At 64.7% G+C, this 55,809-nt stretch carries 56 protein-coding genes, 2 tRNA genes and 1 pseudogene (1 of these 59 running past the window's edge); 38 read left to right on the top strand and 21 right to left on the bottom strand.

Features of this window, described 5'->3' with window-relative positions:
- Nucleotides 1–124 precede the first annotated feature (124 nt).
- The 6 genes and pseudogenes from ACVW17_RS28765 (at nt 125) to ACVW17_RS28740 (ending at nt 4,530) form a co-directional block, all read left to right on the top strand.
- Nucleotides 125–1,114, top strand: coding sequence for an MBL fold metallo-hydrolase (locus ACVW17_RS28765; RefSeq protein WP_456755002.1), 990 nt, complete (start codon nt 125–127; stop codon nt 1,112–1,114).
- Nucleotides 1,115–1,232: 118 nt separating this feature from the next.
- Nucleotides 1,233–1,358, top strand: a complete 126-nt coding sequence (locus ACVW17_RS28760) for a hypothetical protein (RefSeq protein WP_456755001.1) — start codon at nt 1,233–1,235, stop codon at nt 1,356–1,358.
- A 99-nt stretch (nt 1,359–1,457) separates the two neighbouring features.
- Nucleotides 1,458–1,715: pseudogene (locus ACVW17_RS28755) on the top strand (FMN-binding negative transcriptional regulator); the annotation flags it as partial.
- 71 nt (nt 1,716–1,786) lie between these two features.
- Nucleotides 1,787–2,833, top strand: coding sequence for an N-acetyl-gamma-glutamyl-phosphate reductase (gene argC, locus ACVW17_RS28750; protein ID WP_456755000.1), 1,047 nt, complete (start codon nt 1,787–1,789; stop codon nt 2,831–2,833).
- 113 nt (nt 2,834–2,946) lie between these two features.
- A complete protein-coding gene (gene argC, locus ACVW17_RS28745) occupies nt 2,947–3,924 on the top strand; it encodes an N-acetyl-gamma-glutamyl-phosphate reductase (RefSeq protein ID WP_456754999.1) in 978 nt (325 codons plus the stop codon).
- A gap of 12 nt (nt 3,925–3,936) precedes the next feature.
- Complete coding sequence (locus ACVW17_RS28740) at nt 3,937–4,530, top strand: class I SAM-dependent methyltransferase (protein ID WP_456754998.1); 594 nt, start codon at nt 3,937–3,939, stop codon at nt 4,528–4,530.
- Between the two features lie 92 nt (nt 4,531–4,622).
- Here the strand turns inward: ACVW17_RS28740 and ACVW17_RS28735 are convergent, their stop codons facing one another.
- From ACVW17_RS28735 to ACVW17_RS28725, 3 genes are all read right to left on the bottom strand, one after another.
- Nucleotides 4,623–9,056 carry an NACHT domain-containing protein gene (locus ACVW17_RS28735; protein ID WP_456754997.1) on the bottom strand — a complete coding sequence of 1,478 codons (4,434 nt, stop codon included), beginning with the start codon at nt 9,054–9,056 and terminating at the stop codon, nt 4,623–4,625.
- Between the two features lie 112 nt (nt 9,057–9,168).
- Nucleotides 9,169–9,567 carry an MAPEG family protein gene (locus ACVW17_RS28730; RefSeq protein WP_456754996.1) on the bottom strand — a complete coding sequence of 133 codons (399 nt, stop codon included), beginning with the start codon at nt 9,565–9,567 and terminating at the stop codon, nt 9,169–9,171.
- A 73-nt stretch (nt 9,568–9,640) separates the two neighbouring features.
- The gene (locus tag ACVW17_RS28725; protein WP_456754995.1) at nt 9,641–11,449 is read right to left on the bottom strand and encodes a PHA/PHB synthase family protein; all 1,809 of its coding nucleotides are present in this window, start codon (nt 11,447–11,449) and stop codon (nt 9,641–9,643) included.
- A gap of 291 nt (nt 11,450–11,740) precedes the next feature.
- Here ACVW17_RS28725 and ACVW17_RS28720 point away from each other — a divergent pair, with 291 nt between their 5' ends.
- From ACVW17_RS28720 to ACVW17_RS28690, 7 genes are all read left to right on the top strand, one after another.
- Nucleotides 11,741–12,016: a hypothetical protein gene (locus tag ACVW17_RS28720; RefSeq protein ID WP_456754994.1), complete on the top strand. Its 276-nt coding sequence runs from the start codon at nt 11,741–11,743 to the stop codon at nt 12,014–12,016.
- 215 nt (nt 12,017–12,231) lie between these two features.
- Entirely contained in the window at nt 12,232–13,452 is a 1,221-nt protein-coding gene (locus tag ACVW17_RS28715; RefSeq protein ID WP_456754993.1) for an LL-diaminopimelate aminotransferase, read from the top strand.
- Nucleotides 13,453–13,474: 22 nt separating this feature from the next.
- The gene (locus ACVW17_RS28710; protein ID WP_456754992.1) at nt 13,475–14,794 is read left to right on the top strand and encodes a homoserine dehydrogenase; all 1,320 of its coding nucleotides are present in this window, start codon (nt 13,475–13,477) and stop codon (nt 14,792–14,794) included.
- Nucleotides 14,795–14,874: 80 nt separating this feature from the next.
- Nucleotides 14,875–15,873, top strand: coding sequence for a class II fructose-bisphosphatase (glpX, locus tag ACVW17_RS28705; protein ID WP_050420275.1), 999 nt, complete (start codon nt 14,875–14,877; stop codon nt 15,871–15,873).
- A 144-nt stretch (nt 15,874–16,017) separates the two neighbouring features.
- Nucleotides 16,018–16,737 carry a haloacid dehalogenase type II gene (locus ACVW17_RS28700; protein ID WP_456754991.1) on the top strand — a complete coding sequence of 240 codons (720 nt, stop codon included), beginning with the start codon at nt 16,018–16,020 and terminating at the stop codon, nt 16,735–16,737.
- Between the two features lie 55 nt (nt 16,738–16,792).
- Nucleotides 16,793–18,634: a single-stranded-DNA-specific exonuclease RecJ gene (recJ, locus tag ACVW17_RS28695; RefSeq protein ID WP_456754990.1), complete on the top strand. Its 1,842-nt coding sequence runs from the start codon at nt 16,793–16,795 to the stop codon at nt 18,632–18,634.
- Nucleotides 18,635–18,652: 18 nt separating this feature from the next.
- Complete coding sequence (locus ACVW17_RS28690) at nt 18,653–19,465, top strand: glucose 1-dehydrogenase (protein WP_456754989.1); 813 nt, start codon at nt 18,653–18,655, stop codon at nt 19,463–19,465.
- A gap of 102 nt (nt 19,466–19,567) precedes the next feature.
- Here ACVW17_RS28690 and ACVW17_RS28685 read toward each other — a convergent pair whose 3' ends face one another.
- Both ACVW17_RS28685 and ACVW17_RS28680 read right to left on the bottom strand, forming a co-directional pair.
- Nucleotides 19,568–20,800, bottom strand: a complete 1,233-nt coding sequence (locus tag ACVW17_RS28685) for a lytic murein transglycosylase (protein ID WP_456754988.1) — start codon at nt 20,798–20,800, stop codon at nt 19,568–19,570.
- Nucleotides 20,801–20,855: 55 nt separating this feature from the next.
- Nucleotides 20,856–21,428, bottom strand: coding sequence for a MarR family winged helix-turn-helix transcriptional regulator (locus ACVW17_RS28680; RefSeq protein WP_456754987.1), 573 nt, complete (start codon nt 21,426–21,428; stop codon nt 20,856–20,858).
- Nucleotides 21,429–21,511: 83 nt separating this feature from the next.
- Here ACVW17_RS28680 and ACVW17_RS28675 point away from each other — a divergent pair, with 83 nt between their 5' ends.
- From ACVW17_RS28675 to ACVW17_RS28660, 4 genes are all read left to right on the top strand, one after another.
- A complete protein-coding gene (locus ACVW17_RS28675) occupies nt 21,512–21,991 on the top strand; it encodes a carboxymuconolactone decarboxylase family protein (protein WP_456798153.1) in 480 nt (159 codons plus the stop codon).
- 42 nt (nt 21,992–22,033) lie between these two features.
- Nucleotides 22,034–22,540 carry a cupin domain-containing protein gene (locus tag ACVW17_RS28670; RefSeq protein WP_456754985.1) on the top strand — a complete coding sequence of 169 codons (507 nt, stop codon included), beginning with the start codon at nt 22,034–22,036 and terminating at the stop codon, nt 22,538–22,540.
- 114 nt (nt 22,541–22,654) lie between these two features.
- Nucleotides 22,655–23,548 (top strand): dihydrodipicolinate synthase family protein, encoded by an 894-nt coding sequence (locus ACVW17_RS28665; RefSeq protein WP_456754984.1) that lies wholly within the window; start codon nt 22,655–22,657, stop codon nt 23,546–23,548.
- A gap of 171 nt (nt 23,549–23,719) precedes the next feature.
- The gene (locus ACVW17_RS28660) at nt 23,720–24,142 is read left to right on the top strand and encodes a chorismate mutase (protein WP_456754983.1); all 423 of its coding nucleotides are present in this window, start codon (nt 23,720–23,722) and stop codon (nt 24,140–24,142) included.
- Here ACVW17_RS28660 and ACVW17_RS28655 read toward each other — a convergent pair whose 3' ends face one another.
- The 3 genes from ACVW17_RS28655 to ACVW17_RS28645 all read right to left on the bottom strand — a co-directional run bounded on the left by ACVW17_RS28655 (nt 24,143) and on the right by ACVW17_RS28645 (nt 27,039).
- On the bottom strand, nt 24,143–25,726 hold the full coding sequence (locus tag ACVW17_RS28655) for a M23 family peptidase (protein ID WP_456754982.1): 1,584 nt from the start codon (nt 25,724–25,726) through the stop codon (nt 24,143–24,145).
- A 37-nt stretch (nt 25,727–25,763) separates the two neighbouring features.
- Nucleotides 25,764–26,330 (bottom strand): elongation factor P, encoded by a 567-nt coding sequence (efp, locus tag ACVW17_RS28650; protein ID WP_456754981.1) that lies wholly within the window; start codon nt 26,328–26,330, stop codon nt 25,764–25,766.
- Between the two features lie 250 nt (nt 26,331–26,580).
- Entirely contained in the window at nt 26,581–27,039 is a 459-nt protein-coding gene (locus ACVW17_RS28645; protein WP_456754980.1) for a MarR family winged helix-turn-helix transcriptional regulator, read from the bottom strand.
- Between the two features lie 102 nt (nt 27,040–27,141).
- On the opposite strand from ACVW17_RS28645, the gene ACVW17_RS28640 reads away from it, so the two are divergent.
- From ACVW17_RS28640 to ACVW17_RS28620, 5 genes are all read left to right on the top strand, one after another.
- Nucleotides 27,142–28,083: a quinone oxidoreductase family protein gene (locus ACVW17_RS28640; protein ID WP_456754979.1), complete on the top strand. Its 942-nt coding sequence runs from the start codon at nt 27,142–27,144 to the stop codon at nt 28,081–28,083.
- Nucleotides 28,084–28,273: 190 nt separating this feature from the next.
- Nucleotides 28,274–29,326 carry an EF-P lysine aminoacylase EpmA gene (gene epmA, locus ACVW17_RS28635; RefSeq protein ID WP_456754978.1) on the top strand — a complete coding sequence of 351 codons (1,053 nt, stop codon included), beginning with the start codon at nt 28,274–28,276 and terminating at the stop codon, nt 29,324–29,326.
- Nucleotides 29,323–30,414: a lysine-2,3-aminomutase-like protein gene (locus ACVW17_RS28630; protein ID WP_456754977.1), complete on the top strand. Its 1,092-nt coding sequence runs from the start codon at nt 29,323–29,325 to the stop codon at nt 30,412–30,414. Before epmA ends, ACVW17_RS28630 begins: the two co-directional genes overlap by 4 nt.
- Complete coding sequence (locus ACVW17_RS28625) at nt 30,383–30,634, top strand: hypothetical protein (protein ID WP_456798152.1); 252 nt, start codon at nt 30,383–30,385, stop codon at nt 30,632–30,634. Before ACVW17_RS28630 ends, ACVW17_RS28625 begins: the two co-directional genes overlap by 32 nt.
- A gap of 22 nt (nt 30,635–30,656) precedes the next feature.
- The gene (locus ACVW17_RS28620) at nt 30,657–30,938 is read left to right on the top strand and encodes a hypothetical protein (RefSeq protein WP_456754976.1); all 282 of its coding nucleotides are present in this window, start codon (nt 30,657–30,659) and stop codon (nt 30,936–30,938) included.
- Between the two features lie 66 nt (nt 30,939–31,004).
- Here the strand turns inward: ACVW17_RS28620 and ACVW17_RS28615 are convergent, their stop codons facing one another.
- The 3 genes from ACVW17_RS28615 to ACVW17_RS28605 all read right to left on the bottom strand — a co-directional run bounded on the left by ACVW17_RS28615 (nt 31,005) and on the right by ACVW17_RS28605 (nt 33,986).
- Entirely contained in the window at nt 31,005–32,090 is a 1,086-nt protein-coding gene (locus ACVW17_RS28615) for a 3-deoxy-7-phosphoheptulonate synthase (RefSeq protein WP_456754975.1), read from the bottom strand.
- A gap of 237 nt (nt 32,091–32,327) precedes the next feature.
- Nucleotides 32,328–32,900 (bottom strand): HdeD family acid-resistance protein, encoded by a 573-nt coding sequence (locus tag ACVW17_RS28610; RefSeq protein WP_456754974.1) that lies wholly within the window; start codon nt 32,898–32,900, stop codon nt 32,328–32,330.
- 48 nt (nt 32,901–32,948) lie between these two features.
- Nucleotides 32,949–33,986, bottom strand: a complete 1,038-nt coding sequence (locus ACVW17_RS28605) for a PrsW family glutamic-type intramembrane protease (protein WP_456754973.1) — start codon at nt 33,984–33,986, stop codon at nt 32,949–32,951.
- Nucleotides 33,987–34,432: 446 nt separating this feature from the next.
- Here ACVW17_RS28605 and ACVW17_RS28600 point away from each other — a divergent pair, with 446 nt between their 5' ends.
- Nucleotides 34,433–35,338 carry a sulfite exporter TauE/SafE family protein gene (locus tag ACVW17_RS28600; RefSeq protein ID WP_456754972.1) on the top strand — a complete coding sequence of 302 codons (906 nt, stop codon included), beginning with the start codon at nt 34,433–34,435 and terminating at the stop codon, nt 35,336–35,338.
- A 7-nt stretch (nt 35,339–35,345) separates the two neighbouring features.
- Here ACVW17_RS28600 and ACVW17_RS28595 read toward each other — a convergent pair whose 3' ends face one another.
- Nucleotides 35,346–36,578, bottom strand: a complete 1,233-nt coding sequence (locus ACVW17_RS28595) for a hydantoinase/carbamoylase family amidase (RefSeq protein WP_456754971.1) — start codon at nt 36,576–36,578, stop codon at nt 35,346–35,348.
- Nucleotides 36,579–36,744: 166 nt separating this feature from the next.
- On the opposite strand from ACVW17_RS28595, the gene ACVW17_RS28590 reads away from it, so the two are divergent.
- From ACVW17_RS28590 to ACVW17_RS28570, 5 genes are all read left to right on the top strand, one after another.
- Nucleotides 36,745–37,086, top strand: a complete 342-nt coding sequence (locus ACVW17_RS28590) for a hypothetical protein (RefSeq protein ID WP_456754970.1) — start codon at nt 36,745–36,747, stop codon at nt 37,084–37,086.
- 78 nt (nt 37,087–37,164) lie between these two features.
- On the top strand, nt 37,165–37,314 hold the full coding sequence (locus ACVW17_RS28585) for a hypothetical protein (protein ID WP_456754969.1): 150 nt from the start codon (nt 37,165–37,167) through the stop codon (nt 37,312–37,314).
- A gap of 146 nt (nt 37,315–37,460) precedes the next feature.
- Nucleotides 37,461–37,535, top strand: a tRNA-Glu gene (locus tag ACVW17_RS28580).
- A 168-nt stretch (nt 37,536–37,703) separates the two neighbouring features.
- Nucleotides 37,704–37,961: a PilZ domain-containing protein gene (locus ACVW17_RS28575; protein WP_456754968.1), complete on the top strand. Its 258-nt coding sequence runs from the start codon at nt 37,704–37,706 to the stop codon at nt 37,959–37,961.
- A gap of 31 nt (nt 37,962–37,992) precedes the next feature.
- Nucleotides 37,993–38,238, top strand: coding sequence for a hypothetical protein (locus tag ACVW17_RS28570; protein WP_456754967.1), 246 nt, complete (start codon nt 37,993–37,995; stop codon nt 38,236–38,238).
- A gap of 18 nt (nt 38,239–38,256) precedes the next feature.
- Here ACVW17_RS28570 and ACVW17_RS28565 read toward each other — a convergent pair whose 3' ends face one another.
- The 4 genes from ACVW17_RS28565 to ACVW17_RS28550 form a co-directional block, all read right to left on the bottom strand.
- Nucleotides 38,257–38,898: a glutathione S-transferase family protein gene (locus tag ACVW17_RS28565; protein WP_456756551.1), complete on the bottom strand. Its 642-nt coding sequence runs from the start codon at nt 38,896–38,898 to the stop codon at nt 38,257–38,259.
- Nucleotides 38,899–39,249: 351 nt separating this feature from the next.
- A complete protein-coding gene (locus tag ACVW17_RS28560; RefSeq protein ID WP_456754966.1) occupies nt 39,250–39,702 on the bottom strand; it encodes a VOC family protein in 453 nt (150 codons plus the stop codon).
- A gap of 595 nt (nt 39,703–40,297) precedes the next feature.
- Complete coding sequence (locus ACVW17_RS28555; protein ID WP_456754965.1) at nt 40,298–40,543, bottom strand: hypothetical protein; 246 nt, start codon at nt 40,541–40,543, stop codon at nt 40,298–40,300.
- A 127-nt stretch (nt 40,544–40,670) separates the two neighbouring features.
- Nucleotides 40,671–40,844 carry a hypothetical protein gene (locus tag ACVW17_RS28550; protein ID WP_456754964.1) on the bottom strand — a complete coding sequence of 58 codons (174 nt, stop codon included), beginning with the start codon at nt 40,842–40,844 and terminating at the stop codon, nt 40,671–40,673.
- A 164-nt stretch (nt 40,845–41,008) separates the two neighbouring features.
- Here ACVW17_RS28550 and ACVW17_RS28545 point away from each other — a divergent pair, with 164 nt between their 5' ends.
- From ACVW17_RS28545 to ACVW17_RS28535, 3 genes are all read left to right on the top strand, one after another.
- Entirely contained in the window at nt 41,009–41,356 is a 348-nt protein-coding gene (locus ACVW17_RS28545; protein WP_456754963.1) for a GrlR family regulatory protein, read from the top strand.
- Between the two features lie 234 nt (nt 41,357–41,590).
- Nucleotides 41,591–41,776 carry a hypothetical protein gene (locus ACVW17_RS28540; RefSeq protein ID WP_456756550.1) on the top strand — a complete coding sequence of 62 codons (186 nt, stop codon included), beginning with the start codon at nt 41,591–41,593 and terminating at the stop codon, nt 41,774–41,776.
- Nucleotides 41,777–42,088: 312 nt separating this feature from the next.
- Nucleotides 42,089–42,364, top strand: coding sequence for a hypothetical protein (locus tag ACVW17_RS28535; protein ID WP_456754962.1), 276 nt, complete (start codon nt 42,089–42,091; stop codon nt 42,362–42,364).
- 101 nt (nt 42,365–42,465) lie between these two features.
- Here ACVW17_RS28535 and ACVW17_RS28530 read toward each other — a convergent pair whose 3' ends face one another.
- Nucleotides 42,466–42,627 carry a hypothetical protein gene (locus ACVW17_RS28530; protein ID WP_456754961.1) on the bottom strand — a complete coding sequence of 54 codons (162 nt, stop codon included), beginning with the start codon at nt 42,625–42,627 and terminating at the stop codon, nt 42,466–42,468.
- Nucleotides 42,628–42,820: 193 nt separating this feature from the next.
- On the opposite strand from ACVW17_RS28530, the gene ACVW17_RS28525 reads away from it, so the two are divergent.
- From ACVW17_RS28525 to ACVW17_RS28500, 6 genes are all read left to right on the top strand, one after another.
- Nucleotides 42,821–43,582 carry an SIR2 family NAD-dependent protein deacylase gene (locus ACVW17_RS28525; protein ID WP_456798151.1) on the top strand — a complete coding sequence of 254 codons (762 nt, stop codon included), beginning with the start codon at nt 42,821–42,823 and terminating at the stop codon, nt 43,580–43,582.
- A 214-nt stretch (nt 43,583–43,796) separates the two neighbouring features.
- Nucleotides 43,797–44,459 (top strand): cold-shock protein, encoded by a 663-nt coding sequence (locus tag ACVW17_RS28520; protein ID WP_095734425.1) that lies wholly within the window; start codon nt 43,797–43,799, stop codon nt 44,457–44,459.
- Nucleotides 44,460–44,617: 158 nt separating this feature from the next.
- Nucleotides 44,618–45,055: a DUF192 domain-containing protein gene (locus tag ACVW17_RS28515; protein ID WP_456756549.1), complete on the top strand. Its 438-nt coding sequence runs from the start codon at nt 44,618–44,620 to the stop codon at nt 45,053–45,055.
- A 115-nt stretch (nt 45,056–45,170) separates the two neighbouring features.
- A tRNA-Pro gene (locus tag ACVW17_RS28510) sits at nt 45,171–45,247 on the top strand.
- A gap of 329 nt (nt 45,248–45,576) precedes the next feature.
- Complete coding sequence (locus ACVW17_RS28505) at nt 45,577–46,353, top strand: cyclase family protein (RefSeq protein ID WP_456754959.1); 777 nt, start codon at nt 45,577–45,579, stop codon at nt 46,351–46,353.
- 949 nt (nt 46,354–47,302) lie between these two features.
- Nucleotides 47,303–49,123, top strand: coding sequence for a carbamoyltransferase family protein (locus tag ACVW17_RS28500; protein WP_456798150.1), 1,821 nt, complete (start codon nt 47,303–47,305; stop codon nt 49,121–49,123).
- A gap of 54 nt (nt 49,124–49,177) precedes the next feature.
- Here ACVW17_RS28500 and ACVW17_RS28495 read toward each other — a convergent pair whose 3' ends face one another.
- From ACVW17_RS28495 to ACVW17_RS28485, 3 genes are all read right to left on the bottom strand, one after another.
- Nucleotides 49,178–50,647 carry a SagB/ThcOx family dehydrogenase gene (locus tag ACVW17_RS28495; RefSeq protein ID WP_456798149.1) on the bottom strand — a complete coding sequence of 490 codons (1,470 nt, stop codon included), beginning with the start codon at nt 50,645–50,647 and terminating at the stop codon, nt 49,178–49,180.
- Nucleotides 50,648–50,659: 12 nt separating this feature from the next.
- Nucleotides 50,660–52,912, bottom strand: a complete 2,253-nt coding sequence (locus tag ACVW17_RS28490; RefSeq protein ID WP_456754956.1) for a TOMM precursor leader peptide-binding protein — start codon at nt 52,910–52,912, stop codon at nt 50,660–50,662.
- A gap of 217 nt (nt 52,913–53,129) precedes the next feature.
- A complete protein-coding gene (locus ACVW17_RS28485) occupies nt 53,130–53,507 on the bottom strand; it encodes a hypothetical protein (protein WP_456754955.1) in 378 nt (125 codons plus the stop codon).
- A 300-nt stretch (nt 53,508–53,807) separates the two neighbouring features.
- On the opposite strand from ACVW17_RS28485, the gene ACVW17_RS28480 reads away from it, so the two are divergent.
- Nucleotides 53,808–54,701 (top strand): VOC family protein, encoded by an 894-nt coding sequence (locus ACVW17_RS28480; RefSeq protein ID WP_456754954.1) that lies wholly within the window; start codon nt 53,808–53,810, stop codon nt 54,699–54,701.
- Nucleotides 54,702–54,710: 9 nt separating this feature from the next.
- On the opposite strand, the gene ACVW17_RS28475 is transcribed toward ACVW17_RS28480, so the two are convergent.
- A protein-coding gene (locus ACVW17_RS28475; RefSeq protein WP_456754953.1) for an OpgC domain-containing protein crosses the window boundary here: on the bottom strand, nt 54,711–55,809 show its 3' portion. Its footprint extends 65 nt past the window's final position; only the last 1,099 of its 1,164 coding nucleotides appear in the window; the start codon falls outside the window, past its right edge; the stop codon is at nt 54,711–54,713.

Here is a 55,809-nt window from a genome sequence, read left to right as displayed (position 1 = left end):
CCGCCACGGCAGGGTTAGCCGGAGGACGGATCGCGCAGCCGTCATCGCACGAGCAGGCAAAACACTGCTAGAACATCGCCCGTCATGCGCGCTCGCCGCCACCGTTTCACTGGGAGGACACCACATGGAATTGACACGACGTCACGCACTCGCCGGCGCTGCCGGCATCGCCGCCGCGCCGCTGTTGTCGGCCGCGCCTGCGGCGGCCGCCGCGCCCGCAGCCGACAAGCAGGCGCCGAGCTTCTATCGCTACAAGGTCGGCGACATCCTGGTCACCGCGGTGTCCGACGGCAAGAACGTCTTCAAGCTGGAAGACGGCTTCATCCCGAACGCGAAGCGGGACGACGTCAACGCGGCGCTGGAGAAGGCGTTCATGCCGCGCGACATGATGACGATCTGGTTCGCGCCGATCGTGCTCAACACCGGCGGCAAGCTGGTCGTGATCGACACCGGCAACGGCGCGGTCGCGAAGGCCAGCAGCAAGGGCGCCAACGGCCTGTTCGCCGACAATTTCGTCGCGGCCGGCTTCGACCCCAAGGCGGTCGACATGGTCGTGATCTCGCACTTCCACGGCGACCACGTGAACGGCCTGCTGACGGCCGAGGGCACGCCGGCATTCCCGAATGCCGAGGTGCTGGTGCCGGCGACCGAATGGAAGTTCTGGATGGACGACGGCGAGATGAGCCGGGCGCCGGCCGGCCGCATGCAGGGCCTGTTCAAGAACAACCGCAACATCTTCGAGGCCGGTCTGAAGAAGAAGGTCACGCCCTACGAGTGGGGCAAGGAGATTGCGCCGGGCCTGACCTCGGTCGAGACCGTCGGCCATACGCCGGGCCACACCTCCTATGTACTGGCATCGGGTCCGGACAAGGTCTTCATCCAGTCCGACGTCACCAACAATCCGAACCTGTTCGCGACCAATCCCGGCTGGCATGCGTTCTTCGACCAGGACGGCGACGTCGCGGAGACGACCCGCCGCCGCATCTACGACATGGTGGTCGCGGAGCGGCTCCAGGTGCAGGGCTTCCACTATCCGTTCCCGGGCCTCGGCAATGTGGTGAAGGACGGCAACGGCTACCGCGTCGTGCCGGCGCCGTGGAATCCGGCGATTTAGGACTGTCATTCCGGGGCGCGCGCCCGCCGCGCGAACCCGGAATCCAGAAATTCATGCCCGAGGCGGCAGCATAGCCATGGCGCGAGATTCCGGGTTCGATGCTTTGCATCGCCCCGGAATGACCAGCAACAACCTTGACGTCAGCGGGGCGCGGCCTTATAGCCGCGCCATGATCAACGCCGCGACCATCATCATCGCCCGCCGCCGCAGCATTCCCGCGGTATGGGCGGTCGCTCGCGTTTAAGACCATCGCCTCTGCCGCCGGACCCGATCCCGCGGCGCTCTCCTCAAAAAGACACGCGGTTCGATCTGGCGGCTCCTTCGTCACGCAGGAGCTTCGACCATGTATACGCCACCGGTGTTCAAGCCCGACCGCGCCGCGAGCCTCGGCTTCGCGGAAGCGCGCGGCTTCGGTTTGGCCTGCGCGTGGGACGGCGGCAAGCCGATCGCCGCCGCGCTGCCGTTCTATCTGACCGTCGCCGACGGCTCGCCACGGGCGCTGTTTCATGTTGCCCGTCACAATCCGCTGGTAAAGCTGGCGGGTGGCGCAGCAAGTGGGACGTCTTGGCTGCTGGCCGCCACCGGCGCGGATGCCTATGTGATGCGCGAGGTTCGCCCGCAGGCTTTCGCGATGATACAGACCGAGATGACTGCGCTTCCAGGGAGCGAGCAATGACGAAGAAGAAAATCGCAATTCTGGGCGCGTCCGGCTACACCGGCGCCGACGCGGTGCGCCTGTTGGCGCGGCACCCGAATGCCGAAATCACCGCACTGACCGCCAACACCCATGCCGGCAAAACGATGAGCGAGGTATTTCCTCACTTCTTCATGCTCGACCTGCCGAAGCTCGTGGAATGGGAAAAGGTCGACTGGACGCGGCTCGATGCCGCGTTCTGCGGACTGCCGCACGGGACGACGCAAGAGATCATCGCCGCGGTGCTGAAAGCCAATCCCGGAATCAAGATCCTCGACATGTCCGCGGATTTCCGGCTGCGCGACAAAGACAGCTACGCGCAATGGTACGGCCATGAGCACCGGGCGCTCGAATTGCAGGACGAGGCCGTCTACGGGCTGACCGAACTCTACCGGGAGAAGATCACGGCCGCGCGGCTGGTGGCCTGTCCCGGCTGCTATCCGACGGCGGTTCTGCTGGCGCTTGTTCCGCTGGCGAAGGCAAGGCTGATCGACATCGACGACATCATCATCGACGCCAAGTCGGGCGTCACCGGCGCCGGACGCGGACTGAAGCAGAACACGCTGTTCAGTGAGGCCGGCGAAGGGTTGTCGCCCTATTCGATCGGAAGCCATCGACACTCGGCGGAGATCGAGCAGGAGATCGGCGCGGCCGCTGGCTCGGCTGTGACCGTGAACTTCACCCCGCATCTCATTCCGATGGCGCGGGGTGAGTTCTGCACGTCCTATGTCAAGCTCAACGGGGCTACGCCGGACGATTTGCGCGCCGAGCTGGAAAAGGCCTACGCCAACGAGCCGTTCGTATATGTGACGAAGAAGGGCGTGCTGCCCCAGACGCAGAACGTGCGCGGTTCCAATTACGTTCAGATCGGCGTCGTCGCCGACCGGATCAAGAACCGCGCCATCGTGCTCTCGACGCTCGATAATCTCGTGAAGGGTTCTGCCGGGCAGGCGATCCAGAACATGAACCTGATGTTCGGCTTGCCCGAAACCACCGGGTTGGAGCAGATCGCGCTGTTTCCGTGAGCGGAGGGTGTTGTGAACGGGGATGCGCTCAGGGATAACAGCTACGGATTGGCGGCGCAGGCGCGGCCAGATGTGTTAGCAAACGAAACGAACGAACTCGAAAGGAGCCTGCCATGACCCTCACCGACACCAATCCGAAAACCAAGAGCGGTGCGACCAGGGCCACCGTGTTCGTCGACGGCGCCTCCGGCACCACCGGTCTCGGCATCCAGGAGCGGCTGCATTCGATCGGCGATGTCGCGGTGAAGCACATCGCCGAGGACAAGCGGAAGGATGCCGGTGCCAAGCGCGCGCTGATGGAGGAGGTGGATCTCGTGATCCTCTGCCTGCCGGACGAGGCGGCCAAGGAAACTGTTGCGCTGATCGACACCATGGGCAGTTCGGCGCCCAAGGTGCTCGACGCGTCGACCGCCTACCGGGTCGCGCCCGACTGGGCCTATGGCTTTCCGGAGCTCGCGCCCGGCCAGGCCGACAAGATCCGCACCGCGCCGAAGGTCTCGAACCCCGGCTGCTATCCGACCGGCGCGATCGCGCTGCTGCGGCCGATCGTCGATGCCGGCCTGCTGCCGGCAGATTATCCCGTCACCATCAACGCGGTGAGCGGCTATTCGGGCGGCGGCAAGACGATGATCTCGAGCTTCGAGGACGGCTCGGCGCCGGCATTCCATCTCTATGGGCTCGGCTTCGAGCACAAGCACGTGCCGGAGATGCAGCTCTACTCGCATCTGACACGGCGGCCGCTGTTCATCCCGTCGGTCGGCAACTACCGGCAAGGCATGCTGGTCTCGGTGCCGCTGCAGCTCGACGCGCTGCCGGGCAAGCCTGATGGTGCCGATCTGCAGGCGGTGCTGGCGAAGTGGTACGCCGGCAGCAAATATGTGTCCGCGATGCCGCTGCAGAACGAGGCCAGCAAGGGCGGCAAGATCGAGCCGGAGGCGCTCAACGAGACCAACCAGCTCGAGCTCTATGTCTTCGCCAGCGACAAGCATCGCCAGGCGGTGCTGGTCGCGCGGCTCGACAATCTGGGCAAGGGTGCCTCGGGCGCCGCGGTCCAGAACATGCGGCTGATGCTCGGGCTTGCCGACAGTTGACGGCAAACGCGGGTGGACGACGCCACGCTGCAATTCTACCGGCGCCATGCCGAAGCCTATGCCGGGTGGGCGAAAGCCCCGTCGACCCGGCTGGTCGGCTTTCTCAAGCTGCTGCCGCCGGGCGGCGCGATCCTCGAACTCGGCTGCGGTGCCGGCAATCATGCCGCGGTGATGCTCGCCGCAGGCTTCGTGCTGCGTGCGACCGACGGCTCACCCGAGATGGCAGAGGTGGCGGCGCGCCGCATCAACCATCCCGTCGAGGCGATGCTGTTCGATGAGCTCGAGGATTGTGAGGCCTATGACGGAGTCTGGGCCAGCGCCTGCCTGCTGCACGTGCCGCGCGACGAGCTCGCCGGCATCCTCGGCCGCATCCGTCGGGCGCTGAAACCCGGCGGCCTGTTCTACGCGAGCTACAAGATCGGCCATGGCGACGGCCGTGACAGTATCGGCCGCTACTACAATTATCCCGCCGCGGATTGGCTGGCGTCGACCTACGCCGCGTCAGGAGCGTGGGCGCAAGTCTCGTCCGACACCAGCGAGATCAAGAGTTTTGACGAGGCGCCCGCCACGATGCTGCACATCGTGGTGCGCAAGAATGGGGACTAGCGAAGGACAAGCAGATTCCAAACCTTTTTGATATCTGATTCATCGTTCGAGGTCCTGCCCGAGCTTCAGATATGGTCCCCCACACACAGGTGTCACAGGATGATCGGCCAAGGTTGTCCCGAAGAGATATCGGGGTGGCGCGGCTCGTCATCAACCCGGCCATGCTCGTCTCGCAATTCCTCGATCTCGACTAGGCATGCTTGCGCCAGTCGGGATTGCGCGTCCCCCGCCAAGGTAAGTCCCAACAGTTCCCGGCGAAGCTCGGCGAGCGACACGCTGAACTCCTCATAGGCGTTCGCGCTCCAGCCTTCGACGGGGCGTCGCCCAAGCGCGGCGTTGCGCAGCGCGCTCGCAAGCCCGCCATCGTAAGGCCGATGGTCAGTCGCATAGCCGCGAACCAGCGCACGAATGACTGGCGCGTCTGCGAGCTCGATGAGCGCCGCCTCGATGATTGATTTCGGCCGCCCTCCGTTCAAGCGCTGATAGGATTGCAGCATTCCTTCCTTGAGGGCATGGAATTCCTCGCCGAGGCGCGCGAGCAGTCTCGATAGGTGAAAGGAATCAGCGCCACGCGCATTGCCTAGTTCGCCATCGCTGATTAGCGACAGAAAGGTCTGGCCGGATTTCTCGGAGCCGACCTTGATGACGGCGTGTGCCCAGTCATGTCGGTCTAAGAATCGCGCATCGCGGCGGGCGAGCTCCTGAAGGACATCAAGGGCCCCTTCATGCGGGCTCTTAGCAAGCGCTGACAGCAGGCGATCCAACGAACTTGGATAACCGTATTCCTGGGGCAACCGGTCAAGCAGGCCGAGCACGGCCTCGGGATGGTCTGAGAAGGCGAACAGTTCGACCCAATTCATCACCTCGCCGTGATTTTCCCCCAGCCGCCACGACTGCGTCTTGCCAGCTTCAAGCAGCTCGTCAAATCCCGCCACGAGGGTATCGGACCGGAGAACCTCGCCAGCCATTGCGCTCGCGATAAGAAGCCGCTGTTTGGCTGCGTAAGTGACGGGGAGTGCAAGTAGGTTGTCGATCTCGGTACGCTTCAAGCCGTGCGGCATGCCGAGACCGATGGCCGCGAGAGCGATTGCATGTAGTTGGACGCGAGAGTCCGCTTCGTTGGAGCCGATCGATCTTGCGACGTTAAAGATCGCCTCCGCATAGTCACAGGTCGGAAGCATTTCAGGTGTCTCGCGGCGTTGTTTCTCAAGTAGTCTGGCGCGTGAATAGTCCCGCCCGAACGCTACAATCGGCGCCTTGCCCGATGGATTGTCGCGGTTCCAAATCTCCAAGAGAGCGCTGGCCGCTTGCACGCCAAAACGCGGATCGGGCAGATACTCCTTCAGGGCGGTGACCGCCGTCTCGCTTCCGATTGCGGCAAATGCGCTTTGATATCCCAAGGTGTGATTATGCGTCACGTCGGGCGAGGTGGGGCCGCGATGAGGCGCGTTCGCTCGCTCCTCGCGCGCCCTTGCCCAATCTGCGAGGTCGCGCTCCAGCATTCGACGCAATCCCGGAACGAATTGCGGATCGGGAAAACGGATCATCGCCCGGGACACCGCAGCCATTTGATGTCGATTGGCGTGCGGTAATTGCAGCAGGGTGTTCTTCCAATGCTGAAGGGTTCTAACCATGGCAGAACGTGTCTGTTCGCTAACGTCAGACCTGACATCATCACCGGGCGGGCCGTGCCAGCGCAGAAGATCGGCGAGAAATTCGATACGGATGGGATCGTCCGTTTCCGCGCGTTCCAACAGAGCCGTTAGAAACGAATCTTGGCGTGAGGCTCCGATAGCGGTCCGCAACCGCCCGTATTCCTCGCGTTCGGCCCCTTGTTCCGCGCGTCCCCAGCCGTTGCTATCGCGTTGATAGGCCTCATGTAGTTCAAAAAGTCGGTCGATCACCGCACCGATGGTCTTGGGACCGGCGACCACGAAGGCGACTCGGATGACGGTTTCTGGTGTCTCCGCATCGAGCAAAGCCTCCACGACGGGACCCTCATCAAGGGCATCGCCGCCGGTCAGGAACTCGTGTGCCCCAAAAGGCAAGTCCAAGCGTGTAGCGACACGGCGCTGAAGGGCTCTCCGCACCGCTCCGGGATAGGTGGCCTGGGCCTCTTGGAGAGCACGCGCTGCCACGTCACCTTTTGCCGGAAAGTTGGATGCCGCAATCAACTCCTCGATCCGTGTATCAGCTTCTGGGTCCTCAACCTGATGCTTGGCAAGGCTCCTCAGGCAATTCACGGGATCGGTTTCCGTTTCGATCTGCGTCCGCCGAAGCCCCGCGAGCCTTTCGTTCTGCGTCGGATCGGCAAGTTCGTCGGGATATCCGGCGTGCGCCGCAAGCTGCCAAACCACATCTGACGCGGTCTGCAAAATTTCCGTCACCATCCGGTCTGCGCGCCGGAATTGCAGCGCTTGGAGTACTTCGAGCACCGCATCCGCGTTCGGGTCGGCTTTTGCCACGCGCATAGCCAGTTCAATGCCATCGAAACCGCTGTAACTCGCGATTTCCGCCACGACGTGTTTGCGTGTTTCCAGCGGCAATGCAGCAAGCTTTTGCTCTGCGGCACTGCCCAAGACCGACGGTCGAAAGCGCGGGGGCGAGCGCAAAGCGCTGAGATAGACCTGTTGGTCAGGACTCGAGATCAACGGCCAGATTTGCGGCGCGAACTCTGGCCGGCCAGTCGTCATCATGAAGCGAGCCGCGCGGTCCGCCTCGCCGGCCGTGTGCCAACGCGCCACAAAGGTCGTCGTTTCGGCGCCGATCAGCGTCCAAGTTTCAGGTGATGAGCGAAAGATCATTTCGGCGGCCAACATCGGATCGATTCCGAGTGTTTCGCGGATCGCAGCCGCGACCGCCTGCGCGCCGCCGGCATTCTCGCGCGACAACCGCTCGCAGGCGAACAGGACTGCTTCCTCCCAAGCTGGCCAGTTCAGAACGTCCGTCCGGAGCCTTAATCGCGCTATCACGTCGCCATTCCCTGCCTCGCGCATGATCCGGCTGACGTCGAGCGAGGCGTACCATTCCTGGAATTGTTGATGCTGGAACGAAATGCCGCCCGAGGGGACGCGGACCAAGAGGTGATTGCCTACCAGAACCTCGATTGTGATCGTAGGCTGGGGAGGGGTTGTGAATTGCCCCGCCGCGGCCAAACGCGCGCCCACTTCAGCGATGACCCGGTTGGCGGACGTGTCCGAGAGCACCGTCTTCGCAACACTATTTGCTTCGACGCCGAGGCCAGTCAGCATATCACTATGAAAGCCGAGCAATTCCTTTTGCAGGATCGCCGCCTTTTCCGGCTCTTCTTCGTGTTGCGTAACAAAAAGCCGCAAGACTTCTTCTTTCGTCTGCGGGAATTTCGCGTTTGGCGTGCTGCGAAGGAGGGCCGTCAGGTAGAGCGGGATGGTCACGAGATCGCGCACGCCCGGTGTACGCCAGGCCTGGTCCACTAGCGCTTCACCCTCTTGTGCTCGCAATGCCCTAGCTAGTTCAAGTTGTTGGCCCTCGGAAAGCGGGTCGACTTCGACGACCGCGCCGGAAATCGGCAGGAGGTGCCGCCGTGTCCCTATTACTATGCCGAGCAAAGGATATTCGCGCCTGAGCGCCTTCAGGAGGCGGGTGGCCGCAACCCGTGCCGCCGGATCCAGTTCGTTCCACCCATCGAGCAGTAGTGCAAAGCGGCCGTGATAGGCGAGCTGCATGAAGTGCTGAGCACGGAAAATGCCAAAGGCGTTACGTCGCGTCAAGAAGGTGAAGAAATCCTCACGGCGGTCCGACCATTCGCCCAATGGCACAAACCCTGCGACTACTTTGCCGGACTCAACCAGCGTTTCAGCCAGTTGGACGAGTGTCGTCGTCTTGCCGGTGCCGGGCGGCGCGACGATATTTACCGCTTCGGCGGCTCCGACGCCGTTAGCCAAGCCTGCAATCGTCGCCGCATGCCCGCTGCCATCGCTCCCGCGAAGCGTCAAGTTCAGAGCAACGGCATGCGATGGCCATTCTTTCGTGTTCCGGAAGATTGCGATATCGCGCCGGGCCGCCGGCAGCATGCGCGCGATCACCGTGTCGAGGCGGTCTTTCTGCGGCAACGCTAGGGAGAGGAGGAATTCGCGGTCTTCATCGTCAAGTTCCACGACGATTGCCGGTCGCCGAGAGGCCCCCGACGCGGCGGTTGCTATGTCCCGAAATGCGCGTTCTTCGGCGTCCTGCTTCCAGTTGCGCAAAAGCTCGGTCGTGAAGCGCGCCTCGTCGGTGTCGATCAGCTTGGCGCAGAGTTGGCACAGCCAGATGCCGTTGCTTGGCGCGCGGCGCTCTTCCTTCGTCAGGGTGGCGTCGTATCTCTTGGCGCCGGGCCCGGGCGCCGCAGCGGTGATGTGTGCCGCTTGCCCGACATTGACGGACTTGTCCTCCGCCAATGCTGGGCCCGAGGTGAGACGCCGACACTCCGGATTGCAGCAGTGGTTGCCCGCCCGGTTCGCCAGCGTTCGGATTGTTGCAGCTCGGAATTCGTCGCGTTTTGTCATCACAAGTCAGAATGCGTTGACGCGACTATCGGCGTGAACCCATCCCACGCAGGCAAGGGGGCAGTAGGAGGCACAAGCAACGCCTGTGCCTCAACTGGCGCCACGCTGCAGCTCAGACGATCTTGAAGATCGCGAGCGCCAGCACCGCCTGGGCAAGGAAGCCGACCGTGAAGGCCAGCGTGCGGAACACCGGCAGGCCGAGCGTGTAGACGACCAGATGTGCGACGCGGGCCCAGAAATAGACCGCGCAGGCCAGCACGGTCCATTTGGTGGAGTAATCGGCCGCGTTGAGGATCAAGACCAGCGGCGCGAAGATCACGAGGTTCTCGACCGCGTTGTCGTGGGCGAACATCAACCGGTTGGCCCATTCGGCATGCGGCTTGTCGGTGCGCGAGGGATTGCCCATGGCGCCGGAGAGGCCGCGCACCTGGCAGCGATTGATGATGTAGGGGATCCACAACAGCCCGGTCAGGATCACCGTCAGCGACAGCCAGAACAGTTCGCGCGTCATCGTCTCCCCCTCACGTCAATGCGATTCCCGACCGCCGGGACCGTTTGTTTATAGCTGAGCGGACGATGTCGCGCTATGCGCGGACGCGGACATAGCTGCCCGGGGCATCCTCGAGCGCCTGCATTCCGTTCGCCCCCACCATGCGCGCCGGAACCGTCTCCGGATCATGGCTCTCCAGCCAGGCGCGCCAGTCGGGCCACCACGAACCCTTGTGCTCCTCGGCGCCCTTCAGCCAGTCGGCGAGCTTGACGTCCTTGATGTTGTCGTTGGTCCAGTACTGGTACTTGTTCGACGCAGGCGGATTGACCACGCCGGCGATATGGCCGGAGCCGGACAGCACATACTTCACCGGGCCGCCGAAGAACTGCGAGCCGTACAGCACCGATTCCGCCGGCGCGATGTGATCCTCGCGGGCGGCGAGGTTGTAGACCGGCACCTTCACCTTCGACAGATCGAGCAGCGTGTTGTCGAGCACCATCGTGCCGGTCGACAGCCGGTTCTCCAGATAGCAGTTGCGCAGATAGTAGGAATGGTTCGACGACGGCATCCGCGTCGCATCCGAATTCCAGTGCAGCAGGTCGAACGAGGAGGGCGGTTGGCCCTTCAGGTAATTGTTCACGACATACGACCAGATCAGGTCGTTCGAGCGCAGCATGTTGAAGGCCATCGCCATCTTGCTGCCTTCGAGCACGCCGGATTCCTGCATGTCGCGTTCCAGCGCCGAGATCTGGTCCTCGTCGACGAAGACCAGGAGGTCGCCGGCATGGGTGAAGTCGACCTGCGCGGCAAAGAACGTCGCCGAGGTCACGCGCTGGCGACGCTTCTCGGCGAGATAGGCCAGCGTCGAGGCGAGCAGGGTGCCGCCGACGCAATAGCCGGCGGTGTGCACCTTCATCTCGCCGGTGGCTTTCTCGATCACGTCCATCGCCGTGAGCGGGCCTTCGGTCATGTAATCCGCCCAGGTCTTCTTGCCGAGCTCTTTGTCGGGATTGACCCAGGAGATCACGAACACCGTTATGCCCTGGTCGACGCACCATTTGATGTAGGATTTCTCGGGGCGCAGATCGAGGATGTAGAACTTGTTGATCCAGGGCGGCACGATCAGCAGCGGCGTGCGCAGCACGTTCTCGGTTGCCGGGGAATACTGGATCAGCTGCATCAGCTCGTTCTGGTAGATCACCTTGCCCGGCGTCGTCGCCATGTTGACGCCGACCTCGAGATTGCTCGAATCGGACTGGCGGATCCGCAGCGTGCCGTGGCCGGCCTCGATGTCCTCGGCCAGCATCTTCATGCCGCGCACCAGATTGTCGCCGTTGGTCTCGACGGTGGTGCGCAGCACCTCCGGATTGGTCAGCACGAAGTTCGACGGCGCCAGCGCGTTGCTGATCTGCTGAACGTAGAATTCGGCCTTCTTGCGGGTGTGCGGATCGATTCCGTCGGCGTCACGGACCAGCTGCTGCGCCCATTTCGAGGTCAACAGATAAAGCTGCAGGATGAAGTCGAAGAACTGGTTCGACTTCCATTCCGGATCCTGGAAGCGCTTGTCGCGGGGGGGCGGCACGATCGCCGGCTTGGCGTCGGCTTCGCCGGCCATGCGGCGCACCGCCGAGCCCCAGAGATCGAGGTAGTCCTTGCCGAGCTGCATCTGCAGCGACGAGGCGCGCTCCTTGTCGGACAGCCAGTATTCGGCAATCACGCTGAAGGTCTTGATGACCTCACCGAGCTCGTTCGGCGGCTTGTCGCGGACTTCCCCGGTCTGGCGCGGCTTGAGATAGGCGGCCAGCGCCTGGCCGCTGCTCTCCATCGCCCGCGCGATGTTCATGGCGAAGGCTTCGGCGTTGAATTTGGGGGCTGCTTGGGTGTTGGGAATGACGTTGCTCATCTGCAGGACACTATCGCGTCGTTTGGGGGGCGTCATCGCGCGGTGCGGCAAGGGAAATCAGGCAAAATCCGACGTTTCACTCTGTTGCGGTGCGACAAAAAATCTTTGTTCCGTCATATTGAAGCCTCAGGGGTCGCTTTTCTTGTTTCCGCTTTAAGTGTTTCGGGCGACAATGGTTTGAAACGCTAAAGTCGAAATTAACGCAGCGGGGACGCTGCAAGGCTCGTACCAGTGCGACCCGTGTCGGCAACGTGCGACGTGCGCGCTAGCTTGTTGGGGACAATTCGGCGCATGCCGATCGATCGAATGAACAGGGGGCTCGCGGCCGTGGTGCTGCTCGCGTCGATGGTGGCGCTGAGCGGGTGCTCGAGCACGATCGCCGATATGGCCATGCCGGCCGATGCGCCGGCCCGGGCCAAGGATGCCAGCGGCTATCTGCCGGTCCATGACCTTCCGCCCGACCGGGCCGATCCGACGATCAAGCCGGCCGATCAGGCCAAGATCGAGCAGGAGCTGATTGCCGCACGCGAGCGTCAGGCTCAGGCGTCGGCCCAGGCCGGCAAGTGAGCTGCGCCTGGTGGGCGATCAGCGCTGGCGCCGCCCGGCGTCCGTGCTAAAAGAAACCCGGTTCAACCGCAGATCCGGCCGCAGCCCCCAGATCGTGCGCCTGAGTTCGCTCTAAATCGTTGATTCGGCGCGATTTTTGTAAGAGGCCGTGACGGCTTCCGCAGGCTTACCAAGGGGGTCGATTCTGGCATCGCGGTTGTCGGAGCAAGGGTCCCATGGAAGATTTTTACCGCATTCGCCGTCTGCCGCCTTACGTCTTTGAAAAGGTCAACCAGGCCAAGGCGGCCGCGCGCAATGCCGGGGCCGACATCATCGATATGGGCATGGGCAATCCGGACCTGCCGACCCCGCCGCATGTGATCGAGAAGCTCAAGGAGACACTGGGCAAGCCGCGCACCGATCGCTACTCGGCCTCGCGCGGCATCAACGGCCTGCGCAAGGCCCAGGCCGCCTATTACGCGCGCCGCTTCGGTGTCAAGCTCAACCCGGATACCCAGGTGGTGGCGACGCTCGGCTCAAAGGAGGGCTTTGCCAACGTCGCGCAGGCCATCACCGCGCCGGGCGACGTCGTGCTGTGCCCGAATCCGAGCTACCCGATCCACGCCTTCGGCTTCCTGATGGCGGGCGGCGTGATCCGCTCGGTGCCGTCGGAGCCGACGCCGCAATTCTTCGAGGCGGTCGAGCGGGCGATCATCCATTCGATCCCGAAGCCGATCGCGCTGATCGTCTGCTACCCGTCGAACCCGACCGCCTATGTCGCGGACCTCGACTTCTACAAGGATCTGGTCGCGTTCGCGAAGAAGCACGACATCTTCATCCTGTCCGATCTCGCCTACGCCGAAGTCTATTTCGACGACAACAATCCGCCGCCGTCGGTGCTGCAGGTGCCCGGCGCGATCGACGTCACCGTCGAATTCACCTCGATGTCGAAGACATTCTCGATGGCCGGCTGGCGCATGGGCTTTGCGGTCGGCAATGAGCGCATCATCGCCGCGCTCGCGCGGGTCAAGTCCTATCTCGATTACGGCGCCTTCACGCCGGTCCAGGTGGCGGCGACCGCGGCGCTGAACGGTCCGGACGACTGCATCCGGGAGATGCGCGACACCTACCGCAAGCGCCGCGATGCGTTGGTCGAGTCATTCGGCCGCGCCGGCTGGGAGATTCCGCCGCCGCAGGCCTCGATGTTCGCCTGGGCGCCGCTGCCCAAGGCATTCGAGGCGGTCGGCAGCATGCAGTTCGCGACCCTGATGGTGGAGAAATCCGGCGTCGTGGTGTCGCCCGGCGTTGCGTTCGGCGAGCACGGCGAAGGCTATGTCCGCATCGCGATGGTGGAGAACGAGCAGCGCATCCGGCAGGCCGCGCGCGGCGTGCGCCGCTTCCTTGAAAGCGGCATCGAAACGTTGCACAACGTCGTTCCTCTCGCCAACCGGCGCTAATCCTTCCAGGTTGCTTAAATCCATGGTCGCACCCCTGAACGTGGGCATAGCGGGGCTCGGCACCGTCGGTGCCGATGTCGTCCGCCTCATCGAAACGCAAGGACGGGCGCTGGCCGAGCGCAGCGGCCGACCCGTTCGCGTGGTCGCCGTCACGGCGCGCTCGAAGGCCAAGAAGCGCGGCCTCGACCTCGGCGGTATCGCCTGGGCCAAGAGCCCCGAGGCGCTCGCCGAAGATCCGAATATCGAGTGCTTCGTCGAATTGATGGGCGGCGCGGGCGATCCGGCGCTGTCTGCGATCGAGACCGCGCTGAAGGCCGGCAAGTCGGTCGTGACCGCCAACAAGGCGCTGATCGCCAAGCACGGCCTGCGGCTCGCGGCGGCCGCCGAGAAGCATGGCGGCGCGTTGAACTTCGAGGCGGCGGTCGGCGCGGCGATCCCGGTCATCAAGACGCTGCGCGAGGGCCTTGCCGGCACCAGCGTCAACCGCGTCTATGGCATACTCAACGGCACCTGCAATTACATCCTGACCCGGATGGAGCAGGAGGGTCTGTCGTTCGAGGAGTGCCTGAAGGACGCCCAGCGCCTCGGCTATGCCGAAGCCAACCCGTCATTCGACGTCGACGGTCACGATACCGCGCAGAAGCTCGCGATCCTGGCGAGCCTCGCCTTCGGAACCAAGGTCGCGGAAAGCGCGGTTTACGTCGAAGGCATTTCCTCGATCACGCCGGAAGACCTCAAGGCCGCCGCGGAACTCGGCTACCGCGTCAAGCTGCTCGGCGTGGCCGTGCGCACGGCAAAGGGCATTGAGCAGCGCGTGCACCCGACCATGGTGCCGAAATCGTCCTCGATCGCCCAGGTGATGGGTGTGACCAACGCGGTCGCGATCGACGGCGAGGGCATTCCCCCGATCACGCTGGTCGGGCCCGGCGCCGGCGGCGGCGCGACGGCCTCGGCCGTGGTCGCTGACATCGCCGATGTCGCCCGCGGCATCCGCGCCAAACCGTTCGGGCGCCCGGTGGAGCGGTTGCGTGACACCACCAAGGCGCCGATGGAACGCCATGAGGGTGGCTACTATATCCGCCTGATGGCGCGCGATCTTGCAGGCACTGCCGCAACAATCGCCACCCGTCTCGCGGAACAGAAGATATCTCTGGAATCCATCGTGCAACGGCACCCGGATGGCGTCGATGTGAACGGTGCGGCCAAAAAACCTTCACCGGTCCCGGTCATTCTGATTACCTATGCGACCAGCGAGGATGCCGTGCATCGTGCGCTGGCCGCAGTGCAGCGCGATAAGGTCATCAGCGGTCGGCCGCAGGTGATCCGGATCGAGAAAAACTAGCGCATGGCCTGAACGGGTCGGGCGTGAGACGATTGATGCGGGCAGGCTGGCCTGTCCCAGACGCTTAAGGAGTTACGCTGATGTCGACCCATATTTCCGTTCCGCCGCAGATGCTGCTCGAGCGCATCCTGACGCTCGAAATCGTGCGCGTGACGGAGCGCGCGGCGGTGTCGGCCGCGCGGCTGCGCGGCCACGGCCAGGAGAAGGCCGCCGACAAGGCTGCGGTCGACGCGATGCGGCGCGAGCTCAACAAGCTGCCGATCGAGGGCACGGTCGTGATCGGGGAGGGCGAGCGCGACGAGGCGCCGATGCTGTTCATCGGCGAGAAGGTCGGCCTCAATGCCGGCCCCAAGGTCGACATCGCGGTCGACCCGCTCGAAGGCACCACGCTGTGCGCCAAGAACATGCCGGGCTCGATCGCCACCATGGCGATGGCCGATGGCGGCACGCTGCTGCACGCGCCCGACGTCTACATGCAAAAGATCGCGATCGGCCCGGGCTACGCCAAGAACGTGATCGAGCTCGACGCGCCGCCGGCCGACAACGTCCGCCGCCTCGCCAAGGCCAAGGGCGTCGATCCGACCGCCATCAACGTGCTGGTGCTCGACCGTCCGCGCCATGCCGACATCATCAACAGCGTGCGCTCGACCGGCGCTGCCGTGCAGCTGATCACCGACGGCGACGTCGCCGGCGTCATCCATTGCGCCAAGCCCGACGAGACCGGCGTCGACATGTATATCGGCACCGGCGGCGCGCCCGAGGGCGTGCTGGCAGCAGTCGCACTGCGCTGCATCGGCGGCCAGATGCAGTGCCGCCTGATCCTCGACACCGAGGAGAAGCGCGAGCGCGCCCACAAGATGGGCGTCACCGATCCGAAGATGATCTACGGCATCGAGGACATGGCCAAGGGCGATTGCCTGTTCGCCGCCACCGGCGTCACCACCGGCTCGCTGCTGACCGGCGTCAAATTCAAGAAGGACGTGATCGAGACCGAGACGGTCGTGATGCGCTCGGTCACCGGCACCGTGCGCTACATCAAGGCCGAGCACCGCCAGCTGGAGAAGTTCCACCTGGATTGAGGACTACAGCGATCGTCATTCCGGGGCGCGCGAAGCGCGAACCACAGATGTGCAATTGCGCATCGGGGAATCTCGAGGTTCCGGGTTCGATGCTGGGCATCGCCCCGGAACGACGAAAAAGAACAACAACAAGGGGAGACGCGCATGTCCGATCTGTCCGCGGTGAAGGCGCTGGTGTTCGACGTGTTCGGCACCGTGGTCGATTGGCGCACCAGCCTGATCAACGATTTCACGACTTGGGGAGAGACGCGCGGCATCAAGGCCGACTGGACCGCGCTGGTCGACGGCTGGCGCGCAGTCTATGCGGCTTCGATGGACGAGGTGCGCAAGAACCCGCAGAACGGCTACGTCATCCTCGACGTCCTGCATCGCCGCTCGCTGGAGAAGCTGGTCGCGCAGTTCGACATCAAGGGGCTCACCGAAGCCGACCTGCAGCATCTGACGAAGGGCTGGCACCGCCTGCATGGGTGGCCCGACAGCGTCGCCGGCCTGACCCGGCTGAAGACCAAATACATCATCTCGCCGCTGTCGAACGGCAACGTCGCGCTGCTCACCAACATGGCGAAGTTCGCAGGCCTGCCCTGGGACCTCGTGATGTCGGCCGAGCTGTTCGAACACTACAAGCCCGATCCGGAAACCTATCTCGGCGCAGCGAAGCTGCTCTGCCTGCCGCCGGAGCAGGTGATGATGGTCGCCGCCCACAACTACGATCTCAAGCACGCGCAGAAGCACGGCCTGAAGACGGCGTTCGTGGCGCGTCCGACCGAATACGGTCCGCTGCAGAAAGTCGATTTCGAGGCCACCGGCGCGTGGGACATCGTGGCCAAGGATTTCGGGGAAATCGCCAGCCGGATGGGCTGCTAGAACTGGCCTGGGATTCACTGAGGCGCTACGATTCCTGCCTGATTGGAAAGGAATCATGACGCTCCACGCAGCCGTACTGCCCGTCGAGCCGCCACAGGCGTTTCTCGGTGTGACGCGGTCGCTGACCGGAAAGCTCTGGCGCGACCGGCTGGATGCGCGCGGGGCGGCGCGGGCGCTCGCGATCGTGCAGCGGCACAATCTGCCGGAAATGCTGGCGCGGGTGCTGGCGGGCCGCGATGTCGCGATCGATGAGGTCGCCGACGTCCTCGACCCGACCATCCGCAAGCTGATGCCGGATCCGCACACGGTCACGGAGATGGAGACTGCCGCCCGGCGCATCGCGGATGCCGCAATGCGCGGCGAGAAGGTCGCGATCTTCGGCGACTATGACGTCGACGGCGCGACCTCTGCGGCGCTTTTGACCTGGCATCTGCGCCACTGCGGGCTCGACCCGCTGATCCACATTCCCGACCGCATTTTCGAAGGCTACGGGCCGAACGTCGACGCCGTGCGCGCGCTCGCGGCCAAGGGCGCGACGCTGCTCGTCACGGTCGATTGCGGCACCACCAGCATCGAGCCGCTCGCCGAAGCCAAGAAGCTCGGGATGTCGGTCGTGGTGATCGATCATCACCAGACCGGCGACGAACTTCCCGAGGTCGAGGCGCTGGTGAATCCGAACCGGCCCGACGATCTCTCCGGGCTCGGCCATCTCGCCGCCGTGGGCCTCGTGTTCGTGACCCTCGTCGCCGTGAACCGCGAGCTGCGCCGGCGCGGCTTCTGGACCGGCGAGATGCCGGAGCCGGACCTGCTCAGCGTGCTGCATCACGTCGCGCTCGGCACCGTCGCCGACGTCGCGCCGCTGATCGGGCTCAACCGCGCCTTCGTCGCCAAGGGCCTGATCGCGATGCGCCGCCGCGACCATGTCGGCCACACCGCGCTGATGGATGTGGCGCGGCTCAATGGCCCGCCGGAGGCCTGGCATCTCGGCTTCATGCTGGGGCCGCGCATCAATGCCGGCGGCCGCATCGGGCGCGCCGATCTCGGCGTGCGGCTGCTGCTCGAGGGCGATGTCTCGGAGGCGGCGCGGATCGCGGCCGAGCTCGACCGCCTCAATGCCGAGCGACGCGTGATCGAGCAGGCGGCCGAGGCGCAGGCCGAAGCCGAGGCGCTGGCCGCGCTCGGGCTCGAGGACAAGGGCGCCGTCATCGTCACCGCGGCGGAAGGCTGGCACCCCGGCGTGGTCGGGCTGGTCGCCGCGCGGCTGAAGGAGAAGTTCGCGCGTCCGGCATTTGCGATCGCGCTCGAGCCCGGTGGCATCGGCACCGGATCGGGCCGCTCGATCGGCGGCGTCGATCTCGGCAAGGCGGTGCGGCAGGCGGTGCATGACGGCCTCTTGATGAAAGGCGGCGGGCACGCGATGGCGGCCGGCGTCACTCTGCGCAAGGAGAGGCTTGCCGAATTCCGCGCCTACATGGAAAGCGCGCTGGCGGAGGACGTCGCCAACTCGCGGCACGAGAACGAGCTGTTCATCGATGGCGCGGTGACCGCGCGCGCGGTGACGCCGGAATTCGCCGCGACGCTCAATCGCGCCGGTCCATTCGGGGCCGCCAATCCCGAGCCGGTGATCGCGCTGCCGTCGCATCAGCTTGTTTATGCGGACGAGGTCGGGCAGGCGCATTTGCGGCTGCGCTTCAAGTCTGGCGACGGATCGATCGTCAACGGTATCGCATTCCGCTCGGTCGGACAGAAGCTCGGCAGCGCCTTGACGCAAAATCGCGGTCAGCAATTGCACGTGGCGGGCTCTCTTGCAGTCGACCGTTGGCAAGGCACCGAACGTGTGCAATTCCGTGTCCTCGACGTCGCGGTACCGGATCAGGGCCCGACGGTGATCAAATAAGAAACGTTGGGAGAGGACATGTCAGGACAGGTTGAAGGCAAGGTCGCGCTGGTCACCGGCGGCGCGTCGGGGATCGGCGAGGCCATTGTCGAACTGCTCGCGCAGGAAGGCGCGATCGTCGTTGCGACCGATATCGACGAATTGAGGGGACCGGAGCTCGCCGCGCGGCTCACGAAGGCCGGGCGCAAGGTGAGCTTCCTGCCGCAGGACGTCACCAGTGAGGAGCGCTGGATTGAGGTCGTCGCTGAGATCGGCAAGCGCCACGGCCGCCTCGACATCATGGTCTCGAACGCCGGCATCGGCATCGGCGCGCCCTCGATCGTCGAGATGTCGCTCGCCGACTGGCGCCGGCAAACCGCGATCAATCTCGACGGCGTGTTCCTGTCGGTGAAGCATTCGCTGCCGCTGATGCGTAAAACTGGGGGCGGCTCCATCATCATGATGTCCTCGCTGGCGGGCCTGCGTGGCGCGGCGACGCTGTCCGGCTACAGCGCGACAAAAGGCGCGGTGCGGCTGTTCGCCAAGTCGATCGCGATGGAGTGCGCGCAGGTGAACGACGGCATCCGCGTCAACTCGGTGCATCCCGGCATCATCGACACGCCGATCTGGGGCAAGATCCCGACCGGTGCCACCGGCGCCGGCCAGAACGCGCCGATCGATCCGGAAGAGCGGGCCAGGTTCGCGACGCCGCTCGGCCGCGCCGGCCAGGCGATCGAGATCGCGCAGGGCGTGCTCTACCTCGCCTCGGACGCGTCGCGCTACGTCACCGGCAGCGAACTCGTGATCGACGGCGGCATGAATGCCGGCGGCGTGGTGCGGCAGCCGCAATAGTCTCCGTCATTGCGAGGAGCGAAGCGACGAAGCAATCCATTGTCCAGCATACGCGGAGAGATGGATTGCTTCGCTGCGCTCGCAATGACGGCGAGGGGCTACCTAGCCACCCTGCCTTAGCCGCGCCAGCACCTTGAGCCCGCCGTAGCCATCGGCGGGCAGCAGGCCCATCTTGATCTGGTAATCCTTGATCGCCTTCATGGTGTCGTTGCCGACGCGGCCGTCGGTGCCGCCGGTGTCGAAGCCGGCCTTGGTCAGCCGGGTCTGCATCTCCTGCACTTCGGCCAACGTCAACGCGCGCTCGGAGCCCGGGAAGGGCTGGATGAACGGCGGGCCGCCGAGACAGCGATCGCCGAGATGGCAGATCGCCAGCGCGTAATTCATCGACGGGTTGTAGCTCTTCACCGAGTTGAAGTTCGGGCCGAGCAGGAAGGCCGGGCCGCCCGCGACCGGAATCCAGAGCTGCGCCGATGAGTTCGGCTGCGGAAAGGGCTGGCCGTCGGCTCTGACGACACCGGCGCTGGTCCACGCTGCGTAGGTGCGGCTGCCGCTGGCGCCGCCGGGCGCGCGGACCTCGTAGCCCCAATGCTCGCCGCGGTGCCACTTGCCGCGATTGACCAGATATTTCGCGGTCGAACCCAGCGCATCGTCGGGCCGGCCGAACGGCGAGACCTTGCCGTCGCCGTCATAATCGAAGCCGACATTGAGCCAGACCTCCGGCATCCACTGCGAATGACCCATCGCGCCGGCCCAGGAGCCGTTCATCTCCTCCGGCGTGCTCCAGCCTCGCTGCACGATCTTCATCGCGTTGATCAGCTCGGTCTCCCAATAGGCCTTGCGGCGCGGCTCGTTCCAGGCGAGCGCGGCGAGCGAGGGAAACACCGGCGTCATGTGGTTCTGCTGCACCAGCGGATCGCCATAGGCCGACTCGACGCCCCACAGCGCGAGCAGCGTGCCGCGCTCGACGCCGAAGTCGCGCTCGATGCGGCCGAACAGCGCGTCGTTCTTCTTCAGCGCCTCGCGGCCGTGAATGATGCGCCAGTCGGAGACGCGGCGGTTGATGTACTGCCAGATCTGCTCGTGGAATTCCGGCTGGTTGCGCATCTGCTTGAACACGCTCATGTCGGGCTCGACCCGTGCCATGCAGCGATTCCAGGTCGCCTCCGAGATGCCTTTTGCCAGCGCGCGGGCGCGGAAATTGTCGCGCCACTGATCGAAGCCGGGAGGTGCCGCTGCGAGCGCGCCGAGCGGATTGGCAAGCGTGACGCCAGCGGCGAGCGCCGCCTTGAGGACGGTACGACGGGCAGGGGACTTCAAAGAATCAGGCTGTTTCATGGGGCCAGTGTAGCGGCGGCCATGGGGTGAGCCAAAAGCCATGCCGCCGCAGGAGTTATGTATCCTGCAGATCTGTGGCGATTTTTGACAGCCATTGCCGGACAATTTGCTCCGATTTGGCGTCGAGGCCGGCGGCGAGCCGGCGCTCCTGCGCCTGAGCGATATGGCGGCATTTCTCCAGCAGCGTGGTTCCATGGCTGGTCAGCGTCCATTGCAGCACCCGGCCGTGGACCGGGTGCGGCGTCTTGCGGATCGCGCCGTCGCGCTCGAGGTTGCGGATGATCACGCTCACGGTCTGCGGCGTCAGCAGCGCGACCCGCGCCAGATCGGCGCCTGATAATCCCGGATAGGCCTTCAGCATCGTGAGCACAACGAATTGCGGCGAGGTGACGCCGAGTTCGGCGAGCCCGCGCTCCATCGACAGCCGCGAGGCGGCGTGCGCCTGGCGCAGCAGATAGGCCAGATAACCCTGTTCGCCGCGCTTGCCCTCGCCGGGCGGCGGGATCGATGGGACAGGCAGGGCGGCTGCGGCCGATCCTGTTCCGATCGGAGCCTTGCCGGCCGCCGTGCTCCCGGCAGGCCGCCGTCCGGCAACGCCTGACTTCCCGCGTTTCTGCATTCCCACCATGTTGCCTTCGCCAATGTCCGCGTCTTGCTCAATAGCAGAGCTCTGATAATATGTCAGTACACTGATAACGTAAGGCCAGGCCAATGTCACATGCCCGCAAGGAATACACCGACTTCGAGAAGCTTGCCCCTGACGTGTTCGCCGCGGCGCGTGCGCTCGGCCAGTTCGCAGCGAAGGCCGGCCTGGACAAGCAGCTGCTGGAGCTCGTCAAGCTCCGCGCCTCGCAGATCAACGGCTGTGCCTTCTGCGTGCAGTATCACATCCTGCAGGGCGAAAGCCTCGGCGTGCCCGTCGACAAGCTGAACCTCGTGGTGGTGTGGCGCGAGGCGCCGCAATTCTCGGCCCGCGAGCGCGCCGCGCTGGCCTGGACCGAGGCGCTGACCACCATGCCGAACGGCGTCAGCGACGACGTGTATGCGCAGGTCGCCGCAGAATTCTCCGAGCAGGAGCTGACCTATCTGACGTCGGCGATCGCATCGATCAATGTCTGGAACCGGTTCGGCGCAGCCTATCGCTGGACGCCGCCGCCGCGCCGGCAGAGCGCGAACGCGACAGCTTCATAAGGTCGAGACCGATCAAACGGCAATAACAGGGGAGACGACCCGATGGCTCCGATGACAGTGACACCCTTTCTTCCATTCGCACGGCTGCCGCGCCCGGTTGCGCTGGCCGTCGCCGCTGGACTTGCCTCGGCCTGCCTGATCGGCAAGGCGCTGCCGACCCCGATGGATGCGATCTCGGCGGTGATCGCGCCGCTCTGCGCCAGCGCCAATGCGGCGTCGCCGCTCGACAAGGTCGAGGTTATCACCTCGCACGCGCTGCCGAACGTGGCTGGCAAGCGCGTCACGGTGGTGCGCGTGTTCTATGGTCCGGGCGGCTTCACGCCGCCGCATCGCCATTCCGGCTCGGTGACGGCTTATATCACCAAGGGCGAGATCCGCTCCCAGCTCGGCGGCGGGCCGGTCGAGACCTTCAAGGTCGGCCAGTCCTTCTTCGAGCCGCCGGGCTCGACCCACATGGTCTCGGCCAATGCCAGCACCACGGAGCCGGCGGAGCTGATCGCGATGTTCGTGGCGGATGAGGGCGCGCAGCTGACCACGATGCTGGAATAGCGCACTGGACCAGTTTGGTGCCGAGCTCGCGTGAAAGTGGACCTTGCGCGCGAGGCGGCGCGTGGATTGATTACACGACAGCTGCAGCAACGGTTGCCGACGAAGGACAAATCGATGATCAGTCTGAAGGGGCTCTCCGCCTTCCCGATAACGCCGTCGAACCGCGACGGCCGGGTCGATGTTGGCGCGCTGCGCGCGTTGCTCGAACCGCTAATTGCGGCGAAGGTGGATTCGGTCGGGCTGCTCGGAAGCACCGGTTCATATCCGTATTTCAGCCGCGGCGAGCGGCGGCGTGCCGTCGAGGCGGCGACAGCGTTGGCTGCCGGCAGGATGCCGATCCTGGTCGGCATCGGCGCGCTGCGCACCGACGACGCGGTGCGGCTGGCGCAGGATGCGCGCGACGCCGGCGCAACCGCGGGTCTGTTGGCGGCGGTGTCCTACACGCCTCTGACCGACGATGAGGTATTTGAGCATTTTCAAACCGTGGCGCGCGAGAGCGGATTGCCGATCTGCATCTATGACAATCCCGGCACCACCCATTTTCGATTCACGCCGGCTCTGATCGGCCGCTTGGGTCGTGTCGATGGAATCGTCGCGGTGAAGAGCCCTGCGCTGGATGCCTCGACCATTGCGGATCATCTGAAGGAGTTGCGCGCTGTCGTTCCCAGCGGCGTTGCGCTGGGTTACAGCGCCGACTGGAATTGCACCGAGGCGCTGTTGGCAGGTGGCGACACCTGGTACAGCGTTCTCGCCGGTATCCTGCCGCGGATCTGCGTGGAGATCGTGCGCGCCGCGACGAGCGGCGATGCGGCCCGGGCGCGGCAACTCGATGCGCGCTTGCTGCCGATCTGGGATTTGTTCAAGACACATTCGAGCCTGCGCGTCGTCTACGCGATCGCCAATCTCAGAGGGATTTGCGCCGCCGAGCCGCCGCGTCCGATCCTGCCGCTGCCCGCTTCTGCCCAGACGAGGGTCAAGGAGACCTTGGCCGCAATGGACGTCAGCTGATCGTGACGATGTGACGGCGCGCGGCCGAACCGTCGTCGCCCTTCGATCCCGGCAGCGCGCACAGCGTCACGACGAGCGGGCGGATTCCGCGTCGCCCATCGGTAGCGTGGCTTCCATCGGCGTGCAAAATCGGCATAACAATCGCAAGGCATACTGGCTGGGAGGTGTCCGATGCGATTGCTGGTGTTTCTGTTGATGCTGCTCGTCCCTGCGATGGCCTCGGCCGAGGAACCCGCAACCGATACAGCGGCGCTGTGGGGCAGCCCGACAGTCGACAATGGCAAATGTTGCAAGACGCTCAGTGAGGTGCGCGGCAACATCGACCGGCTCGACCGCGAGATCGTGCGCCTGATGGCCGAGCGCGGCCGCTACGTGCATGAAGCCGCGCGCTTCAAGGCCAACCCGGCGCAGGTCGAGGCGCCGGAGCGCGCCGAAGCGGTGGTGAAGAAGGCGATGGCGCTCGCGGAAGCGGACGGGTTGTCGCCCAAGGTCGCCGAGGCCGCCTATCGCGCGATGGTCCACGCCTTCATCGATTATGAGCAGGGCGTCTTCGCAGCGGCAGCAGCACGCGGTGAAGCGCCGTGGAAGAAATAGCTAATTGCCGCCGCCTTCCTGGGTGTCGATGCGATGCACGACGTCGTCGGGCAGGGCATGGGCCACGGCGGCGGCAGGTCCGGGCTCCGGTCCGATCTCGCGGCCGCGGCCGCGGATCAGCCGCTCATAGGCCGATACCAGCGTGGTGTAGGGATTGACCCACAGCCAGCCGTCGCGCGTGAACACCTGCACGTCGAAATGCAGATGCCGCGACGTGCCGTTGGGATGGTCGAGATAGTTCGAGACCACGCCGATCCTCTCGCCCTCGCTGACACGACGTCCGTTGAGCAGGCCGTCGGCATCCATCACCGACGGGTTCATGTGCATGTAGCGGAAGCGGACATGCTCGGTGCGGGTGTTGACCTGCAACGTCGCGGCCTGTTGCTGCGTCGAGCGGATCACGACGCTGTCGCGCGCCGCGACCACCGCCTGCTGCCTGGGGTCGCAGCCGTCCTTGCTGTCGGCCGGACATGCACCCGGTCTGATGTCCTGGCCCTGGTGGCCGTAGCCGCTGGCGCATTGGCCGACCTCGAAGCTGCGCGCCTCGCAGAAATTGTCCTGCCAGGGATATTCGTCGACGGTCGCGCCCGCCCTGCGCCTCGCGAAGGATTGCGAATGCGCGAAGGCCGGCGCCTTCTCCAGCGGAAAGCGGATCTGCGAATAGACCGTGAAATCGGCGTGACCGCCTTGCCTGCGCCCGCCGCTGCCCGCGACGATGTCGCCGCTCGGGAGGTAGGTGAAGTCGGCCGACTGCGCGCGCGGCCGCTCGGCGATCTCTGAGGCGATGTCGCGGCGCGGCTGTGACGGCTGCCCGCCGGCGATGCGCAGGGCCTTCAGGAAGCGTTCGGCGACCGGCGCGGCCTCGCGGCACGCCAGCCGCTTCGCCCGCGGTGCGCTGTCGAGGCACTGGATCGAGACGACATAGGGAATCCCGAAACGGGTGAAGGCGTAACGGAGATAGCCTTCGCGGATGAAGCGGCGAACATCCGGAAACTGCGCGGCCAGCGTCTTGGCCGGTTCGCCCTTGCCGCCGAGCCGGTCGGCAAGGTCATAGACCAGCATCGAGCCCGAGATCTGCACCTCGACCGGCTTTGCGAACGTCCGCGGCGGCATGCCGTCGCCGGCACCGGGGGCGAGCGAGAACACTGCGTCATAGCCGGACCCGCCGGCATGGAAGACGTCGGCTGCGCTGAAATCGGCCTGATAGCGCGTGACCGGGAAAATGCCCGGCGTCCCGCTTTGCCGTGCGTCGAGATAGCTTGCGGGATCGAGCGGCAGCAGCACGGGGATCGGGCTGCGCGCGATGCCGGGAAAGAGTTCTGACGTCGCCGCGTTCAGCTGCACCAGCGCAGGCGTTGCGCGCGGATCGGAGGCGGGGACGCGGCGCTGGCCGGCGAAGGTGAAGTTCGTCGCGATCGCCGGGCGGGACGTGATCTCCTGCCGGAGCTGGTCAATCACGGCACGCCATTCGACCCGCATGACCGAGATCGAGGGCGTTCGGAATTCGTCGGCACGGGCGCCGGGAGGAGGCAAGAGCAGGGCTGCAAGCCAGCAACTGATGAAGCTGACCACCTTCCTGTTCACCGCACCCCCCGGTTCGAATCTCCTGCGAGACTAGCGCTCAATCCTTGGCGCGTTCAACGTAGGAACCGTCTTCGGTCATCACCACGATGCGCGTTCCGGTGGACACGTGCGGCGGCACGCCGGTGCGAATGCCGTTGGAGAGCACCGCGGGCTTGTAGGACGACGAGGCGGTCTGGCCCTTGGTGACCGGCTCGGTCTCGACCACTTCCAGCGTCACGCGCTGCGGCAGCTGGATCGCGACCGGATTGCCGTCGTGCATCGACAGCTTCACGGTCATGTTCTCCTGCAGATACGGCGCAGACGAGCCCACGATCTCCTTGGAGACCTGGACCTGGTCGTAATTGTCGTTGTTCATGAAGTGGAAGCCGTCGGCGTCCTCGTAGAGGTAGTTGTAATTGTGGTCCTCGACGGTGGCCTTCTCGACCTGGTCGGTGGTCTTGTAGCGCTCGGAGACCTTCACGCCGTCGCCGATGCGGCGCATTTCGATCTGGCTGACCGGGGTGCCCTTGCCGGGATGAATGTTCTCGGCGGACAAGACCACATAGAGCTTGCCGTCCTGCTCGATGACATTGCCCTTGCGGATGGAACTGGCGATGACTTTCAAAGGTGTTTTCCTGAATTTGAGAACGTGAGGATGCCAACCGGTTCGGCAGCGCCTCGGCCGTGGCGGCGATTTCGGGCCGCAACATACTGATTTATCCCCGAGATGCCAGTCTTTTGCGGCTGTTTTCGGCCGGTTGGGAACGTCTATTCCGCGACAATCGGGCCGGTTTCGTTGTGGGATTGCGCGGCGGGCTGTGCGAAAACTGCACCAGAAGACTGCCGCTGAGCTCCAGAGCATCGGCTCGCCGTTCTCAGAGCGCTTTGCCCATTCCATCGGCGCGTGACGTTGCAAGCGCATCGGCATAGCGGCGAAGTGATTGCGCGAGATCGGCGATCTCGCGTTCAGACCAGCCGGACAGGGCGCGACGGGCGAGCCGCTCGCGGGCTTCGTCGATTTGCCGCGCCATCGCTCGGCCCGATGCCGTCGGACGCAAATCGCGCTGGCGGCCGTCTGTCTGGCGGGGCTGTCGCTCCATGAGTCCGAGTTGCACGAGCTTGGCGATCTGGCGGCTGACGGTGCTGTGGTCGCGGCCGACGCGGCCAGCGAGTTCGACCACACTGATCGGACCTAGCCGCTCCGTCAGCACGAGAAGCGGGAATAAGGCCCGGTCCAGCTTTATGTGCGCTTCCCGCATCAGCACCTCGTCCCGATCGGGCCGGTTGATGAAGGCGACGACGTCGAGGACGGCATCATGAAGCTTGGAAAGCAAGGCGCTACTCGGTGCATTATGCACGGATATTGACTCCGGGCTGAGATGGATTTAATCCGTTCATCATACACGGATGTCAAACAATCGAAAGGCCGTCGCTCCATGAAAGCAGCCGTCGTCGAGCAGGCCGGTCATCTGCCGGTCTACACCGATTTCGCCGAGCCTGTCGCTCAGCCGGGGGACGTTGTGGTGCAGGTGACGGCGTCCGCGCTGAGCCAATTCGCCCGCGGCCGCGCGGCCGGCGTGCACTACAGCGCGACGGGCGGGGTTCCGTTTGTCGCCGGCGTCGACGGGGTGGGCCGGCTTGAAGACGGGAGGCGAGTCTACTTCCTTCTGCCCCGCGCCCCGTTCGGCGCCATGGCTGAGCGCACGGTCGTACCCGATGGACGATGGGCGCCGCTGCCCGACGATTTGGATGAGATCATGGCTGCCGTCCTCGCCAACCCGGGCATGTCATCTTGGGCGGCGCTGACCGAACGAGCCAAACTGGGCCGCGGCGAAACCGTGCTCATCAATGGCGCAACCGGCGCGGCCGGCCGGCTCGCAGTCAAGATCGCACGTCATCTCGGCGCGGCCCGGGTGATCGCAACGGGCCGCAACGCCGAGGTGCTCCACACCCTCGGCGCCGACGCGGTAGTGCCGTTGCGCCAGGATGAAGACGCGATCGAAGCCGCCCTCCGCCGGCATTTCGCAGAGGGGGTCGATGTCGTCCTCGATTATCTTTGGGGAACAAGTGCGCGCTCGCTTCTTGTCGCTGGCGCTAACGCGGCGCCAGCCGGGATCCCGATCCGCTTCGTTCAGATTGGAGCCGCCGCGGGGCCAGAGATCGCGCTGCCTGCAACGGTGCTTCGCTCCTCCGCGATCGAGATAAAGGGGAGCGGCCTCGGAAGCGTCGGCCTTCCCCGGCTCATGGCTGCGATCGATGGCGTTCTTCGAGCGGCCGCGGCTGCAGGCCTAACGCTCGACCACCACGCCGTTCCGCTTGCCGAGGTGTCCAGCCATTGGAGGACCGTCGGGCAGCGGATCGTCTTTCTGCCGCACTGAAGTGCGGGCGCGCGCCAGATGGACAAGGCCGCTGTCTTTCGACATGAAGGAGCAGCCGTCGCTCCGCCGGTCCGGGATCGAGCATCATGTTGGTCGTCAATTCTTTGGATATCAATGGCTTGCGCTTATGTTCTGAGCCGACATGCAGGGTGCTTCATGCCGCTTCGATGGTGTCGGAGGTGGGGCTGATATGACCGGACCGGAACAGACCTCGCCCTGGTGGGCGCCGCAGCGCTACACCGACCGGCGGCCGTTCCTGCAGGCGCGGACCGCGATCACGCGCGCGCTCCGGGCCTGGTTCGAGGAGCAGGGATTTGCCGAGGTCGAGACCGCCGTCCTGCAGGTCTCGCCGGGCAACGAGACCCATCTGCACGCGCCCCGGACCGAGCTCAGCCAGGCCGATGGCTCGCGGGCGACGCGCTATCTGCGGACTTCTCCGGAGTTCGCCTGCAAGAAGCTGCTCGCGGCCGGCGAGCCGAAGATCTACGAGTTCGCGCGGGTGTTCCGCGATCGCGAGCGCGGCGACCTGCATCTGCCCGAATTCACCATGCTGGAATGGTACCGCGCCAATGCCGGCTATGACGCCATCATGGCCGACACGATCGTCGTGATCGCGCATGCGGCGCAGGCGACCGGGATCGGGCGGTTTTGCTTCCGCGGCAGGATCGCCGATCCCTTTGCCGAGCCGGAGCTGCTGACGGTCGCGGCAAGCTTCGAGCGCTTCGCCGGCATTGATCTCCTGGCGACGATTTCGGGCGGCGAGGGCGATCGCGCGGCGCTGGCGGCGGCCGCGCACCAGCGGGTGCGGATTGCCGACGACGACACCTGGTCGGATATCTTCAGCAAGGTGCTGGTCGAGCATGTCGAGCCCAACCTGGGACAGGGCCGACTGACCGTGCTGTTCGAATATCCGTCGCCGGAGGCTGCGCTGGCACGCACCAAGGCGGGCGAACCGCGCGTCGCCGAGCGCTTCGAGGTCTATGCCTGCGGCGTCGAGCTCGCCAACGGCTTTGGCGAGTTGACCGATGCCGCCGAGCAGCGCCATCGTTTCACCGCAGCGATGGACGAGAAGGCCCGCCGTTACGGCGAGCGCTATCCGCTCGACGACGATTTCCTTGCCGCGGTCGGCCGGATGCCGGAGGCGAGCGGCGTCGCGCTCGGCTTCGACCGGCTGGTGATGCTGGCGAGCGGCGCGCCGCGAATTGATCAGGTGATCTGGACACCGCCTGCAGGAGAGCCATGAACAGGATCGATCCCAAACTGGCGGCGACGCTGCGACAGCCGCGCGAGCTGGTCGATGCCGGTCTCGCGCCAGCCTCGGCGCTCGCTGCGCTCGAGCAGGTGGCCGCGCGCTACGCGGTCGCGGTGACGCCGGAACTTGCCGCACTGATCGATCCGGACGATGCCAACGATCCGATCGCGCGGCAGTTCATCCCGAGCGCGGACGAACTCATGGAGCAACCGGGCGAGAACGCCGACCCGATCGGCGACGATGCGCATTCGCCGGTCCCGGGGATCGTGCATCGCTATCCGGATCGGGTGTTGTTCAAGCTGGTCCATGTCTGCGCGGTCTATTGCCGGTTTTGTTTCCGGCGCGAAATGGTCGGGCCGGGCAAGGCCTCGGCCTTGTCCGACGATGCCTATCGCGCGGGCCTCGATTACATTCGCAGCCATCCGGAGATCTGGGAGGTCATCCTGACCGGCGGCGATCCCTTGATGCTGTCGCCGCGCCGGCTGACCGAGATCATGGCCGATCTCGCTGCCATCGATCATGTGAAGGTCATCCGCATCCACACCCGCGTCCCGGTCGCCGATCCCGGCCGCATCAATGCCGAGATGATCGCGGCGCTGCGGGTCGAGGGCGCGACGACCTGGATTGCGATCCACGCCAACCATCCGCGTGAACTCGGCGCCAATGCGCGCGCCGCGTGCGCGCGGCTTACCGACGCCGGCATCCCGTTGGTGAGCCAGTCGGTCTTGCTGCGCGGCGTCAATGATGATGCTGCGACGCTCGAGGCGCTGATGCGCGCCCTCGTCGAGTGCCGGATCAAGCCATACTACCTGCATCACGGCGATCTGGCGCCCGGCACAGGGCATCTGCGCACCACGATCGAAGCCGGGCAGGAGTTGATGCGGACGTTGCGCGGACGCGTCTCCGGACTGTGTCAGCCGGAATATGTCCTCGACATTCCCGGCGGCCACGGCAAGGCGCCGATCGGCCCGGCCTATTTGTCGCAGCCGGCTTCCCGCGAATGTGAAGATTCCGCGGAACGGCGCTACCGTGTCGTCGATTATTGCGGTGACGTTCATCTTTATCCGCCGCAATCTTGAGGCGGATATGAGCGGGGCCGGGGACGGTCGGCAGGAGCCGCCCGAGGACGAGGGCAACCGCGGCATCGAAAATGCTGTGATGTTCGGCTTCTTTGCGGTGCTGGTTGCCGTGGGAATCTGGCTCCTTGGCACCATGGCCGATATACGGAAAGTCCAGGATTGCGCAGCGCAGGGGCGACGCAACTGTGCTACCGTCGAGTTGCCGGAACGGGCGCGATAGGGTTGAGAAGCGGAGACGCGAGATGCGGAAGACAGTGTTGTTGATGGCTCTGATGATGGTTGCGGCCGGAGCGCCCCAGCTTGGAATGTCCCAGATTGGAATCTCCCAAGCCTGGGCGCAGCAGCAGGGCGGATCGTCCTCCATGCAGAAGAATTCGGGGGTGCCGGAAGCGCCGATCGGACATCGTCAGCCGCGCCGCGGCGACGTCGGCACTGAGAAGAATATCAGCGATCCGAACAGCCAGGCCAACAAGGAAGACGCCGCGCTCGACAAGAAGATCAAGAGCATCTGCCGCGGCTGTTAATCGGCGCAGTACGCCGGCGGAGCGCGACAGCCGCCCCGCCGGCAATGCTCAATGCGTTCGGTTGCGTCAGGCCGAACGCTCCTGCAAGCCGTCACGCCGCACGCGCCGCCTTGCGTCGACGGCGTCGGCCAGCTGCTTCAACAATTCGGCCGTCGTATCGAGGTCGATGCAGCCATCCGTGATGCTCTGGCCGTAGGTCAGAGGTTTGCCCGGCGCGACGTCCTGGCGTCCCGCGACCAGGTTGCTTTCGATCATGACGCCGACGATGCGCTGCTCGCCGCCTGCGACCTGCTGCGCGATGTCGGCGGCCACCAGCGGCTGGTTCTCCGGCTTCTTGCTCGAGTTGGCGTGGCTGGTGTCGATCATCAGCCGCGCCGCGACACCGGAGCGGCCGAGCTCGGCGGCGGCGGCATCGACGCTTGCGGCATCATAGTTCGGTACCCGGCCGCCGCGCAGGATGACGTGGCAGTCCTCGTTGCCGCTGGTCGCGGCGATCGCCGAACGGCCGCCTTTGGTGACCGCCATGAAGTGATGCGGGTGCGACGCCGATTTCACCGCGTCCGCCGCGATCCGCACGCCACCATCGGTGCTGTTCTTGAAGCCGACCGGGCAGGACAGGCCGGACGCCAGCTCGCGATGGATCTGGCTCTCGGTGGTGCGCGCGCCGATCGCGGCCCAGGACACGAGATCCGCGATGTATTGCGGCGTCGTCATGTCGAGGAATTCGGTGCCGGCCGGCAGGCCGAGATTGTTCACGGCCGACAGCACGTTGCGGGCGAGCCGCAGGCCCTTGTTGATGTCGAAGCTGTTGTCGAGATCGGGATCGTTGATCAGCCCCTTCCAGCCGACGGTGGTGCGCGGCTTCTCGAAATAGACCCGCATCACGATCTCGAGGCGGTCGGCGAGCTGCTCGCGCAGGCCGGCGAGGCGCTCGGCGTAGTCGACGGCCGCCGCGGGATCGTGAATGGAGCAGGGCCCGACCACGACCAGCAGGCGGTCATCGGTGCCGTTGAGGATGGCGTGGATGGCGTTGCGGGCGCCCATCACGACGCGGGTCGCCGTCAGGGTGCGCGGGACCTCCCGCATCACCTCTTCGGGCGTACTCAGCTCTTTCAATTCCTTGATGCGAAGATCGTCTGTCGTACTCAACACGGCTGGCTCCTTTGGATTTTCGGGACCTGCCGGCACACAAAAAAGCCGCCAGGTCTGGCGGCTTGTTTTGGATGTTTGCTGCAATTCTTCAGATTGAGCGCGATCCTCCTGCCGCCAGCGAGCTGTCGTAGCTAAAGTACCAAAAATAGCTGGTGGCAGTGGTGATCATGGGGCGGCTCTATAGCGCAGGGATTTGGGGCTGTCACCCCCCAAATGCAAGCCTGCCGCGGTTCGCCGTCAGGTGTTGCGCGCCGCCAACGCCATGCCGATCAGGGTCGCGCCGCCGAACATCAGGTTGAGGCCGACCAGCAGGCCGATCGCCCAGCCCGCCGACTCCGGCAGGCCCGCGATGATGAAGAAGGCGATCACGATATCCATCAGGCCGGCGATCAAGAGCCAGGACCAGCGTCCCGACAATTCCCGGCGGTGCTCCAGCGCGTACATGATGGTGGCGACGCCCTCGGCGACGAAATAGGCGCCGATCACGATGGTCAGCGTCAGCACGCCCTGCAGCGGACGGGCGAGCAGCACCAGGCCGGCCAATACGGCGAGCGCGGCTGAGATCAGCGACCACCAGAAGCCCGGCATGTTGCGCGCCCAGAACGTCACGATCAGTCCGCCGATGCCCGAGATCAGGAACATCCAGCCGAGGAAGATGGTGACGGCGAGGCTCGCGAAGGCCGGTACGATCATCGCCGCGATGCCGAGCACCACGAGCAGGATGCCCTCGAACAGGAACGCCTTCCAGTGCGCCTTGACGGCGGCCCGCATCTCCGATCGCAGTCTGTCGAGGTCGTTGGACAGGGTCATCGCGGCTTTCCCGATCTGCGAGCGCAACGTCTGCGCGTGCTGCGTATCCTAACTCTGGCTTGGCGCGGACGGGAAGCCCTCCGCGGCGGTCCGCATCCGGTTGCGGCCGAGCAAGTAGACGGCGGTGGTCGCGATCAGGAGCGCGAGGCCAATCAGGATCGAGGTGAAGCCGATCGGCACCAGGATGAACGACGCATTGCGCTCGGGATTGACGTACCAATGATGCAGCGAGGTGAGCAGGAAGCAGACGCCGGCGAAGCCGGTGCCGCCGCCGATCACGAGCAGCGCCCACATCCGCCTGAGCTGGCTGAGCCGCTCGCGCGCGACATCGGTGCGCGGCGCATGATGCTTGCCGAGGCGGCGCACCAGGCGGATCGCAAAGCCGATCGAGGAGAAGCCGACCAGCACGCTGGCCGAACCGAGCAGCAGCCGCGTCGTCGAGCCGAGATCGGGCATGCGCTGCAGCGCGAGCAGCGGAAAATCGAATGCCGCGTGCAGCAGCACCGGCGCGACCAGCACCAGCGTCCAGTTCGTGATCCGCGCCCAGTCGCGGTGACCGCGGTAGGCGCCAAGCGCGCCGCCGGAGCGCGCGATCGCGAGGTAAGCGCCGGCGATGATCCCGAGCGCGCCGTGGAACGGCACGGTCAGCACGCTGCGCAACGCCGCGAGCGCGCGCCACATGTCCTTGTGCTGCACCAGATAGGCGAGGTTCTCGTAGGCGGCAAAGCCGAGCCCGGCCGCCGCGCCATAGACCACCGTATCCATCGGATCGGCGAAGGCGCGGCGTCGCGTCGAGATGGCGACGATGACGAGAACCTTGACGATCTCCTCTGGTGCCGCGACGCCGAACAGCGCGCGCACCGCCTGCGTCGCCCAGGGATTGTCGGGAATAGCGAGCAGCGCGTTGAACGGAATCCGCGCCAGGCCGAGCAGCGAGATGCTGGCCGCGCCGAGCACGAAGGCGAGCCACACCTGCACCGGCGGCCCGGGGCGTTCGTCGGCTGCGATGACGAGCCACAGCACCAGGAGCGCGGGGGCAATGGCGGCGGCGCCAATGACCGTTGGAAGCGACTCAAGCAACAACATGAGCCGAACGGGCCCTTTCAATGGCATCAAAGCGATGCGCGGACCCAAGAAATGGCAGCAAGTTCAGCGGATTGCAAATCGGGCGGCGAGGAGAACCGGTTCGGCCGAGGCCATTCTCGTGTCCAATATGCCACGGCGCCCGCGAAAGCGCGCCGGAAGCCCGTTGTTGCGGTCTCGGTCAGAGCCGGGGCGGGCTGCAGGCTATCCGCTCCCGGCCAGGTTCCGAAGCCCCAAGGCTCGGACAAGGCTCGGTCAAGGCGTCATGCGGCGCTCGCCGCGCAGAGCTTTCAACGCTCCGTGAGATGGCGACCTCTGAACGAGGCGATCCGTCATCACCGCGAGCGCGGGTGCTTTGCAAAACCCGACAGCCGCAAGTTTCGGCGCCGAGCCGCTTGCGTTAGGCTATAATGCCGCAGGCAAAGCGACTGATCCGGTAAAAGCCAGAGATGACTTCCATTGATTCTGCTGTGATCGTTCTTGCCGTGATCGCTCTGTTTGCGGCTTTTGTGAACGGTGCGTTGGGTTACGGGTTTTCCTCGCTTACCGTGCCGGTCGCGCTTGTCTTCTACACCAACCGCGTGCTCAACCCCGCGGTTGTCATCGTCGAAGTCTTCGTCAACCTGTATGTTCTGTGCATCAATCTGAGCGGCGTGCCGGCGGTGTGGCGGCGCGTGCTGCCGATCCTGATCGGGCTGTTGCCGGGCATCGCCATCGGCGCCTTTACGCTGACATCGCTGCAACCCGGCTGGACCAAATTCGCCACCTACTCGATCATTCTGCCGCTGATCCTGTTGCAGGCAGCCGGTTGGCGAAGGCCGATCCAGTCGAAATGGCTGGTCGGTCTGCCCTTTGGAACGACGCTCGGCATCCTGTACTCGGTCACGACCATCTCGGGACCGCCGCTCGCGATCCTGTTCAACAATCAGGGCCTCGTCAAAGATGAGTTCCGCGCCGGGCTCGCGCTGGTCCGGGTGGCGGAATCCAGTTTGACCGCGATCGCGTACTACAAGCTCGGCCTTTTCATCGACGAGAGCCGCAGCATCCTGTTCGTGCTGGTTCCCTGCGTTGTCGTCGGCATCCCGCTCGGCGCCTGGCTGATCCGGCGGCTGGATGCCGAGACGTTTCGCCGGATCTGCATGAGCTTCGATGCCTGGGTCGTGGGATTTGGCCTGTCGCGCGTCTTGATCGAAGTGAAGCTGATCGACAGCCCGTGGGCCTACAGCGTGATGGTCGGCACGATCCTGATCGACGTCTGCTTGCTCTATGTCTTTTTCACCGCGCGGCGCGGCACCGCGCAGGGTTCGCACGCGCTGGCTTCGCTGCGATCCGGCAACCGGAGCGGTCCGAGCTGACGGCGCGTCAACCTGCCAGCAGGCGCCGGCAGGTTTCGACAAACACTTGCGCTCCTGTGACGATGTCGGCGTCGGCTGTGTTCTCGCTCCAATGATGGCTGATGCCGCCGATCGACGGCACGAACAGCATCGCCGCCGGCATGATGGTGGCGAGCACCTGGGCGTCATGGCCGGCGCCGCTCGGCATCCGGATCGATTTGCCGCCGACGCAGGCCGCGCTCGCGGCCTCGATCGCATCCTGGAAGGCGGGCGTCATCATCGCGGGCACGCCGGTACGGATGCGCTCGACCTTCACGCTGCAACGCCCCTGTGCGGTGACCTCATCCGCCATGCGACGCAGGTGCGCTTCGAGACGTGCGATCACCTCGGGATTGTCGTCGCGGATCTGGAACAACATCTCGGCGCCGCCGGGGATGACGCTCGGTGCGCCCGGATCCAGCGTGATGCGGCCAGTGGTCCACACCGTGCGCGGGCCGCACAGGGCAGGGAAGCTGTCGTCGATCGCGACGCAGAACCGCGCCAGCGCAAGTCCCGCATCCCTGCGCACCGCCATCCGCGTGGTGCCGGCGTGGTTCTGCTCGCCAATGAAGGTGATGCGATACTGCCAGATGCCGACGATCGAGGTGACGATCCCGATCTTGAGTCCGCTGCTCTCCAACGTGTCGCCTTGCTCGATATGGGCTTCGAGATAGCCGATATGGCGGCCAGCCTCGGCGGTGAGGCGCGGGCGGCCGGCGAAGCCGGCATCCTGCAATGCCTGTCGCATGGTGCGACCATCGGAGCGGTCGCGCGCGGCGTCGATGTCGGCTTCGGTGACGGCGCCGGCAAATGAGCGGCTGCCGAGGAAACTGCCGAAATGCCCTTCCTCATCGCACCACGAAGCGACCTCGACCGCGCCGCGAATCTCCGGATCGGGATTGATGACGCGCGCGGCTTCCAGCGCGTAGATCACGCCGAGCGGCCCATCCAGCCAACCCGCATGATTCTGGCTCTCCAGATGCGAGCCGGCCAGTAGCTTCGGTCCCGGCTTTGCGCTGGTGCCGAGCAAATTGCCGATGCCGTCGATCGTCGCCGTGAGGCCCGCGTCGGGCAGGCGGCCGGCGAGCCAGTCGAGCGAGCGCAGATGCGGCTCGGAGAAGGTCGGCTTGTGCACGCCGGTCTTGTAGGCGCCGATCGCACGCAGCGCGTTGAGATCGGCGAGCACACGCTTGCCGTCGAAGCGATCGTTGGGGCCTGGCATGAAAGGACTCCGGATTAGCGTCTTGAATACGTCTTGGCGCCGCAATCCCGTCTTGATGCCGTCGCGGTTGGATGCGACGGAACAATCAGGGTGAACGATTTCTTAGCGGTTCTGCTCTTAGGTCGCAGTACGACTGTCGCAGTACGAATAGCGTGTGAGTGTGATCATGTCTGCATTCCGGAACTGGGCCCGCAAGGCCGCCGTGTTGTTTCTTCCGATCGCGCTCGGCGCCTGCGCGCAGGTTGCGCAGCAATACAGCATGACCACGCCGGCGCCTGGAAGCGGTCCGCTGGCCTGGGATGGCGCGGGACATGATCCGAATCAACCGCAGCCGCGGCGTCATGCGCGCAACGTGTCACCTGCCGTGCCCGAGGCGCAGCTGTCGGATGCGGAGGCTGACGATCGGCTCGCGCGCAAGCTCGTGATCTGCAGCACCTGCATCAAGCAGACACCGGCCGTGGCGGCGGTGCAGCCGACCAATCGCCAGGACGTCGCCAGCAATCACTAACGGCCGGTGCCGAGCGTGCTGCCGCGGGCCGGCCTGCAGGCCTTAGTTAGGCCACGAAGTCGGTTGATGCGCAGGCCCATGTCGATCCGCAGATTCATTGTTCCCGCCGTCGTCCTCGCGCTCGCCGCCACCATCCTGATCCACGTCGGCGGTTCACGAGCCCATGCCCATGTGCCGCTGCATTGCGGCTTCTGGACCTCGATCGAGGCCGGTCTGTCCTGCAGATAGGCTCTTCAGGGCCAATCCGGGAAAAGCGTGTCTCGACGCTTGCCCGCCCGGCCAATCGCCACTATACGTTCGCCCGTCGCGGCCGTTGACGGCTGCGGCCAATCCGGCCCATCTCACGTCTAACGTATTGATTTGCCGGGAGTTTTGCTCCCTTCGTCTATCGGTTAGGACGCCACCCTTTCACGGTGGAGAGAGCGGTTCGATTCCGCTAGGGAGCGCCATCACGCGCCAAACCGAAATTCCCGCCAATGCAATGACCGTCCTTGGGCGGACTGCCCTGTCGTGCCTTCTGAACGGTGTGAACAACGCCGCGATCCCTGCAATCCGCCGCGATTTCGCAACCCTTTGGTAAGCCACCGGCGCTAGGCGTGTGCCCGGGGATGATGTGAATGGCGTTAGGGTCCAAGAAGCGCGACGTGCGCAAATCGCTGCGGCAGTCCGGCTGGATCACGCTCGACGGCGGATTCGCGGCGCGCCCTTGCGTGATCGAGGACATGTCCGCGTCGGGCGCGAAAATCACCGTCCAGGACAACAACACGCTGCCGGCCAAGCTGCGGCTGGCGTTCTCGCGCGATGCCCGCACCGGACGCGCCTGCGAGGTGGTGTGGCGCGAAGGCAAGACGTTCGGCGTCAAATTCGTGCGCTAGCCTCAAAAGGCTGTGCAGGATAGAAGGCCGGATGCGCAAAGCCTGCCTCGCCATCGCCGTCCTGCTTCCCGTTGCCGCATTGGCGCAGCAGGGCGACCGCCGGAACTTCCAGGCGCCGCCCGACGCCGGGAAAACCTTGCCGTCGAAATCGATGACGCGGAGCAATCCCTGCGCGTCGTACGGACCGGGCTTCGTCAAGGTCGAGGGCACCGACACCTGCGTGAAGCTCGGCGGCGGCATCAGTGTCGAAGGCGGCACGATGTCCAGCGGGCGCTGAGCGGCCTGCCGGCCGCGCTCACGACATCGGCGGCGCGACGATTTGCACGAAGGCGGGCCGCTGCGCGATCTCGCCGAACCAACGTTCGAGATGGGGCAGCCTCGGTTTGGTGATACCCTCGACGCCGAACCAGCGCCGCGCAAAGGCGCCGAGCGCGACGTCGGCGATGGTGAACTGATCGCCCTCGATGAAGCGGCGGGTTGCGAGCTGCGCCTCGGCGACACGCCACACCATGCCCTCGGCATCGGCGGCCTGCTGGAGCTGAACCATGTCGCGCTGCTCCGGCGGGGTGCGCACCAGCCCCCAGAACACCGGACGGTCGACCGGTTGCAGCGTCGACAGCGTCCAGTCGAGCCAGCGGTCGACGGCGGCGCGTGCCTTCGGCGCCTGCGGATAGATCGGAGAGTGCTGGCCATAGGCCATGCAGAGATAACGCATCATCGAATTGGATTCCCACAGCACATAGTCGCCGTCGACCAGGGTCGGAACGCGCCCGTTCGGATTCATCGCGAGATAATCGGGCTGATCGTTCTTGCCGAACTGCATGCCGGCGTCGATGCGCTGATAGGACAGGTCGAGCTCGGCGAGACACCAGAGCACCTTCTGCACATTGACCGAATTGGCCCGGCCCCAGATCGTCAGTTGCGGCTTGCTGTCCATCACGCGTTTCTTCCCGCTGTTGTGCTTTGGGCGCGTTCTTAGCCGAAGCCTCAGGGAAAAGCGCGGGGCGAATTGCACCGAGAACAAAAAAGGAGGCTCCGCCGCATTGCGGCAGGCCTCCTCGATGTCGATGCGTCAAAGCTCCGTCAGTGACCGAACAACAACCACAGCACGATGATTACCGGAATCGGCACACCCAACAGCCAAAGCAAAATTCCTCGTCCCATCTCCGTTGCCTCCTCGCATTCCTCTTGTGGGGAGGCAACGTCAATGGTCGCGTCACGTTCCTAACGATCGCCCCGCGCATTGCCGCGGGAAAGCGAGCAGGAACGAAGCGCGCGGACGCGGAGTTTACCAGTGACCGGTATTGGGCATCGAGGCCCATGGTTCGGCCGGCGCCTTCGGATCGCCCTTCTGCAGGATCTCGATCGAGTGCAGGTCGGGCGAACGCACGAATGCCATGTTGCCGTCGCGCGGCGGACGATTGATGGTGACACCCATCTTCATCAGCCTCTCGCAGGTCGCGTAGATGTCGTCGACCTCATAGGCGAGGTGGCCGAAATAGCGGTCCTCGCCGTATTTCTCCTCGTCCCAATTGTAGGTCAATTCCACCAGCGGCGCGCCGCGGGTTTGCGGCAGCGACTTCAGCAGATGCAGGTCCTCCTCCGCGCAGAGAAACACCAGCGTGAAGCGGGCCTTGTCATTGTCGATGCGACGCACTTCCTTCAGCCCCAGCGCGTCTTGATAGAATTTCATCGCGACATCGAGATTGCGGACGCGCAGCATGGTGTGCAGATAGCGCATTTTTTATCCTCCTGAGAGATTCAGAGATTTTCTTTGGGCTCGGGCGAGACGGGCCAAGAATTAGCAGCAAAATGCGACACAGGGCAGGGACTTTGCGCGGCACGCGATATGAGAAAGCCCCGCCCGGGAAAAATCCGGGACAGGGCTTTCGTAGTCGAGCCTTGGAGGCTGCGCCTCTATCTCATCGAATGACGGTCATGGCCAATCAAGGACGCGCGAGGTTGGACGTTCTCTAAAAATCGAACCCCACGGGGGGGCAGGTTCCCGGGCCCGGAAATAGAAAGCCCCGCAGGCTGGATGCGGGGCTTTCCCAGCTGACGGACTGGGGATCTCTCAGGGCGTGAGCCGTCAACTGTTGGGGACCAAACTTAAGGTTGAATTCGTAAAATGCAACAGCGCCGCGTAGACGGAATATCTTCGTCCCACAGCGCTGTGCCGGATGCTGGGCCCTGAAATCCCCAGCGCGAATAAGTCTTCGGGGCGGGCAAAAAGTTCAACGACGTCGCATGGGATACGCGGTGCCAAGCCCGCAAGGGCGCCTATCGCCACCCCGGTCTTGATGTGCGTCTTGATATCTCGTCTTGATATCTCGCGATCAATTCGGCTTCGGCCCCTTGGTACCGGTTTTTGGGGCGTCGGTCGCGCCACCCGCCGTGCCCTTGGTCTCGGACTCATTGGCCCGTTTCGTATCCATGCCCGTGGTGTCCATCGAGCCCCGCGGCGTGGCTCCATTGGTATTTTCAGGCCGCTCCATGCCGCTTTGCGGGGCGGGGCCCGTATTCTGGGCAAAGGCCGGGCTGCAGATCAGGGTGAGGAGCATGATGATGATCGGCTTGTACATGGATGTCTCCTGGCGTTACCAGGATGACCGGCACGCGGTCGAGTGGTTCCTCTCGATCGCATCGACCGGAGTGGGGCGAGCCGCGGCCTCCGGTGCACTCGGCGCGGCGGTTGCCGTCGCCGCCCCCTCACACCTTGATGTCGAGAATGGTTTCGATGGCGTCGCGGTCGGCCTTGTTCTTGGCGGCGAACACGTCGAGCACATCCTCGCTGATGACACGCGGCTGCTGCTTCGCCGTCTGATCGACGACGAGCTGCACCCGGGCTTGCGTCACTTCGGCAGGTACGGGGTAAATGAGCATGGCTCGCTCCCTCCGGCAGCCGACCTTGTCAGGGCTTTCTTAACGATTTGTGAGCGCCCGGACCGGCGCTTTTGGTCCGAATCGGGACTCCAGCGGCATCGACCCGCTCGCCTGCGGCCAGGCTTGGCGCCATACTGCCGCTTTCGGGACCGGCGGCGCGATCGATGAGGAATGGGCTCTATTCGATCCACATCCACATGACGGACGGAGTCCGGGGCCGCGACAGCGGTGTCTTGATCCTGCGCGACGGGTTGCTGATCGGCGGCGGACCGTATTTCTGGTCGATCGGCGCCTACACGGTCGGCGAGGGGACCTGGAAGGGGCACCTCAGCACCAACCAGCACACGCCGTTACCTGACCCGTTCACGCGGCCGCTGTTCGCAGGCCACGAGGTGACGAGCGGCTTCTCCGGCACCTTCAGCGGCGACCAGGCCGAGGTGTTCGGCACCGTGCTGGTTGGAACCCGCAGCCTGGGCTTCCAGGCAACCCTGAAACGGCTGGCGGACGCCTGATCGGCGCGAGGCCTGTGGACGGGTGCGCAGCAAGTGTCGAAGCCCCTTGCACAAATCGGCCGGGTGCTGCGGTGGATTTGCTGCGGACAAGCAGGGGATATTCTGTGGACTCGCGGTGTGCGGCCGATCGAGCCATCATTACCGGGCCACCGCTAACCCTACCGGGTTAGGTTAAGGGCAACATCGCGTTGCCACCACCTGCGATTGCGCTAGGGATGATTGCAGGTGACCGCCATGATGCCATCGTTCCATAGCGCTGACCGACCAACCCACCGGCGTGTCATGGTGGTGGGTCTGCTGTTCTGCGCGGCCTTCGTGGTGATCAGCTTCTGGCTGCGGCCGCAGCCCGAGGGTGGCAAGGTGCTCGTCAAGGCGGATCGGCTGGTCCGTACCGCGGGAGAGGCGCGCAAGGCGAACTGACGAGACGAACTGCAAGGCCCGCCGGCGCTCAGTCCGGCAGCTTCCCGTTCGGGTGCTTGTGATACATCGCGATGCCGATGAAACCGGCAAAGCCCATCACATTCAGCAGCAGTTCCATCCACGCCGGCATCGATGCCAACCTCGCTTGTGCAAAAGCTAATCTCTCAGGTTGTGTTTTTGTTCCGGCGCTAACCGATGGTAGCTTTGCGCAATCGCATGGCTGCGGAACCGGAGCACTGCCCGCACCGGGCCTGGTTGCAACCATCCCATCGCCCCCGCGTTAGCTTCACGAACTTGAGTGAGGAGGTTGCGATGAAAAAGACATTGGCAGTCCTGGCGACGGTTGCGACGGTTGGTGCAACGATGGTCAGCGCGCCGGCACAGGCACGCGGCATCGGTCCAGGCCTGGCTTTCGGTCTGGCCGCCGGCGCACTCGCCGCGGGCGCGGCTGGCGCATATTACGGCCCTCATTATTACTACGGGCCCGGCTACGGCTACTATGGCCCGCGATACGGCTATTACGATGACGGATACGCCTACTACCGCGGTCCGTACTATCGGCACCACTACTACCGCCATTACTGGTAATGGCGACGAGCCCGGAGCACATCGCTCCGGGCTTTCTCAACTGCGCCTCATGATGTGATGGCGAGGACGCCCGCATTGACCATGAGCGGGCAAGGACGCCATCAGGCGCGCTTGCGGTGCAATCCGCTCCAGACAGTGCCGAGCGTGTTGTCGTAATATTCCTGGCGGTCACGTTCGAACTTCTGCTGCGTCGCCCGGAAGCTTGCAATGCGTGCGACGATCTCCTCGCGCTCGCGCGCGACGCGCTCTTCCAAATCCGTCATTGCCCATCCTCGTCGTCGTGGTCCTATCCCGGCGCGCATTGGCGTCGGTGAATCGGGCGTCAATGCGGAGCAGGCCGTGCAGGAATGTGATGATGCTGAGGCGGCGGGGCGGGGCCTGGTCAACCGCGTCGCGGTCGGGCTCGCAACCGGCCCGACCGTGCTATAGTCGCTGTGGCCAACCGGATCGTTTGCAGTGATCGCGAAAGACTTGCGCAGCGGCGTCGAGCTGCTCGGCAACATGATTGCCGAGGCATCATCGATCGTGCCCTTCACCGGGGCGGGCATCTCGACCGAGTGCGGCATCTCCGACTTCCGCTCGCCCGGCGGGCTGTGGACCCGCAACCGGCCGATCCCGTTCGACGAGTTCGTCGCCAGCCAGGAGGCGCGGGACGAATCGTGGCGTCGCCGCTTCGCGATGGAACCGACGTTCGCGGCGGCTAAGCCCGGTCGCGGGCATCGCGCGCTCGCCTCGCTCTACCGGGCCGGCAAGGTTCCCGGCATCATCACGCAGAACATCGACAACCTGCATCAGGCCTCGGGCTTCAAGGCCGACGACGTCATCGAGCTGCACGGCAACACGACCTATGCCCGCTGCATCGGTTGCAGCAAGGACTACGACCTGTCGTGGGTGAAGCAGCACTTCGACAAGACCGGTGGGGCGCCCGACTGCGCGGAGTGCGGCGATCCGGTGAAGACCGCGACGATCTCGTTCGGGCAGTCGATGCCGGAGGATGCGATGCGCCGCGCCGCGGAACTCGCCCGGCAGTGCGATCTGTTTCTGGCGATCGGGTCATCGCTGGTGGTGTGGCCCGCCGCGGGCTTTCCGATGATGGCGAAGGAGAGCGGCGCGCGGCTCGTGATCATCAACAACGAGCCGACCGATCAGGACGACATCGCCGATCTGGTGATCCGCCACGACATCGGCGACGCGCTTGGTCCTTTCGTAGGCAATTGATGCCCGATTGATTCGCGGGCTGTGCAAGCCTGTTCATAGTTCCCGCAAGAATCGTTTTTTAGCTATGCCCGGCAAGCGGGAGTGTTATCTTTTGATCGAGAGATTCGCGCAGCGTCCAGGTGAGTTGTCCAAGTGAGTTGGTCACGGAGAGCAGCGCGTACAGGATGCGCCGCAACGTCGGCGATCTGCATTTTGATGTGTGGGGTCCGGGGTCATGGGGTCGGACGGATTTGAGTCCAAGAAGCTCGGCGGACCGCCGATCGGCGGAGTTGGGCAAAGTCGGATTGCACAAGGCGAGTATGGCAGCGCGCCGCGCGATCCGGCGATGGATGCCTTCTCCGGTCTCGGCGACGCCGCGGCCAATCTGGTCGAAGTCTCCGGCGTCATCAAATGGTTCGACGCTTCGAAGGGATACGGCTTCATCGTCCCCGACAATGGCTGGCCCGACATCCTGCTGCACGTGACGGTGCTGCGGCGCGATGGCTATCAGACCGCCTATGAGGGTGCGCGCCTCGTCGTCGAATGCGTGCAGCGCGCCAAGGGCTACCAGGCCTTCCGCATCGTCTCGATGGACGAGTCGACCGCGATCCACCCGGCGCAGATGCTGCCGCCGCGCACCCACGTCACGGTGACCGCGACCAGCGGGCTCGAGCGCGCGCAGGTCAAGTGGTTCAACCGGCTGCGCGGCTTCGGCTTCGTGACTTGCGGCGAGGGCACGCCCGACATCTTCGTGCATATGGAGACGCTGCGTCGCTTCGGCATGACCGAGCTGCGCCCCGGCCAGTATGTGCTGGTGCGGTTCGGGCCCGGCTCCAAGGGCATGATGGCCGCCGAGATCCACCCCGAGACCGGCCCGTCGGCGCTGTCGTCGCACTGAGCCCATCAGCCGCCTCCTGACGGAAACGTGAGCCGCTGGCGAGGCCTCTCGGCTCTGGCATTTGCCGCAATCATCGGGTTAGGGTCCGCCGGAAATTCTTCCCCGGTTGCGAGTATTTGTCGATGAATTCCGTTCGTAGTGTTGGTCGGCTGTCGCTGATGGCCTGCCTCGTCATCATGGCCGGCGTGCTGCTGGCCCCGGCCGCGCAGGCCGCCAGCGTCCAGCCGCTCGAGATCGTCACCAAGTCGGGCGTGCATGTCTTCTCGGTCGAGATGGCGACCACCGAGCAGGAGAAGGAGACCGGCCTGATGTACCGGAAGGAGCTCGCGGACGGCAAAGGCATGCTGTTCGACTTCTCGCCGGAGCAGGAGGTGTCGATGTGGATGAAGAACACCTACATCTCGCTCGACATGATCTTCATCCGCGCCGACGGGCGTATCCTGCGGATTGCCGAGAATACCGAGCCGCTGTCGACCAAGATCATTCCGTCGCGGGGCCTCGCCAAGGGCGTCCTCGAGGTGATTGCCGGCACCGCGCAGAAATACGGCATCCAGCCCGGTGACCGGGTCGGCCATCCGCTGTTCGGCGGCCACTAGCGTTTTGACGCGATTTCGGCACGGAAACCGATGCCGGTTTCGGCCGCAGCAAGCGCGCACCGGCGCCTTGCTGGCGCCGGCTGAAGCGTGTATCCACGGGGCTTCTCGGAAATGTCGGGGTATAGCGCAGCCTGGTAGCGCGGCAGTTTTGGGTACTGCAGGTCGTTGGTTCGAATCCAGCTGCCCCGACCATCCCATCCCGAGGCTTCATCGCACACTGTACCGTGGCCGGTCGCGCGAGACCGGGCGGACATAGCTTTGATCGAGATCATCCGGACCGACGCAACAACGCCGCCCGGACGGAATATGTTCGCCCAGGCGGCGCCGTCGAATACTGGGCCCTGAAATCCCCAGTGCCAATGAGTCGTCCGGACAGCGGATAGGTTCAATATTGCGCCGCCTCGCCGCAGCCTGCAGCGGGAGGTCAACCGCTGAGAACGCGGCCGGATGTGGCTTGCCGATCATGCGCGCGTGCTGGCAGGGTGGTTGGGCCTGACAAGACCAATCCGCGAGGAGGCACCATGGCGCACAGACTGATCGATATCTCCGTTCCCCTGCAGAACGACGTTCCGGCCGATCCGCCCGGCAATCACCCGACCATTCAGTATATCGACCACCAGCAGGGGCTGCCGCGCATGCTGCAATTCTTCGATGGATTGAAGGCGGCCGATTTGCCTGACGGGCAGGGCTGGGCGGTCGAGCAGGTCTCGCTCTCGACCCACAACGGCACCCATCTCGATGCGCCCTGGCATTTCCATCCGACCATGAACCGTGGCGAGCGGTCCTGGACCATCGACGAGGTGCCGCTGGAATGGTGCTTCCAGCCGGGCGTGAAGCTCGACTTCCGGCATCTGCCTGACGGTTACGTCGCGACCGCGGGCGATGTCGAAGCCGAGCTGAAGCGCATCGGTCACACCCTGTCGCCGCTCGAGATCGTCGTCGTCAACACCAGCGCCGGCGCGAAATATGGCCAGCCCGATTACGTCAATTCGGGCTGCGGCATGGGCTATGAGGCGACGATGTATCTGCTCGAGCGCGGCGTGCGCCTGACCGGCATCGACGGCTGGAGCTGGGACGCGCCGTTCGTTTTCACCGCGAAGCGTTATGCAGAGACAAAGGACGCCAGCCTGATCTGGGAAGGCCACAAGGCCGGGCGGCACATCGGCTACTGCCATATCGAGAAGCTGCACAACCTCGAGCAGCTGCCCTCGACCGGGTTCACGGTGTCGTGCTTCCCGGTGAAGATCGAGCGCGCCTCGGCCGGGTGGACGAGGGCGGTCGCGATCCTCGACGGCTGACCGCGGCGGGCGTTCCTGAACAGGCCCGGGAACCGGTGGACAGACTGTTCATTCCGCTCGATTGTTGCGGGATGGCTACAGCCTAAGGCAGATCAATCTGCTCTGATGCACGTCGTAGATGCATTGAGTGATTGGGCCGGCGGCTCGTCCTCGCGTCCCGATTTTCTGAAGCGTTCTCTCCCGTGACTAGAGCCCCGGCGCGTCTCCCGGGGCTCTCTCTTGCGTGCCACCGTCAAGCCGGGCCACAAACGAAATCAGGTGCGCCGAGACCGACGCACCTGCTTGATATCGTCAATATCGCTCGCGGTTGTTACCAACGGCAAACGCGAACACCACGCGGGGTCCACCAGCAGCGGGGACCGACGTAACCGCCGTAGTAGCCATAGCCACGGCCATAATATCCGCGACCATAGCCCCACCCGCGGCCGCGACCCCAGTAGCCGCGCCCGCGCCATTGCGCTTGCGCAGACGACGTGGTGGCGCCGACCAGGATGGCAGAGGTGCTTGCGACATAGACGAACAACAAAGCGACTGCTGCAAGGCAACGAGTCAGGATATTGTAGCGTTTAGTCATTCCAGAGATCTCCAGTCACTTCCAAACATCAGAACCGATGCTGGCTGTCTCGCTTAGACGCGCGAGACCGGCATTCGGTTCTTACGCGGCAAGACAATATTTTCACCAAGGTTCTTGCGGATTTTGCGGACACTATTGAGGTCGATACATGAGGTCAAGTTACGGTCCCATTTGCAGATATGATCCGGCCGCGGCGTTCATCTTGCCGTTCATCTGCCGTTCATTCTGTTCATCATGATCTGCATGATCTGCGTTGATTTGATCGTTGGCCGCAGAGTCGAAATTCGAAGACCTCGAGAAAAGTGTATCGGTAACTTGATGTCGACACGATCGTGCGTTCCGAGCATCCAGTAAGTCGCCCGCCGAAGAGTATCCATGCCGAAGCAACACACCTATGTCCTTGGTCTCAACGTCTACGACCATGACGTGAGCGCCTGCCTGCTGCGTGACGGCGCGATCGCCTACGCGATCTCCAAGGAGCGCATCACCCGCGAGAAGCACGCTTCCGGCTTCTACAAGGAGGTCGTCGATTACTGCCTGTCCGCCGAGGGCATCACGCTCGACGACGTCGATCTCGTGGTGCGCAACAGCTACATCCTGCCGGTGCCCGAGCTGGAGGAGCGGATGCTCCACCAGGACATGCCGGGCTTCCTGCCGATCGCCGAGCGCAATGAGGCAATGAAGCATCCGCTGTTTCGTTCCAAGTCCGACAAGGTGGTATCGATCTCGCATCACCTCGCGCATGCCTACAGCGCATTCGCGGTGTCGCCGTTTAAGGACGGTGTCGTGATGATCGTCGACGGCGTCGGCAACTACCAGGCCGACGCGATGGAGTCCTATCCGCAGGACGGCGCATCGCCGCTCGCCCGCGAGTCCGAGAGCTACTACAGGTTTGACGACACCAGGCTGGAATGCCTGAAGAAGGTCTTCATGGAGCCGGCGCGCGGTCTGCTGTCGGACGAGTTCTACAACATGCCGGGCCTGGGGGCGCTGTACAGCCGGGTCTCGACCTACGTGTTCGGCGACTGGAACAAGTGCGGCGAGCTGATGGGGCTTGCGCCCTATGGTCGTCGCGAGCAGGTCGGCCATCTCCTCGAGATGAAGGACGGCAGGCTGCACGTGCCGTTCTGGGGCGACGACAACCGGCAACCCTTCGTGCTCGACGGCGGCAGGTGGGACCAGAGTCCTGCGATGCGGCACTGGGAGGACATCGCCTGGCGGGTGCAGGACGACACCGAGAACGTGCTGCTGGCGCGGGCGCGCTGGCTGCGCGAGACCACCGGTGCGAAGAACCTCTGCATCGCCGGCGGCGTCGCGCTGAACTGCGTGGCCAACGGGCGTATCGCGCGCGAAGCAGGCTTCGAGAATATCTGGATCCAGCCCGCCGCCGGCGACGACGGCATTGCGATCGGCTGCGCCTATTACGGCTGGCTGGAAATCCTCAAGCAACGCCGGTCGTTCGTGATGGACCACGCCTATGTCGGCCGGCGCTACAGCGACGCCGAGGTCGCGGCCGCGCTGCAAAGCTTCCTGGTGCGCATCCAGGTCGACGCCAAGCGAAGCGACAACATCTGCCGCGATACCGCGAAGCTGCTTGCCGACCAGCGCGTGATCGGCTGGTTCCAGGACCGTTCCGAATTCGGCCCGCGCGCGCTCGGCAATCGCAGCCTGATCGCCGATCCGCGCAAGGCCGAGATGAAGGACATCCTCAACAGCCGCGTCAAGCATCGGCAGGCGTTCCGGCCGTTCGCCCCGATCGTGCTGGCCGAGCGCATGCGGGAGATTTTCGAGGGCGAGGAGGACTCGCCCTACATGCTGATCGCAAAGCCGGTGCGGCCGGAATGGCGCGACAAGATCCCGGCGATCGTGCATGTCGACGGCTCGGCGCGGGTGCAGAGCGTGCGCGAACAGACCAACCCGACGCTTTACCGTCTGCTGAAGGAGTTCGAGGCGCTGACCGGCGTACCGGTGCTGATCAACACGTCGTTCAACGTCAAGCGCGAGCCGATCGTCGAAACGCCCGAGGATGCCGTGAGCTGCTTCCTCACCACCGGGATCGACAACCTCGTGCTGCACGACACGCTGGTGTCGAAGACCGCGATGCACAAGGTCGTTGCGCCGGTCATGACTACGTTCGGCGATGTCACGAGCATCGTTGCCGCGACCGCCGCGCCTGATCCGAGCCGCGCAGGCTGATCGGGTTGCTCCCAGTGAGGTTGTCATAGCGGTTGTCTTGGCGGCGATCGAGGATCAGGCGGGCGCGGATGGCGCGATGCCGCGCCCCAGCGCGAACTGGCCGACCGGTCCCTCGATGTGGAAGTCGAGCCCGGTCATTTTCGCGAACAGATCGATATTGACGGTGCCGATCGCACAGCCGCCGAGGCCCAAATCCGTCGCCACCAGATACAGCGTCTGGGTCAGGACGCCGACGTCCTTCAGGATCAGCGCATAAGCGATGGCGCTGTACTTCCAGGAGATCCGGCCGAAGCGCGCGGCGATCGTGATCAGGATCTGAGGCCGAGACGATGCATCCATGGCGAAGGCCGCGCTTTGCATCACGGCCTCGACGTATTGCGGGCGGACGTCGATGGCGGCCAACGCGTGCGCATCGGCGTCGTAATGATAGAGGCCCGGCGTCAAGCCATCGCAATTGGCGACGGCGAGATAGAGCTCAAGCTCGTAGGCGCTGCCTGCTGCGGGATACGGCCTGCTGGTGTATTCGATCTCGGGCCCGTCGTCGGCAAACTCGAGCGGGCTGCTCCATTTCGCCCGGACCCGCGCGACACTGTTCAGGAATGCCGCAAGCTCGGCCAGCGTGATCGGTTTGCGATCGTCGAAATCGCGCGTCGAGCGTCTGTCATGCAGCAGCTGTTCGAGCGCGGAGGCGGTGCAATCGGAGTCCGGCAGCTTGATGGTCTTGCCAGGCCAGGCCGGCCGGATCGCGGGAAGCGGCGCGATCAGCCCGGTGTGCGGATAAAGGCCTCCCAGCGGATTGGCCTGCCGGCCTTCCGTGCTGCGGGTGTGGAACAGCAGATCGTGGAAATCCCACAGCACCAGGCCGTCGTCGCCTTCGGCCTGCCGCAGGGTATCGCGGTCGGTCGCGTCGGCCTCGACGAGGATGTGACAATCCAGCAGGAGCGCGAGCAGGGCTGATCCCGGATAGCCGTCTTGACGCCGGATCTGGCTGATCCTGTGCGGGGTGGCGAGGGTCGCGAGCAGGGCCGCAATCCCCGCGTCACGAATCCTGAACAGCGCGCCGGCCCGCGGGGATTCCAGTACCATCTCTGCGCCGCGTCGCCGCATATAGGCAAAGCGCGACAGCACCACCGTTGTCGCGTCAGTGAGCTTCGGCGTCCGCGGCCAATAATCCGGAAGCTGCGGTTCGATCACCGCCAGATCGTCGTTGGCGCGTGCGCCCGCGAGGCGAAATTCAATCAGGCCGCGGCGCGCCAATTGCCGGAGCAGGCGCTCGATGTCGCGCTCGACCGCATCGCCGTCGGGCGCAGCGGCAGATAGCGGCATCCCGGTCGGCAGCTGCTGTGCACGCTTTATTGCTGCGGCGCTGAACGTCCCCAGCGGCTCCGAATAATCGTCGAAATGCGCCGCCATGCTGCCATCGGCCTGCGCCTGCAACACGACGCGCGCGTTGAGCCGGGCGAAAAGGGTCGGCGGCGTGCCCCGCGATGTCTTGTTCTCGTTCGTTTTCCTGGGCGCAGGCACGCCGGTATCACCTCAGCTATGCGGGAGGAACGGCGTCAACTCGCTCTCGAGCGACGGGTGATCGCGCAGTCCCAGCTTGACCGGTACGTCGTAGAGCCGTCCCGGTCCAAAGCGGCGATAGAAATGGCGCAGGCCCGGGACGATGACCCGGACCACCGGCACTTCGACGTCCGGCCGGGTCTGATCGAGCACGAGGAAGTCCATGCCGGCGCGCGCGGCGATCTCGACACAGGCATCGGCTTGCGCGCGCGCATTGTCGAGCGGTACGTTCGCCGCCGGGGCGGGGGGCACGATCGGGTTGGGGTCCGGAATCAAGAACGGATGGTCCTCGAGCCGCAGCGGATTGATACCATCCAGGCTCGGCTTCTCGCCGCTGCCGCCGCCCATCAGTCCGATCGACAGGAACTGGTTCAGCTCCGTCAGCGACCGCAGCAACGCGATGCGCGGGTCGAAGTGCGAGCCGGAGCCGAACTCGATATTCTCTTGTCCGTTCTGCATCCAGTGCACGATGGCAACATAGGTCGGGATGGCGAGATCGCTGGTGATGTCGAGCACCCAGAGCTTGCGGCCGGATGCCTCGAGCTGCGATTTGAGGTCGCGGACATACGCATCGTCGAACTGGTCGAGGTCGACCTCTGCCCGCCGCGATCGGTTGTACCACCAGATCGCGTAGGCATCGCGCTCCATCAATTCAAGGAAGCCTTGTGTGATCGCTTCCTCGCGGGTGTTGCCGGCCGCGCAGCCGTTGGAATCGGCAGCGAAGGCGGCCGGGCCCTGGTAGAAGAAATACAGCAGGCTGGTCGGAATCTGGCGGAAACGCTTGTCGCGCAGCGACCAGACCGGGCTCCACTCGATCCGCTGCGACGGATCGAACGGTTCCGGCGCCGGCTGGGTGGGATGGGAGTCGTTATGGTTGTGCACGGCACGGGTGCGGTACTGCTCGTCGCTGAACAGCAGGATGTCGTTGGGAGGGATTGCGTCGCCTGAGGCAAAGTCGGTGAAGCGCTTGCGCGCCCGGATCTCATCGCCCTGGAAGATTCCCGAATATCGCTCGATCGCCTCCATCAGTGCGCTGGCCTCGCCTTGCTCGGCGGTGCTGCCCTTGCCGAAGCTGCCGCCGCTCAATCCCGCGCGGAGCTGATCGACGTTCTGCGCCGGCGCGGAGAAATTATGCTGGGCGTAGAAATTGGTGTTCATCGGCAGATCGACCTCGATCCGCTCCAGCCGCGTCACCACGCCGGTCAGCGGGCTGACATGCTTCCTGAACCGCGCCACCGTGGCGCGTGACGACACCGCACGATAACCGCCGCTGGTCATGATGAGCTTGGCGCCCGGTCCCAATTCAACCGGCTGCGGCGCGCGCCGCGGGTTTTGCAGTTTCTTGCTGCCGCAGGTAGGGCATTGCGGTCGCGCCGCCACATAGTGCCTGGCGATCGTCGAGCCCAGCAGGTCGAGACTGACGATGTGGTTGCGCAGATCGGTGCGGAAGCCGCTGGCGATCGCCTTGGCGATCTCAACCGCGGCGAGCTGGATGGCGCTCTGTCCAACCGGATGCTGCGCGAGCGGAGAGACCGCGACCGGCCGCGCCGCGCCGCGATCGAGGAAGCCCTTGACCTCGCGGTTGCGGATCATCCGGTCGAACAGGCAGGTCCAGCACGCGGTCTGCCCCGGATTGAACACGGGACCGACCAGCGGAAACACGCCGGACGGCTGCACCAGCAACCAGGGCGATCCGTCAGAGACATGCTGCAAATTGCGCTCGGCAAGCCGCCGATCGAGGTAGTCGTTCACCAGCGTGACCGTGAGGTCGGGCGATGTCTTGACGACGCGGACGCCCAGCTCCTGGAGTGCCTTGCTCAATTCGACCGCGCCCTTGACGTCGATCGCCTCGAGTCGAACCCGGCAATTGTGCAGGTTCTGCTCGGCGATCGCCTCGGGAAGGCCGAGGCTCGCCCAAAGCCCGGCAATAGCGTTGGCGTGACCGGGCGGCTTTGAGATCACATACCGGCGATCACAGAGCCGCTTGATGGCTTCATTGATCTTGTCAGATGGAAACTTCCGCCCGAGTTCGGCGGTGAGCCTGGCGACACTACAGCCATTCGCACCGATCGCGGACGCCAGCGCGCAGTAGAGCTCGCCATGGAGGAAGAACTTTCGGTCTTCGGAATAGAGGCAGACAACGTCCGGAGGCAGCACATAGGCTGTGAAATTCGGAGCGAACTGCAGAACGTCCTTGTTGGCGCGCGGGGTGGATTTTCCTGGCAAAGAACCGTTCCTGTGCAGCTTGCGGGGAGACTATTGAATAGGAGACGAGCCGTGAAGCGGGGGCGTCGCGCCGGCCGCGACAACGTTCGCGCGGGGACCCGCAACGAGCCGGGCAACGATACGGCGACAAGATGAATTGACAACATGAATTGGCCGGGCCGACGTGTGTCGGACCCGGCCATGACGATCGATGCATGCCAATGCGATGCTGTCTCGACTAGCAGAGGCGGCAGGCGCCCCACGACAGGCAGCAGCCACCGCCGCAACCACCGCAGCCGCCGCAGCGGCAGCCACGGCAACCGCGACAGCCACGGCAACCCCGGCAGCCGCCACATCCGCGCCATGCGACCTGCACGCCGGCTCCGGCGTCTTCCTTGTCGAACAGATGGAACGTCGCCAGGCTGACGTCGGCGATTTCCTCGTCGCCGAGTGTGATGGCCTGCGTCGGTCCGTATTTTTGGGTCTGCGGCATGTCTGCTGCCGGCACGGTCGATGCCGATGCAGCTCCCACCAGCGAGAAGGTCAATCCGGCTGCGCCCAACGCGGGCACGGCGGCCTTGGCCACACGCTTGCCAGTCACACGCTTGCCAGTCACACGCTTGCTCTTGGGGGCTTGCTTCACTCGTGGCATACTCGCATCCTCCATTCTTGACGTGTTTTCGAATTCAACTCTCGCGCAGTTGTACAATCCGTCGCAGTTGCATGCAAGACGCGCTGCGCACACACACTCGCGAGGCGGCTAGCGAGTATCAAGTGTTGTCGTTCATCTTCGTTCCTAGGTTCATCTTGATGAACACGATTATTGGTCGGCGCGTGCGGCCGGACACGATCGTTAACACTTCAGGACTCTCCATGCTGCATTGCGATCACGCCGGCGCCCAAGCGAGGAGCAGCCATGTCGGGTGATGGCGCGCGCTTCGCGTGGTACGAGCTGCTCACCACGGACGTTGGTGGCGCGAGTGCCTTCTACGGCAGCGTGCTCGGCTGGGTCACGAAGGATGCGTCGACGACGGCGCTTCCTTACAGGTTGTTCATGTCGGGCGAGCTTCCCCGCAGCGGCCTGATGGAGTTGCCGGAGGAGGGCAGACGCAAGGGCGCGACCCCGCGATGGATCGGCTATGTCGGTGTCGACGACGTCGATGTAGCCGTCCGCCGCATGCAGGAACTCGGCGGTGCCGTCTATGTGCCGCCGACCGCCACCAATATCGGCCGCGTTGCCATCGTCGCCGATCCGCAGCGAGCGACGTTCGGATTGCTGAGCGGATCGAATGTCGCCTGGTCGGCTGCTGACGGGCTCGATGCCGTCGGGCGTGTCGGCTGGCACGAGTTGCTCGCGGACGACTGGCGCAAGGCGTTCGGCTTCTACAGCGTGGTTTTCGGCTGGCGGGCGGCCGATGGCGGCAACGCCCCCGACGAGACCTATCAAATGTTCTCGGCCGGCGGGCTCACCGTCGGCGGAATCTTCAACAAGCGTCCGCTCGAGCCGATCGCGTTCTGGCTCTACTATTTCAACGTCGACGACCTCGACGCCGCCATCATGCGGGTCAACGCCGGCGGCGGACAGGTCTATGAAGGGCCGCTGGAACTACCGAGCGGGAGCTGGATCGTCCGCTGCCTCGATCCGCAGGGCGCCACTTTTGCCCTGGAGGGACCGCGCAAGCCCGACAGTATCGCGAAGGCGCCGGCGGCGGAGTACCGCTGGACCACCAGCTATGATGCATTCACGTCGAAGGGCCGATGGCGGAGCGACCAGCCTGCCGGCAGGGGACGCCCGCCTGGCAGCAAGTGAGGCGGATCGTCAGCCTGCCTTCGCCGGTGCCGCCGGTTTCGGCGCCGGCGGCTTGATCGGCTTGTCCTGCCGCTTCGACCACGAGATGTAATAGGCCACGATCGTCATGATCGCGATGCCGGAGATGCTGACGAAGATCTGCGCGAACAGCGAGCCCGAGCTCATCGAGAGCTCGAAATGCCCGACAAAGGACAGGAACACGCCGACGCAGAACACCGCGAGCGACTGCTGGCCGCAGACGATCAAGGGATCGAACACCTTCCACTCCAGCGCCGACCAGTCCTTCGGAATGAAGCGGATCACCAGCACCGTGATCACCACGAAGTGCAGGAAGCGATAGGGCGCGAGGTTGGTCTTGTCGTTCGGGTTGAACGCCGAATACAGCCAGTCCGGGAACTGGGCGCCGAATTCCGGGAAGCGTCCGGCCATGGTCATGACCAGCGCGAAGAGCAGATAGGCGATGCAGAACCACAGCGTGTAGCGCGAATTGATGATGTGCATGTTGGCGCGCGCGCCGCCCATCGCGCACCACGAGCCGAACACGAACAGCACCTGCCAAGCGAACGGATTGAAGTACCAGGTCCCGGCCGGGTAGGCCGGCAGGTTCCAGCCCATGTGGCGCGACACCAGCCACAGCGCGAGCGAGGCCAGCATGGTCCAGTTCGGCTGCCGCAGCATGATCCACAGCACCGGCGGGAACAGGCCCATCAGCACGATGTAGAGCGGCAGCACGTCGAGATTGACCGGCTTGAACTTCAGGAACAGGCCCTGGCGCAACGTCTCGGTGGCGTTGTCGACGAGGCCGGCGACGTTGAACTCGTTGATGATCTCGGAATCGCCGAAGCGCAGCGCCAGATAGCTGATCGAGGCGATGTAGATCACGAACAGGATGATGTGGGCGACGTAGAGCTGCCAGACCCGCTTGGTCAGCCGGGTTGCGCCGACGATGAAGCCGCGCTCCAGCATCATGCGGGCATAGACGAAGGACGCGGTGTAGCCGGAGATGAAGACGAACAGGTCCGCGGCGTCGCTGAAGCCGTAATTCCGCGTCGTGATCCAGTTCACGATATTGTCGGGGATGTGATCGAGATAGATCGCCCAGTTCGCG

This window comes from Bradyrhizobium sp. USDA 4473 (assembly GCF_054063335.1).
The sequence above is the reverse complement of the archived record's forward strand: the minus strand, read 5'-3'. Positions and strand labels throughout refer to the sequence as shown.

Coding starts and splice junctions, on each gene's coding strand:
- ACVW17_RS28765 (WP_456755002.1), top strand. CDS start 125: ATGGAATTGACACGACGTCACGCACTCGCCGGCGCTGCCGGCATCGCC.
- ACVW17_RS28760 (WP_456755001.1), top strand. CDS start 1,233: ATGACCAGCAACAACCTTGACGTCAGCGGGGCGCGGCCTTATAGCCGC.
- argC (WP_456755000.1), top strand. CDS start 1,787: ATGACGAAGAAGAAAATCGCAATTCTGGGCGCGTCCGGCTACACCGGC.
- argC (WP_456754999.1), top strand. CDS start 2,947: ATGACCCTCACCGACACCAATCCGAAAACCAAGAGCGGTGCGACCAGG.
- ACVW17_RS28735 (WP_456754997.1), bottom strand. CDS start 9,056: ATGACAAAACGCGACGAATTCCGAGCTGCAACAATCCGAACGCTGGCG.
- ACVW17_RS28730 (WP_456754996.1), bottom strand. CDS start 9,567: ATGACGCGCGAACTGTTCTGGCTGTCGCTGACGGTGATCCTGACCGGG.
- ACVW17_RS28725 (WP_456754995.1), bottom strand. CDS start 11,449: ATGAGCAACGTCATTCCCAACACCCAAGCAGCCCCCAAATTCAACGCC.
- ACVW17_RS28720 (WP_456754994.1), top strand. CDS start 11,741: ATGCCGATCGATCGAATGAACAGGGGGCTCGCGGCCGTGGTGCTGCTC.
- ACVW17_RS28715 (WP_456754993.1), top strand. CDS start 12,232: ATGGAAGATTTTTACCGCATTCGCCGTCTGCCGCCTTACGTCTTTGAA.
- ACVW17_RS28710 (WP_456754992.1), top strand. CDS start 13,475: ATGGTCGCACCCCTGAACGTGGGCATAGCGGGGCTCGGCACCGTCGGT.
- glpX (WP_050420275.1), top strand. CDS start 14,875: ATGTCGACCCATATTTCCGTTCCGCCGCAGATGCTGCTCGAGCGCATC.
- ACVW17_RS28700 (WP_456754991.1), top strand. CDS start 16,018: ATGTCCGATCTGTCCGCGGTGAAGGCGCTGGTGTTCGACGTGTTCGGC.
- recJ (WP_456754990.1), top strand. CDS start 16,793: ATGACGCTCCACGCAGCCGTACTGCCCGTCGAGCCGCCACAGGCGTTT.
- ACVW17_RS28690 (WP_456754989.1), top strand. CDS start 18,653: ATGTCAGGACAGGTTGAAGGCAAGGTCGCGCTGGTCACCGGCGGCGCG.
- ACVW17_RS28685 (WP_456754988.1), bottom strand. CDS start 20,800: ATGAAACAGCCTGATTCTTTGAAGTCCCCTGCCCGTCGTACCGTCCTC.
- ACVW17_RS28680 (WP_456754987.1), bottom strand. CDS start 21,428: ATGGTGGGAATGCAGAAACGCGGGAAGTCAGGCGTTGCCGGACGGCGG.
- ACVW17_RS28675 (WP_456798153.1), top strand. CDS start 21,512: ATGTCACATGCCCGCAAGGAATACACCGACTTCGAGAAGCTTGCCCCT.
- ACVW17_RS28670 (WP_456754985.1), top strand. CDS start 22,034: ATGGCTCCGATGACAGTGACACCCTTTCTTCCATTCGCACGGCTGCCG.
- ACVW17_RS28665 (WP_456754984.1), top strand. CDS start 22,655: ATGATCAGTCTGAAGGGGCTCTCCGCCTTCCCGATAACGCCGTCGAAC.
- ACVW17_RS28660 (WP_456754983.1), top strand. CDS start 23,720: ATGCGATTGCTGGTGTTTCTGTTGATGCTGCTCGTCCCTGCGATGGCC.
- ACVW17_RS28640 (WP_456754979.1), top strand. CDS start 27,142: ATGAAAGCAGCCGTCGTCGAGCAGGCCGGTCATCTGCCGGTCTACACC.
- epmA (WP_456754978.1), top strand. CDS start 28,274: ATGACCGGACCGGAACAGACCTCGCCCTGGTGGGCGCCGCAGCGCTAC.
- ACVW17_RS28630 (WP_456754977.1), top strand. CDS start 29,323: ATGAACAGGATCGATCCCAAACTGGCGGCGACGCTGCGACAGCCGCGC.
- ACVW17_RS28620 (WP_456754976.1), top strand. CDS start 30,657: ATGCGGAAGACAGTGTTGTTGATGGCTCTGATGATGGTTGCGGCCGGA.
- ACVW17_RS28610 (WP_456754974.1), bottom strand. CDS start 32,900: ATGACCCTGTCCAACGACCTCGACAGACTGCGATCGGAGATGCGGGCC.
- ACVW17_RS28605 (WP_456754973.1), bottom strand. CDS start 33,986: ATGTTGTTGCTTGAGTCGCTTCCAACGGTCATTGGCGCCGCCGCCATT.
- ACVW17_RS28600 (WP_456754972.1), top strand. CDS start 34,433: ATGACTTCCATTGATTCTGCTGTGATCGTTCTTGCCGTGATCGCTCTG.
- ACVW17_RS28595 (WP_456754971.1), bottom strand. CDS start 36,578: ATGCCAGGCCCCAACGATCGCTTCGACGGCAAGCGTGTGCTCGCCGAT.
- ACVW17_RS28590 (WP_456754970.1), top strand. CDS start 36,745: ATGTCTGCATTCCGGAACTGGGCCCGCAAGGCCGCCGTGTTGTTTCTT.
- ACVW17_RS28585 (WP_456754969.1), top strand. CDS start 37,165: ATGTCGATCCGCAGATTCATTGTTCCCGCCGTCGTCCTCGCGCTCGCC.
- ACVW17_RS28575 (WP_456754968.1), top strand. CDS start 37,704: ATGGCGTTAGGGTCCAAGAAGCGCGACGTGCGCAAATCGCTGCGGCAG.
- ACVW17_RS28570 (WP_456754967.1), top strand. CDS start 37,993: ATGCGCAAAGCCTGCCTCGCCATCGCCGTCCTGCTTCCCGTTGCCGCA.
- ACVW17_RS28565 (WP_456756551.1), bottom strand. CDS start 38,898: ATGGACAGCAAGCCGCAACTGACGATCTGGGGCCGGGCCAATTCGGTC.
- ACVW17_RS28560 (WP_456754966.1), bottom strand. CDS start 39,702: ATGCGCTATCTGCACACCATGCTGCGCGTCCGCAATCTCGATGTCGCG.
- ACVW17_RS28555 (WP_456754965.1), bottom strand. CDS start 40,543: ATGTACAAGCCGATCATCATCATGCTCCTCACCCTGATCTGCAGCCCG.
- ACVW17_RS28550 (WP_456754964.1), bottom strand. CDS start 40,844: ATGCTCATTTACCCCGTACCTGCCGAAGTGACGCAAGCCCGGGTGCAG.
- ACVW17_RS28545 (WP_456754963.1), top strand. CDS start 41,009: ATGAGGAATGGGCTCTATTCGATCCACATCCACATGACGGACGGAGTC.
- ACVW17_RS28540 (WP_456756550.1), top strand. CDS start 41,591: ATGATGCCATCGTTCCATAGCGCTGACCGACCAACCCACCGGCGTGTC.
- ACVW17_RS28535 (WP_456754962.1), top strand. CDS start 42,089: ATGAAAAAGACATTGGCAGTCCTGGCGACGGTTGCGACGGTTGGTGCA.
- ACVW17_RS28530 (WP_456754961.1), bottom strand. CDS start 42,627: ATGACGGATTTGGAAGAGCGCGTCGCGCGCGAGCGCGAGGAGATCGTC.
- ACVW17_RS28520 (WP_095734425.1), top strand. CDS start 43,797: ATGGGGTCGGACGGATTTGAGTCCAAGAAGCTCGGCGGACCGCCGATC.
- ACVW17_RS28515 (WP_456756549.1), top strand. CDS start 44,618: ATGGCCTGCCTCGTCATCATGGCCGGCGTGCTGCTGGCCCCGGCCGCG.
- ACVW17_RS28505 (WP_456754959.1), top strand. CDS start 45,577: ATGGCGCACAGACTGATCGATATCTCCGTTCCCCTGCAGAACGACGTT.
- ACVW17_RS28500 (WP_456798150.1), top strand. CDS start 47,303: ATGCCGAAGCAACACACCTATGTCCTTGGTCTCAACGTCTACGACCAT.
- ACVW17_RS28480 (WP_456754954.1), top strand. CDS start 53,808: ATGTCGGGTGATGGCGCGCGCTTCGCGTGGTACGAGCTGCTCACCACG.